Here is a 51,400-nt window from a genome sequence, read left to right as displayed (position 1 = left end):
GTTGATGAATCGGTGCTGATCTACAACGCGGAGCGGCCACATCTGGCCTTGAAATACAAAACGCCCGATGCAGTGCATCGGGCGTTTTGAGACTGAAACAGGTGTAAACCTATTTCAGGACTAGACACGGGTTTTCGCATCAACCTTTCATGACTTGCGCCAGCAGTTCGTAGGAATGCACGCGATCGGAATGTTCGTACAAGTCACAGGTAAAAATCAGCTCGTCCGCCTGAGTCTGCTCAATGAGCACGTCCAGTTTGGCGCGGATTTTCTGCGGGCTGCCCACCATGGCCAACCCCAGGAAATCACGCACAGCTTCTCGCTCATGGGGTAGCCACAGGCCATCCATGGATTCCACCGGCGGACGCTGCACCAGGCTCTGACCACGCATGAGCGCGAGAATCCTTTGGTACACCGACGTCGCCAGGTAATCGGCTTGCTCATCGGTGTCGGCAGCCACCAGCGGCACACCGAGCATCACGTAGGGTTTGTCCAACACGGCCGATGGCTTGAAATGGTTGCGATAGACGCGAATTGCCTCGTGCATGTAGCGCGGCGCGAAATGTGAGGCGAATGCGTAGGGCAAACCGCGCTCACCTGCCAGCTGTGCACTGAACAGGCTCGAACCCAACAGCCAGACCGGTACATTCGTACCGGTGCCCGGCATTGCGATGATGCGTTGGTCCGGGGTTCGCGGGCCGAGGTAGCGGACCAGTTCGGCGACATCTTCCGGGAAGTCGTCGGCGCTGCCGGAGCGTTCACGGCGCAGCGCGCGCGCGGTCATCTGATCGGAGCCTGGCGCACGACCCAGGCCCAGATCGATCCGGCCAGGATAGAGGCTTTCCAGGGTGCCGAACTGCTCCGCGATCACCAGCGGCGCGTGGTTGGGCAACATCACGCCACCCGAACCGACACGAATGGTCGATGTGCCGCCCGCAAGATAGCCGAGCAGCACCGATGTAGCGGAACTGGCGATGCCATCCATGTTGTGGTGCTCGGCGACCCAGAAGCGGTTGTAGCCGAACTTCTCGACGTGTTGCGCCAGGTCCAGCGAGTTGCGCAGCGACTGGGCGGGGCTGCCGTTCTCGCGCACAGGCACCAGATCGAGGGCCGAGAACTTGATATCGGACAGTCGTTTCATAAACCTGCTTCTCCAAATGAGGGCGCAGGTTTTTATGCGAGCAAAAACCTGCCGAATCCAAAGGCGTGTTTCATGCAATGTGGGCATATACCCGAGATTCAATAGCCGGGTAAAAAATCCTGCAAAAAAAGCGTCCCGATCGGACAGGATGAACTTTGCGCCTCGGTCTATCCTCACAACCCTGCTAATCGAAAACCACAAAGGCGTGACATTTCGCGCCGCTCTTGAGGAGACAGGCATGGCTATCACCAAGAAAGCATCGGCTCATTGGGAAGGGGACCTGAAAACCGGCATCGGCTCGATTTCCACGGAAACCGGCGTACTCAGAGAGGCACCTTATGGCTTCAAAGCGCGCTTCGAGGGCGGCAAAGGTACCAACCCGGAAGAGCTGATCGGCGCAGCCCACGCGGGTTGTTTCTCCATGGCGTTTTCAATGATTCTGGGGGAGGCGGGGCTGAAAGCCGACAGCATCGATACCAACGCTGAAGTGACTCTGGACCAGGTGGATGGCGGCTTTGCGATCACGGCCGTGAAACTGATCCTCAAGGCGAAAATCCCCGACGCAACTCAAGCCCAGTTCGAAGAGCTGAGCAACAAGGCTAAAGAAGGCTGTCCGGTGTCCAAAGTGCTGAATGCGAAAATCAGCCTGGATGCGACGCTGGTTGGCTAATACGCTTGCGCTTCGCAGCCTTCGGGCTGCGAACTTTTTGCCCTGAAACAAAACCTGAACGGCAAAACTGTGGTCGAATAAATGACAGCAGCCAAAACGCATTACCGTGCGTGCTGCCTCAAAGGAGCTTCAACCATGAAACGTTTTGCCTTGGCGGTTATCTGTTGCGCGCTGGCCACATCGGCGATCGCCGCACCGAAACCCTGTGAAGAACTCAAGGCCGAGATCGAAGCCAAGATCCAGGCCAGCGGAGTAACCTCCTACACGCTTGAAATCGTCACCAACGACGAAGTGCACGACAAGAATATGGTCGTGGGTTCGTGTGAAAACGGCACCAAGAAGATCATCTACCAGAAGAACGACCGCTGACACTCACATCAGGCAGTAGGCTTCCCGGTCTTCAGCGACGATCTCCCGCTTGGCGTTGTACAGCCGGGCGCCAGGGGTGAAGGCGATTGAGCGGCCTTCGAGCACGTAACGCTGACCGGCTTCGAAATGATCGTATCTGATCGTCAGGTAGCAAAGCCGTTCCGAGGGCCCGCTCATCATATTCATGCCCCCGCCGCCGGGTACTTCGAAGTCGAACCGGACGACCAGCTCATGGCTGCCGGGCAACACTTCGAAATAACGCCCGTCGCGCAATCGCTGCTTGTCGAGGCGCTCGGCCATCAACAACTTGTCGTTAGGGAAGGGCGTAGAGAACTCCACCCAGGCCATTTGAGGATTGGGTGTCGGCATCGGGGTTTGGCAGCCCGCGACCACACTGGCGGCGAACAACAGCATCAACCTGCGCATGTTGGATGTCTCAAGGGGTAGGCATCCAGCATAACGCTGATCAGGTGCGTTGGCAGCCCGCCGGCGTGCCCTGACCAATCACTTTGCGCTGTTGATCGTAGAGCTTTGCCCAAGGCCGGAAACCGATATTGCCCGCCTGCAGTTCATAGCGCTCGCCGGCATTGAATTCCTTGAATTTCACGTTGATCTGACAATCGCGCCACAGCGGCTCAGCGTCGGGCCCGATGTTGGTGGGTTGCACGGTGAACTGGTAGCGAACGGTCAACTCATGGCTGCCGGGTTGAACCTCAAAGTAGCGCTTGTCCTCAGTGGCCTTGTCGTCGACCTCCAGTGCCTGCAAAGCCGTATCTTCTTGTTGTGAATCCAGATCGATCCAGGCTTGCGAGGGATCGTGGTGCGGTAGTCCAAATCCAGCACAGCCAGCCAGCAACAGCAGGCTTCCCGTCAGCATCAACATGCGCATAGCGGAGCTCCAGTCAGGCGGGATAGTCTTGCGGGCAGACTCTCCAGGGTAAATTCATTTTGATCAGGCCACTTCCAAGCCTTGGGTTACTTGATCGCGTTTTTCGCGTTTTGTTTCCGGGTGTGATGTTTTTGTTGCTCAACGGTTGCAGCAGCGTCAGCTATTACAGGCAGTTGGCCAGTGGCCAGCTGCAACTGTTGCGAGCGCGGGAGCCTGTTTGCGAAGTGATCGCCGATCCGACTCGCGATCAAAAACTGCGCGCTCACCTGGCCCAGTCACAAAAGGCCCGGACGTTCGCCAGCCAGCAGCTGCGTCTACCGGACAACCAGAGCTATCGCCTGTACGCCGATATTGGCCGGCCATATGTGGTCTGGAATGTTTTCGTCACGCCGGAATTCTCCCTGACCCCGCAAAACCACTGCTTTCCCATCGCGGGTTGCGTGGCCTATCGCGGTTATTACAGTCAGAGCGCGGCTCGCGGTGAAGCAGCCCTGCAACGTCTGCAAGGGATGGATGTGTCGATTGGCGGTGTCGAGGCCTATTCGACACTCGGCTGGTTCAACGATCCGATCTTGAATTCGATGATGGGTTGGGGCGATGAACGACTGGCTACGCTGATTTTTCACGAGTTGGCGCATCAGCGTATGTATGTGAAGGACGACACCGAGTTCAACGAGTCATTTGCCACGTTTGTCGAGCAAGAGGGCACTCGCCAGTGGCGCGCCTTTCGCAACCTTCCTCCCGATAACAATGCGCAGGCACGCCAGCGTGACCAGTTCATTGAGCTAGTGCTGGACACCCGCAGCCGATTGGAGAAGCTCTATGCGCAGCCATTGCCGGCCGAACAAATGCGTCAGCGCAAAGCGGCGGAGTTTGAGCGGTTACGTGGCGAATACCGGCAAATGCGCGACCGTCAGTGGGCAGGCGACAAACGCTATGACGCCTGGATCAATGCTCCGATGAACAATGCCCGATTACTGCCGTTTGGCCTGTATGACCAATGGGTACCTGCGTTTGTCGCATTGTTCAACCAGGCGGGCGGTGACTGGCTGAAGTTCTACGCCGCCGTGGAAACGCTTGGCGCCTTGCCGCTAGAGGAGCGCAAGACAGCACTCAAAGCGCTGTCCGGATCAGCAAGCGCCCATCAACCGAAGAACCAGTAGCAAACACCGATCGCACCGAGCACCCCGGCCAGCTCCGCCAGCAGCGCACAACCGACCGCATGCCGAGCGCGCTGGATGCCCACGGCGCCGAAGTACACCGCCAGCACATAGAACGTCGTTTCGGTGCTGCCCTGGACGGTTGCCGCCACCAGCGCCGGGAAGCTGTCTACGCCCGAGGTCTTCATGGTTTCAATCAACATCGCCCGGGCAGCGCTGCCGGAGAAGGGTTTGACCATGGCGGTTGGCAGCGCATCGACGAACCGCGTATCCCAACCGGCCCATTCCACCAGATGACGAATCCCGTCCAGGCCAAAATCCAGCGCCCCGGACGCCCGCAGCACGCCCACCGCACACAGCATCGCCACCAGATACGGCAGCAGGTTCTTCGCGACATCGAAGCCTTCTTTGGCACCCTCGACGAAGGCCTCGTAGACCTTCACTTTGCGCAGCGCGCCGATCACAAGGAACAGCATGATCAGACCGAACAGCGTCAGGTTGCCGAGGATCGATGACAAACCGGCCAGTGCGGCGGCCGACATCGTGCCCAACAGCGCCATGAAGCCACCGAGGATGAGGGCACCGGGAATCATGTAGGCCAGCACCACCGGGTCCCAGATGCGCAGGCGTTGCATGAAGGCCACGGATAAAAAGCCGACGATGGTCGAGCAACTGGTGGCCAGCAGAATGGGCAGGAACACCAGCGTCGGGTCAGGCGCGCCTTGTTGGGCGCGGTACATGAAGATCGTCACCGGCAACAGCGTCAGGGACGACGCGTTGAGCACCAGGAACAGGATCTGCGCGTTACTGGCGATGGTGGCGCTGGGATTGAGCTCCTGCAGGGCCTTCATGGCTTTGAGGCCAATCGGCGTGGCTGCGTTGTCCAGGCCCAGGCCGTTGGCGGCGAAGTTCAGGGTGATCAGGCCGATGGCCGGGTGACCGGGCGGGACTTCCGGCATGAGGCGCAAAAACAGCGGGCCGAGCGCCTTGGCCAGCCATTCGACGATCCCGGCTTTCTCGGCGATCCGCAGAAAGCCGAGCCAGAGGGTGAGGGTGCCGAACAGCAGGACCATCACTTCGACCGACAGCTTGGCCATGGCGAAAATGCTCTCCACCATCGCCGCAAAAATCCCGGCATTACCGCCGACCAGCCACTGCACCAGCGCCGATATTGCGGCCACAACGAAGAAGCCAAGCCACAGGCCATTAAGCATCAGTCAAATCCCCCAAAAGATGCGCGAATGATAGCGGGGTGGCCAGAAACGACAAACCCCGGATTTCTCCGGGGTTTGTCTATGCGCTACACATCTGTAGGAGCCGGCTTGCTGGCGATTGCTGCACCGCGGTGTATCTGTCACATCGCGTTATCGTTCATCGCCAGCAAGCCGGTTTCTACAGAGGGTGTCAGTTGCTGGAAACTTCACCAGCCGGCAGCTTTTCCTTGCTGCGCCAGTGTGGCAGGGAGTTCCAGTAGCGCTGGCCCTTGGCATCGTCGTACATGCCTTCCCAACGCGAGATAACCAGTACGGCCAGGGCGTTGCCGATCACGTTCAGTGCGGTACGCGCCATGTCCATGATGCGGTCGACACCGGCGATGAACGCCAGACCTTCCAGCGGAATACCAACGCTGCCCAGAGTTGCCAGCAGTACCACGAAGGACACGCCCGGTACGCCGGCGATGCCTTTGGAGGTGACCATCAGGGTCAGGACCAGCAGCAGTTGCTGGCCGACCGACAGGTCAATGCCGTACAGCTGAGCAATGAAGATCGCCGCGATGCTTTGATACAGGGTCGAACCGTCGAGGTTGAACGAGTAGCCGGTCGGTACCACGAAGCTGCAAATGGCTTTCGGTGCGCCGTAGGCTTCCATCTTCTCGATCACGCGCGGCAGCACGGTCTCGGAGGAAGCGGTGGAGTAGGCCAGCACCAGCTCATCCTTGAAGATGCGCATCAGCTTGATCACCGAGAAGCCGAACAGGCGTGCGATCAGGCCCAGCACCACGAAGGCGAAGAAGGCGATGGCGACGTAAACCAGGATCACCAGTTTCGCCAGCGGCAGCAGGGAAGCGAAACCGAAGTTGGCCACGGTTACCGCGATCAGTGCGAAGACGCCGATCGGGGCGTAGTTCATGATCATGTGGGTGACCTTGAACATGCTTTCCGACACGCCCTGGAACATCGTGACCAGCGGATCACGCAACTCTGGCTTGAGGCTCGACAGACCGAGACCGAACAGCACGGAGAAGAAGATGATCGGCAGCATTTCGCCGCGGGTCATGGCCGCGAAGATGTTCGACGGGATCAGGTTGAGGATGGTCTCAATGAACGCGTGTTCATGCTGGACCTCCGCCGCCGTCGCCTGGTACTTGGAGATATCCACCGTTCCCAGCGTGCTCATGTCGATGCCGGCACCCGGATGGAACAGGTTGGCCATCAGCAGGCCTACGACGATGGCAATGGTGGTGACGACTTCAAAGTAGATGATGGTTTTGAGGCCGATGCTACCGAGTTTCTTCGCATCACCCACACCGGCAATGCCGACGATCAGCGAAGAGATCACGATCGGGATCACAATCATCTTGATCAGACGGATAAAGATATCGCCTGCCGGTTGCAGGACGTTGCTGATCCACCAGGCTTTTTCGGCACTGAAATGGTTGAGCAGCGCACCGATTGCAATCCCCAATACCAGACCGATGAGGATCTGCCAGGCGAGGCTAAGCTTTGCCTTCTTCATATCTTTACCCTTACTTCAGTTTGACTCGGACAGACGCATGGACTGGCCCGCTTGTGGCGAAACCGTCTGTGCATCTGCCCCCGTATAAGGAGCCCCGGAGCACTTGTTAATAGCTCTCTGGCAGGCGAAAAAAGGCGCAACTATTCCGATGCAAGGAAGCGACGTCTAATGCCGTAAACGCCTACCCCATGCCGAATCGGCATGAGGTTTTTTTACTGAAAGCGACGTCGCAATCGGTTCGAATACGACATTTCAGCAGGCATAAGCGCCGTGAACCGGTCATCACAGAGCAGGTTGGTTGTTTTTTGAGCAGGGCAGGATCGTGGTTTTTTCAGCAAAATCCCACGTGATGGCGAGAAAAATCACAGCAAAATAACGGTTATTTTTCTCGATATACGGTCACAGAGATTGCTGCGCAAATCATGTTTGTGAGCGCAGATGACCAACGGGGAGAGGAAAAACGAAGGAATGACGGTCTCAAGCGTATGTGTGATCAAGCCCTTCGCAAGTCCGTCGAGCCTGGGTCGGTCGGCGAACTTGCGACGCAGCTTTTCCTGACCCGGCCCTCGCGCAGGCACTCCCTGTACCCGTAGGTCACTCCGCCCCTGACACAGGCAGAACGTCCCGACCCCATGGTCATGCGCCGGCCTTCCTCAGGTGGCGCAGATGGAAAGAAGCGCGGCGGCCTCTTTCCTGTACAAATTCTGATCTTTCAACAAACCCTGCATACGCAGATCAGGCATGTCGGCAAGCCCTGGCACTACCGCCCAACAGCAGGGCGGCTGCCAGTGTTTTCGACAAACCGCTCATGTCAGCCGCGACCGCGACGGCTAAAGAAGAAGGAAGCAATGAACATCACCAGGAACACGACAAACAGAATCTTGGCGATACCCGTGGCGGTGCCCGCGATACCACCGAAGCCCAGTACGGCAGCGACAATGGCAATGATCAGGAATGTGATTGCCCAGCTCAACATGGTGATTCTCCTTACGCGTCTATTAAAGGTGCTGCGTTTCCCGGCGCATCAAAGGCGACAGGTGTATTGCCTAGAACACCCAACGCTCCTGGGGACGCATCTCGTCCACAGGCTGGGCCTGGTCGACGTCCATCATTCGCATCGGGGTGCTGTCGGCCTGGCTGCTGACAGCGCTGAATTGGGTTTGGGTCGGGTACTGAAACGTTGGGCGCGCCGCGTCTGGCTGCTGACTCTGCTCCCAGCGCACAAACTGCTGGCCGCCGATCAATGTGATCATCAGCGCCAGAACAGCGAACAAGCCTTGCTGGAAATACAGCGGCGATAGGCGCAAGTGGGCGGCACGTTGACGGTTCATCCTGAAGCTCCTCCCAATCAAGTCGGGATTGACGGGCGTTTGTTCTTGAATGCCCTGGTTAATCAGACCATTGCACCCTGCATGCCAGATTTTTTTGAGAACAAAAAACCTTTTAAATCAATACGTTATCAACTTAACGAAAATCACTTCAGGCGCATCCTGCACGATGCCGACCCTAGAACCGTGCGAATTGCACGATCCCAATCAAGGAAGTCGTAATTTTTTTGGAATTGCGAGGAGGGCGCAGATGTCAGAAATGGACGCAGGACGTTGTCTGAAACCGGGATTCTATTAAAAGACCCAAAGAATCAGGCTGCTAACTGATCATTGAGATGAGCGCTACCCTCTCTGTGCAGGAATAGCTCAGAATCAACCATGCAACTTGCCCGATTTTTCCGGGACTAAATTCAGACCATTCACTAAGGAGCGTAGGAAAATGGAATCAGCCACTGAGCATCAAGGCCGTATTCTGCTGGTGGACGATGAATCCGCCATCCTGCGTACTTTCCGATATTGCCTCGAAGACGAAGGCTACAGCGTGGCCACTGCCACCAGCGCCGCGCAGGCAGAGGCGTTGCTGCAACGTCAGGTTTTCGATCTGTGCTTCCTCGATTTGCGCCTTGGCGAAGACAACGGGCTCGATGTGCTGGCGCAAATGCGCGTACAAGCGCCCTGGATGCGGGTCGTGATTGTCACGGCGCACTCGGCCGTCGACACGGCAGTGGACGCCATCCAGGCCGGTGCCGCCGACTATCTGGTCAAACCATGCAGCCCTGATCAATTGCGACTGGCCACCGCCAAGCAATTGGAGGTGCGGCAACTGTCGGCGCGCCTGGAAGCCCTGGAAGGTGAGGTACGCAAACCCAAGGATGGTCTGGACTCCCACAGTCCGGCCATGAAGGTGGTTCTCGAAACCGCTCGACAGGTCGCCACCACCGACGCCAACATCCTGATTCTTGGCGAATCCGGCACCGGCAAGGGTGAGTTGTCTCAGGCCATCCACGGCTGGAGCAAGCGGGCGAAGAAATCCTGCGTCACGATCAATTGCCCGTCGCTGACGGCCGAACTCATGGAAAGCGAGCTCTTCGGCCATAGCCGTGGCGCATTCACCGGGGCGAGCGAAAGCACCCTGGGTCGCGTCAACCAGGCTGACGGTGGCACGTTGTTTCTTGACGAAATCGGTGATTTTCCACTGACGTTGCAGCCAAAGTTGCTGCGTTTCATCCAGGACAAGGAGTATGAACGCGTCGGCGACCCCGTGACCCGTCGCGCCGATGTGCGCATCCTCGCGGCCACCAACCTCAACCTTGAGGACATGGTGCGTGACGGCCGCTTCCGCGAAGACCTGCTCTATCGACTGAACGTCATTACTTTGCACCTGCCGCCGCTGCGCGAACGCCGCGAAGATATTCTCACCCTCGCCGATCGGTTCCTGGCGCGGTTCGTCAAAGAGTACGCACGACCGGCACGGGCCTTCAGCGATGAGGCGCGGGAAGCGCTGCTGAGCTACCGCTGGCCGGGCAACATCCGCGAGCTGCGCAATGTCGTCGAACGTGCGAGCATCATCTGCCCGCAGGAGCGCGTCGAGATCAACCACCTGGGCATGGCCGAAACCCCGGTCAACAATGCGCCACGTATCGGCGCGGCGCTGAGCCTGGACGAACTGGAAAAAGCCCACATCGGCGCAGTCCTGGCCACCGCCGACACGCTCGACCAAGCCGCCAAAACCCTGGGCATCGATGCTTCGACGCTGTACCGCAAACGCAAGCAGTACAGCTTGTGAGCCACTGCCAATGAAACTGGCGATGAAGTTGAGGACACGGCTCTTCCTGAGCATTTCCGCACTCATCACCGCAGCCTTGTTCGGGCTGCTACTCGGGCTGGTCGGCGTGATGCAGATGGCGGCTAGCCAGGAATCGCTGATCCGCAACAATTTCGCCACTCTGGATCTGGGTCTCAAGCTACGTCAGACCCTGGGCGACCAACTGGTCATCCTGCTCAGCGACAAACCCGATCCAAATGCCTTCGAAGCCTCCAAGCAGCAATACTTCAGTTTGCTTGAAGAAGGTATCGCCCAAGAGCCACAAGACGAGAAAGGCAACGAGTACGGATTCAGAAAAGCCAAGGCGGATTACCAGAGCTTCATCCAGGCGTATGAGCTGTCCCCGAACACCACAAATGTCCTCGGCAGCCACAATGACCTCGCCGACAAGTTCAACGCACTGCGTAATGGCTTGATCATCGAACACAAACGCGCGCTGGACGCCATCAACCTGATCCAGCAACAGGCCCGTGAACGTGCGCTTCTGGTAGCCGGGTTACTCGGGCTGGTGGGACTGGCAGTGCTGATCATCGGCTTCGTCACCGCCCATGCCCTTGCTCGGCGTTTCGGAGCGCCGATTGAAGCCCTGGTCCAGGCAGCGGATAACATCGGCCAAGGTAATTTCGATGTCACCCTGCCGATCTCGTCGGCTGCGGAGTTGAACCAACTGACCCGGCGTTTCGGGATCATGGCCGAAGCATTGCGTGACCATCAGGCCACCAACGTCGACGAGCTTCTGGCCGGCCAGCAGCGTTTGCAGGCGGTCCTCGACAGTATCGACGACGGCCTACTGATGATCGACCGCCAGGGCCATCTGGAGCACCTCAACCCCGTGGCCCAACGCCAACTCGGCTGGGACTCCGACCGCTTGGGGCAGGGCTTGGGCGCGGCATTGGAGCGCCCTGAACTCGATCCGCAGCTGCAACTGGTCCTGCGCGGCGGCACGCTGGAGCGAGCGCCGGACGATTTGAGCATCGAGGTCGACGGTGAAGCGCGCGTGTTGACCTACAGCCTGACCCCCGTCAGCCATACCCAAGGCCATATTCTCGGTGCCGTGATGGTGCTGCATGACGTAACGGAACAGCGGGCCTTCGAACGGGTGCGCAGCGAATTCGTGTTACGAGCCTCTCATGAGTTGCGAACACCGGTCACCGGCATGCACATGGCGTTCGGTCTGTTTCGCGAACGTGCGCACTTTGCCCCTGACTCCCGGGAGGCCGACCTGCTGGACACGGTCAACGAAGAGATGCAGCGCCTGATGCAACTGATCAACGACCTGCTGAACTTCTCCCGCTACCAGAACGGCTTGCAAAAGCTGACCCTGACACCCTGTTCCATCGAGGATTTGCTGGAGCAGGCTCAAACACGCTTTGCCGAATCAGCCAGCGAAAAGGAAATCGACCTGCTGGTAGAAGTGCAGGGACCGTTGCCTTGGCTGCAAGCCGACCAGCTGCAATTGGACCGGGTACTCGATAACCTGATCGACAACGCGCTGCGCCACACCGGCTCAGGCGGGCGCATACGTCTGCAGGCCCGACGGCATGGCGATCGGGTGATCATCAGCGTTGAAGACAATGGCGAAGGCATTGCCTACGGCCAGCAAGGACGGATCTTTGAACCGTTCGTGCAGGTCGGGCGCAAGAAGGGCGGTGCCGGGCTCGGTCTGGCCCTGTGCAAGGAGATCGTGCAATTGCATGGCGGTCGGATGGGCGTCTATTCACGGCCAGGACAGGGCACGCAGTTCTACATGGCGCTGACCGTTTAGAGCGGCGTCAGGCTTCATCATCCAATCGTCGCACCGTGCGGCGGCGCCCTCGGGTGATCAGTTCAATGAACTGCACCGCGCTCAGGGCCTGGGCGAACAGCCAGCCCTGACCGAACTTCACGCCCTCGCTGCTGAGTAACGCAGCCTGGGCTTCATGTTCGATGCCCTCGGCAATCACCTTGAGGTGCAGTGACTGGGCCATGTGGATGATGTGCGGAGCCACACCACTGCTGGCGGCGTCATGGCCCAGGGCGTCGATAAACGCCTTGTCGATTTTCAGGCAGTCCACCGGCAAGGTTTGCAGGTAGGCGAGGCTGCAATAGCCGGTACCGAAATCATCGATCAACACCTGATGCCCGACATCCCGCAAGGCTTGCAGGTTTTCCCGGGCCACCACCACATCGATCAGGCCGCGCTCGGTGACCTCGAAGGCAATCTGCCGGGCCGCGACCCGATGCAGTGTCAGCAACCGCTCCATGACCTGGCCGATCCGCGGAACCATCACGTCACACGCCGCGAGATTCACCGAAATGTAGAGCTGCGGATTGGCGCGCAGCAATTGCCCGAGCTGTTCAAGCAGGCGTTGCAGCACGAAGTCTGTCATCTGGCGAATTTGCCCGGTGTTCTCCGCCATTGGAATGAACAGATCGGGACTGGTCAGTGTGCCGTCCGGCCTGCGCCACCGCAGCAGGGCTTCAGCGCCCACACAGTTACGGCTATCGAGGTCGAAGATCGGTTGATACAACACCTGCAACTCGCCGCGTCGAATCGCGCCGGTCAGCTCGGCGTCCAGCGACTGTCGCTGACGTACCAGCAGAAACACCAGGAATCCCACGCACACACCCAACGCCAAACTGGCCGGCAGCAGCCACCACCAGACCGTCGGCACATGCATGCCGCTACGTGGGCTGATCAACACCAATTGGTATTCCGGGTTGTCGGTAGGCATGCGGTAAATCAGGCGTGTCCCGGTAATTTGCAGCGCGTCTCGATTTTTCGGTGGCCAGCCTTTTTTCGGTGGCCAGGGCTGTGAGACCCCCAACACCGGAATGGCCCGCGTGCCATCGTCCAGAACAACCAGCAGGCTGCTACCCGGCGACAGATCGACCATGTCGGTCAAATGCCCACGAGACGTCGCCACGCGAAAATTGCCGCGCCCGAGCATCAGCGCGGCACGGTTTTCATCGGGTTCGGTCGTGGTATTGAGCCAATAACTGTAGGTAGGGCCTTCGATGTCTGGTGGTCGAATCAGCGACAACCCTTCCTGACGCGGTCGATTGGAGCAGACACGCGAAGCATCCATGTAGGCTGCTTCGTAAACGAAACGGTAATTGAAACTGACCGCCTGCAAGGTCGCGATCATCTCATCGTCGCAGCCTCTTAACGGCTGGGTCTCAAGGTCATCGAGACTTTCTCGCAACTGCCCGAAAAGTTGTTCCAGACGGGCGAGGAAACGTTCGCCCTGAGCGTTCATTTCCTCGCTCTCGTTTTGCTCAACCTGATGCAGTGCGACGAACAGACTGCCTGTCATCAACATGCCTGTGCTCAAGACAGCCGCCATCAACCCCAGAAACCAGGGGTGATAGAACCAACTTCGAAAGGTATCTCGAGCAGCAGCCATTGTGGAATTCCGGCGAATTACCAATGAGTTATAGCTGCTGATTGAGAAAGCGCCCGCACCGTCGGGCGGTCGTCATTATTTTGTCTGATTTAAGACCATCAACATCGCCGCCGTTTGCGCATCCGGCGTGCCGTCGAAACGGGCTGGCCGGAAACGCATCTGAAACGCTGCGATCACATGCCGTGTTGCAACATCCAGCTCACCGGTTTGTGGCGTGGAATAGCCTAATCGTGCCAATTGCGACTGAAACCAGCTGATGCTCGGCAATTGTGCGGCGAACTGCATTTGCTGGCGCGCCACGGCCTGTTCGTTCGGCCAGATGCCGATACCCTCGGCGGCGAGGCGCTTCCAGGGGAACAGCGGGCCCGGGTCCAGTTTGCGCAGCGGTGCGATGTCACTGTGACCGATGATGTAGCGAGGATTGATGGTGTAGCGCTTGCTGATGTCCTTGAGCAGCACGATCAAGGACTGAATCTGATCCTCGGTGTACGGATACCAGAGCCGGCCGGTCGGGGTGTCCTTGAAGCCCGGATTGACGATTTCGATGCCGATGGAGCTGGAGTTCAGCCAGGTCCTGCCGTCCCACTCGCTTTCACCGGCGTGCCAGGCACGCTGGCTTTCGTCCATCAGCTTGAAAATGGTGGCGCCCTTGTCATCACCGATCAGGTAATGACTGCTGACCTCGCCATGGGTCAGCAATTGCAGCGAACGCTCCATTGAGGCATTGGTGTAGTGCACCACCACGAACTGGATGCGGCTGTCGAAATTGGCAGACTTGTGACGGGTGTCGAATCGAGGGCCGCTGGCACAGCCGGCCAGCAGGATCAGAGACACGAAGAGGGCAAAATATTTCATGGCGAGAGGCTGTACGCAGGAGTCGATAATGCAACAGTGTAACGTACCGCCCTGAACACGGACGGCATTCACGCTGAATTAAACATAATGGAACAATAGGCGATCAGCCCGTTTCGACCCGATTACGACCTGCATTTTTCGCTCGATATAACGCCTGATCGGCCCTTTTAAGCGCCTGATCGCTTTGCTCGCCCGGGCGCAACGCTGTCATCCCCATGGAAATGGTGATGGTCACCGGCTCACCCTTGAAGTGAAACGGGCAGGCCTCGATGGCAGCACGGAGGTTCTCCAGCAGCTTCAGACCGGCCGCAGGCACCGTGGACGGCATCAGCAGGACAAACTCTTCACCACCGAACCGGGCAATGAAATCCGTTCCACGCAGCCGCTTGCGCAATACACCAGCAATGATTTTCAACACTTTGTCGCCAGCCAGGTGCCCGTAGTTATCGTTGATGCGCTTGAAATGATCGAGGTCGAACATGGCCAGCAACAACGTATTGCCATGTTGCTGCCACTGTTTGACTTCATCCTCCAGCCGCTCGCTCCACGCGGCCCGATTGGGCAGCCCGGTCAACGGATCGATCAAGGCTTTCTGGCGCTGCTCTTCTAGGTGCTCGCGGTAACCTTGGGCCTCCTGCTCCATATGGGCGACCCGTTCCGCCAGACTGTGCAGGCGTGCGGCGACCTCTTGCTCGCGTTCGTCGCGTTTTTTCTGGTGCTCGTCCATGGTGCCGAGCAGGCCTTCGAGGTGGTTTTCCAGGACGACTTTGAGATCGTCCAGATCCGCTGCTTCTTGCATGCGGCTCTGCAATCCGTCGACCTGTTCGCGGATCTGCGTGTCCATCTCGCGCGCAGCCGAACGGTTGTCGGCGTGACCGGCGCTGGCTGCCTGAAGGTTGCTCTGGAACGACTCAAGACGCTCGTTGAGTCGCTGCAGGTAGACTTCGAATTCGTGCTGGCCACTGTCGGTGATCGCCAGCATCAACGTCGCGAAATCGTCGAGAATCGGCAGTAACTCGTACCAGTTCAAACCGTTTTTCAGACGATCACGCATGGACTCGGCTTGCGGTCGATGGCGCTCGGGCAACGTCAGGTCATCCAGCAGGCCCAGCAGTGTGTCTTCAATATGGCTGGCCACCGAGCTGTAAGACGGCTCGGGGGAGTCTGGCAGGGCGTAAAGGATGTCGTGCTCGGATAACTCCGGATCGACCGGGGTGATTTCCACCGTGGTGGCCGGTGGAAGGTGCGCGTTTTCTGCCGATGCCTGGGTGATCAGTTCATCGGGGTTGATGGCCGACTCGGTAATTGGCCGCAGCGCCTCGGGGGGCTGTTGTTCCTGGGTTGCGCTTATTGGAGCCGGTTCCGGAGGGTCCACAACAAGCGGCTGGACGATTGAATCGTCGGCCGGCACAAGTAATTCGGTAAGTGGGGGTTCGGGCGCCAGTGACTGTGGCTTCGACACCTCGACGAAAGGTTCCCGGGCCGTAGGTGGCTCGACGCTGACAGGCGCCGCAGGGGCATCGGCATCCGGGGTGTTCGCTGCCTCCGTATCACGATGTCCAAACAACCGCTGCAACAAACCCGGTCGATCCTGCTCGGCCGGGTTCTCAAGCTGGCTCAGCGCTTTACCTTGCAGACCACTCAGCTCACTGAGCAACAATGGAATCTCACGCGCCTGACCCACTCGGGCATCCAGTTGTTTGGCAAAACTCTTGAGCGGCCGACTCACTTCCCGTGGCAACGGCAGTGTTTGCAACTGAGTGACCAGCGCGGTCAGGGCGGCGCTGGTCTGGTTGATCCGGGTTTCGCGGCGTTGCTCAGAGTCGAGCACGGCTTTTTCCAGACGCGGAATCAACGCCGCCAGGCCGGCGTCCATGTCATCGGTACGCACGACTTCGCGCATTTCCTTCATGCACTGGTCCACGGCGCGGTCGGTGCCTTCCGCCGCCAAGGTGCTGCGCACCAGCCCGCGCCGCAACAGGTCGAGTCGTGCATCCCAACGGCGTTCGAGTTTTTCCTGTTGTTCGATGCTTTTGAGGTACTTCTCTTTCCAGCGCTGTGTTTCGTCGCTCATTCAGGGGTTCCGCGAAGGGCAGGACTCAACGCGGGCAATGCATCGGCCGTGAGCGAACCCGGCAGACGAATCTCTACCGCGACCGGCAGGTGATCGGAAATGGGTTGGGCCAGCACCTCGACCTTTTCAAGGGTCAGGGTCGGACTCAAAAGAATATGGTCCAGGCAGCGCTGTGGGCGCCAGCTGGGGAACGTCGCTTCCAGCTGCGGGGCCAGCAGGCCGAGGTCACGCAATGGAGAGTTTTGCAGCAGGTCACTGGCATGGGTGTTCATGTCGCCCATCAGCACCTGGTGCTTATAGCCACCAATGAGCTCGCGGATATAAGCCAATTGCAGGCTTCGAGTACGCGCACCGAGCGCGAGATGCATCATGACCACCACCAGTGCCTCCGGACCTTCGCCGAAGCGCACCAGAATCGCTCCACGGCCTTTTGGCCCAGGCAATGGATGGTCCTCGATCGCCCATGGGCGCAGACGGCTGAGCACGCCATTGCTGTGCTGGCCGAGACGTCCGAGATTGCGATTGAGCTGTTGATACCAGTAGGGGAAGGCGCCGAGCTGGGCCAGGTGTTCGACCTGATTGACGTAACCTGAACGCAGGCTGCCGCCATCGGCTTCCTGCAAGGCGACCAGATCGAAGTCGCCCAGCAGATTGCCGATCTTCTGCAGATTACCGGCGCGCCCGGTGTGGGGCAGCAGATGTTGCCAGCCCCGCGTCAGGTAGTGCCGATAGCGCTCGGTACTGATGCCGACCTGAATATTGAAACTGAGCAGGCGCAAACGACTGTCTGCGGGCAGGCCCGTCGACTCCAGATGGTGCTCGTTGACCCGCGGATCATGCAGGCCAACGATGCGTTCAGTTCCCCAGCGGCGCATGGAAAACGATGCCCTTAGTTGGCGGCAGCCTTATTAGCCGCTCGCTCTTTGTCGATCAGTTTATCGGCCAGTTGCAAGGCTTGTTCGGCACCGCCAGCAGAGCCCACGTCGAAGCGATACTTGCCGTTGACGATCAAGGTAGGAACGCCGGTGATTTCATATTTTTTGGCCAGTTCAGTGGCTTTGGTGATTTGGCCTTTGATGGCGAAAGAATCGAAAGTCGCCAGGAATTTGTCCTTGTCGACGCCCTGGGTGGCCAGGAAATCGGCCATGTCATTCTTGTCGGTCAGCTTTTTGTGCTCTTTCTGAATCGCTTCGAACACCGCGGTATGGACCTTGTGCTCGACACCCATCGCTTCGAGGGTCAGGAACAGCTGGCCGTGTGCGTTCCAAGGGCCACCGAACATGGCAGGGATACGGACGAAATTCACGTCGGAAGGCAGCTTCTCGACCCATGGATTGATCACCGGCTCGAAAGCGTAGCAATGCGGGCAGCCGTACCAGAACAGCTCAACCACTTCGATCTTGCCAGGCACGGCAACCGGAACCGGATTGGTCAGTTCGACATAAGGGGCGGCTGGGGCTTCGGCGGCCTGGGCAGTCATGCCGAACAGGCTGGCAGCGGCAAAAACGGCGCTGATGATCAGATTACGCATGCTTTACTCCTGGACAATTTTATCGCCTCGCGCGACCTGTTCTCAGACAGATCGCGGCGGGCTCGAGTTCTGTAGTGTAGCGGCAGCGGCCACAAAAAAGGGCGGCCAAAGCCACCCTTTTTATACTTGCTGTGACGGATTAATCGAGCGTTAACGTTGCAAGATATATGCAATCGCGTCACGCCCGATTCGTCGGTCTTAGTGCAGGCCCTGAATGTAGCTGGACACTGCGGCGATGTCTTCGTCGCTCAGGCGCTTGGCGATGGTCTGCATGGTTTTCGCATCGCCATCGTTGGTGCGACCGCCTTCTTCCTTGCGGAAATCAGTCAGTTGCTTGGCGACGTATTGAGCGTGCTGGCCACCCAGGTGCGGGAAACCGGCGGCAGCGTTGCCGGTGCCGTTTGGCGAGTGACAGCCGGTGCAGGATGGCAGGCCCTTGGCCATGTCGCCGCCACGGAACAGTGCTTCACCCCGTGCCACGATTTTCGGATCGGCGGCGCCGACGCTGCCTTTCTGGCTGGCGAAGTAAGCGGCGATGTCCGCCAGGTCCTGATCGCTCAGGTTGGTCAGCAGGCCGGTCATTTCCAGAACCGTGCGCTTGCCCGACTTGATGTCGTGCAGCTGCTTGGTCAGGTAGCGTTCGCCCTGACCCGCCAGTTTTGGAAAGTTTGGCGCCATGCTGTTGCCATCCGGTCCGTGGCAAGCGCCACATACGGCGGCTTTTGCCTGGCCTGCGGCGGCGTCACCGGGTTTTACTGGCTCACCTGCAGCATTGGCAATGCCGGAGATCCCCATGGTCAACAGCAGACTCACGATCAATTTGTTCATCAGCTAATCCAACTACGGCTAAGGGTTGAAGAGTTATGGACCGGGCTTACTCGCTCATCCAATGGATGATGGCTTGGTAATCCTCGGCACTGCAGTCCATGCACAAACCACGCGGCGGCATCGCCTTGAAACCCTGGGTCACGTGTTGCACCAGCGTCTCCATACCTTTCGCCAACCTCGGCGTCCAGGCTTCCTGATCGCCCTTGCGGGGCGCCGTTGGAAGCTGGCCGGAATGACAGGCACCACAAACACGGTTGTACACAGCTTCCGGATCCTGTGTAGCCTGAGCGCTGTAAAGCGGCATCAAGACACCGGCAGCTAGCAGCCATTTCGTCATAAAACGACCTTTTCAGGGTTGAGAGCGTGCTGCGTTCTAGTGCGCAATCAAGGTCTGTCGCTCTCGTGAACTTCATCCTACGCTGGGACAAAGCGCACACAAAATCTGCGGCATTATATACTGGCGTCACTGAAACGGAAGCGACACTGCTTGCCGCACCTATTCCTGGCGCCGCCCACATCGGAAATCCCATGCAACTCAAGAATCCCATCCTCGGTCTGTGCCAACAGTCCACCTTCATGCTCAGCGCCGCCAAAGTCGACCAATGTCCGGATGACGAAGGCTTTGAAGTCGCCTTCGCCGGGCGTTCCAACGCTGGCAAATCGAGTGCACTGAACACCCTGACCCACGCCAGCCTGGCGCGGACCTCGAAAACCCCGGGTCGCACGCAACTGTTGAATTTCTTCAAGCTAGACGATGAACGCCGTCTGGTCGACCTGCCGGGCTACGGTTATGCAAAAGTACCGATTCCGCTCAAGCAACACTGGCAGCGTCACCTGGAAGCCTATCTCGGCGGCCGCGAGAGTTTGAAGGGTCTGATTCTGATGATGGACATCCGCCATCCGATGACCGATTTCGACCTGCTGATGCTCGACTGGGCCGTGGCCGCGGGCATGCCGATGCACATTCTGCTGACCAAAGCGGACAAGCTGACCTACGGCGCCGCCAAGAACACGCTGCTCAAGGTTCAAGCGGAAATCCGCAAGGGCTGGGGCGATCTCGTGACCATTCAGCTGTTTTCGGCCCCCAAGCGCATGGGCCTGGAAGACGCCTACACTGTATTGGCAGGGTGGATGGAATTGGCGGACAAGGGCTCCGAAGCAGAAGCCGAATAAGCGAGAAAAACTGCCTGTGACGCACTCAGGCAGTTTTCTTCAGGCAAAAAAAACCCCGGACTTCTTATGGGGAGGGGGAAGTTCCGGGGTTCAAATTCTAGACCGCTAGGGCGGGGTCCAGATATCTGCCAACACTTAACACAACATAGGAGCTCGAAGGGCTTCACCAGCCATTCAGTAACTCTGAGTGCCTGAATCGAAGATTAGTTCAGATTTTTTTCGATTAGCTTTGGAATAACCCCAAGAACGCTTCGAACTAAGCAGCCCTCGCCCCCTCTGCCGCGGTATTTCGCCGCGCACAAACGATGATTTCTCTGTTGGAGCGAGCTTGCTCGCGATGGAGTGTCATCCAAGTCAATGTGGCTGATACACCTTCGCGAGCGGGCTCGCTCCTACAGAGGGCCGTGGCCTTTTCAGACGGGTTAGTGAGCCTCATCCCAGTTGTTTCCGACGCCGACTTCCACCAGCAGCGGAACATCGAGCTTCGCCGCTTCGCTCATGTGCACGCGAATTTCTTCGCGGACCTGATCGACCAGATCCTCACGCACCTCAAGCACCAGTTCATCGTGCACCTGCAGGATGACTTTGGCGTCCAGGCCCGAGGCTGTCAGCCAGTCATCCACCGCGACCATGGCTTTCTTGATGATGTCTGCAGCGGTGCCCTGCATCGGCGCGTTGATCGCCGTGCGCTCAGCGGCAGCGCGTTCTTGCGGCTTGTTGGAGTTGATGTCCGGCAGGTACAGGCGCCGTCCAAAGAACGTCTCCACGAAACCTTGCTCGGCCGCTTGGGCACGAGTGCGATCCATGTACTGGCGAACGCCGGGATAACGGGCGAAGTACGTATCGATGTAAGCCTTGGCGGTCTTGGTGTCGACGCCAATGTCCTTGCCGAGCTTCTGCGCACCCATGCCGTAGATCAGGCCGAAGTTGATCGCCTTGGCGCTGCGGCGCTGGTCAGAGGTCACGTTCGCCAGGTCGTCCACCTTGAAGACCTCGGCGGCGGTCGCGGTATGCACGTCCAGATTGTGGCGGAAGGCGTTCATCAACCCTTCATCCCTGGACAGGTGCGCCATGATCCGCAGTTCGATCTGCGAATAGTCCGCTGCTAGCAATTTGTAACCGGTCGGTGCCACGAAAGCCTGACGAATGCGACGCCCTTCAGCCGTGCGCACCGGAATGTTCTGCAGGTTCGGATCGCTGGAGGACAGCCGGCCGGTGGACGCCACCGCCTGATGATACGACGTGTGAATCCGCCCGGTGCGCGGGTTGATCTGTTCCGGCAAACGGTCGGTGTAGGTGCTTTTCAGCTTGCTCATGGAACGGTATTCCATCAGCACCTTAGGCAACCGGTAGTCGTCCTCGGCCAGTTTCGCCAGCACCTCTTCGGCGGTGGACGGCTGGCCCTTGGCGGTTTTCTTCAGCACCGGCAGACCGAGTTTTTCGTAGAGGATCACGCCCAGTTGCTTGGGCGATCCGAGGTTGAACTCTTCCCCGGCAATCTCGAAGGCTTCACGCTCCAGCGCGACCATCTTGTCACCCAACTCGATGCTTTGAATGCCGAGCAACGCGGCATCAACGAAAGCGCCTTGGCGCTCGATGCGCGCCAGCACCGGCACCAAGGGGATTTCGATGTCGGTCAGCACGCTGGCCAGGCTCGGGATGGCGCTGAGCTTTTCATGCAGGACTTGATGCAGACGCAAGGTGATGTCGGCGTCTTCGGCCGCATACGGACCGGCCTGTTCAAGAGCGATCTGGTCAAACGTCAGCTGCTTCACGCCTTTGCCGGCGATGTCCTGGAAACTCACCGTGGTGTGATCCAGGTATTTCAGCGCCAGGCTGTCCATGTCGTGGCGAGTCGCCGTCGAATTGAGGACGTAAGACTCGAGCATGGTGTCGAACGCAACGCCGCGCACGGTGATGCCGTTGGCTTGATCGCCGCCGATGGCGCAGTTGGCCAGGATGTTGATGTCGAACTTGGCGTGCTGACCCACTTTGAGCTTGTTCGGATCTTCCAGGATCGGCTTCAGCGCGCGCAGGACGGTGTCGCGATCCAGCTGCTGCGGTACGCCGATGTAGGAATGGGTCAACGGGATGTAGGCCGCTTCGTTGGCCTGCACCGCGAACGACAACCCCACCAGTTGCGCCTGCTGCGCATCGATTCCGGTGGTTTCGGTATCGAAGGCGAACAGCTTGGCGTTGTTCAGTTTTTCCAGCCAGACATCGAAACGCGCTTGATCGAGGATGGTTTCGTAAGCGGCTTCAGCAGCGACGATCGGTGCTTCGGCCTCGGGTTCGCTGAACAGGTCGACGGCCGGTGCAGGCTCGGCGGCAGCGCTCAGCTCCAGGCGTTTGGCGTCGCGATCAAGGTCGTTCAGCCAGCTTTTGAATTCCAGCAGGGTGTACAACTCGTAGAGTTTCGCCGGATCTTCCGGACCCATTTGCAGATCGTCGAGGCCAATGTCCAAAGGCACGTCGACCTTGATGGTCGCCAGTTGATAGGAGAGGAATGCCATCTCCTTGTGCTCTTCGAGTTTGGCCGGCAGGGTCTTGGCGCCACGGATCGGCAGGGTCGGGACGATGTCGAGCTGCGCATAGAGATCGGTCAGGCCACCATTCACGCCAACCAACAGGCCGGAAGCGGTCTTCGGACCGATGCCCGGAACGCCCGGGATGTTGTCGGACGAATCGCCCATGAGTGCCAGATAATCGATGATCTGCTCGGGAGCGACGCCGAATTTCTCCTTCACGCCGTCCACGTCCATGCTGCTACCAGTCATGGTGTTGACCAAGGTAATGTGACCATCGACCAGTTGCGCCATGTCCTTGTCGCCGGTCGAGATGATCACCGGGCGATCGGCGGCCGCGCTGCTGCGGGCCAGGGTGCCGATCACATCATCGGCCTCGACGCCTTCGACGCACAGTAACGGGAACCCGAGGGCGATCACGCTCTGGTGCAGCGGTTCGATCTGCACGCGCATGTCGTCGGGCATGCTCGGACGGTTGGCCTTGTATTCGGCGTACATTTCATCGCGAAAAGTCCCACCCTTGGCGTCAAACACCACGGCGAACGGACTGTCCGGATATTGCTTGCGCAGGCTCTTGAGCATGTTCAAGACGCCCTTGACCGCGCCGGTCGGCAGGCCTTTGGAAGTGGTCAGCGGTGGCAGTGCGTGAAAGGCGCGGTACAGGTAAGAAGAACCGTCCACCAGGACGAGGGGGGCTTGGCTCATGAGCAGGATCAACCTTTTCGGCGGGTCCGGCGCTAGAATAGCGGGACCGTTGACGACAAAGGGACAAGGTTATCATGCGCACACTAAATCGCCTGTTGCTGGCTGGCTTGTTTGCAATTACACCATTGGCCGCCATGGCGGCGGACGATGCGCCATCGCCGGAACCGGAAGTTACCATCCGCACGGAAGGGGACAAGGTCATTCAGGAGTACCGCCAAAACGGTTTCCTGTATGCGATCAAGGTCACGCCGAAGGGTGCGCCACCGTATTTCCTGGTGCGCTCTGACGGGACGGATGCAAACTTCATCCGCTCGGATCAGCCAGATATGCTGATTCCCGCGTGGAAAATCTTTGAGTGGAAGTAGTTTCTTAATTTCAATCGGCGCTGGCCCAACAGCGGCGCCCGTACTGGCAGTTTAAACATGTCTGTGTTCACCCCCCTGGCTCGGCCCGAGCTGGAAGCTTTTCTCGCCCCTTATGGCCTCGGCCGCCTGCTTGATTTCCAGGGGATTGCCGCCGGTAGCGAAAACACCAATTTCTTTATCAGTCTGGAGCAGGGTGAATTCGTCCTGACCCTGATCGAGCGCGGCCCGGTTCAGGAGATGCCGTTCTTCATTGAACTGCTCGACGTACTGCATGACGCCGACCTGCCGGTGCCTTACGCGATCCGCACCACCGACGGCGTGGCCTTGCGTGAACTGGCCGGCAAGCCTGCGCTGTTGCAACCGCGCCTGGCCGGCAAGCACATCAAGCAAGCCAACGCGCAACATTGCACGCAGGTGGGCGAGCTGCTGGGGCATCTGCACCTGGCGACCCAGAACAACATGATCAAGCGCAAAACCGATCGTGGCCTGGACTGGATGCTGGAGGAAGGCACGCAGTTTCTATCGCACGTTAATGCCGAGCAAAAAAATCTGCTGCAACGGGCGCTGGACGAAATCGCACAACAGAAAGAGAAAATTCTGGCGCTGCCACGCGCCAACATCCACGCCGACCTGTTCCGCGACAACACGATGTTCGAAGGCACGCACCTGACCGGGCTGATCGACTTCTATAACGCCTGCTCGGGGCCGATGCTCTACGACGTGGCGATTGCCTTGAACGACTGGTGTTCGGACGACGACGGTTTGATCGACGGACCGCGAGCGCGGGCCTTGTTGGGCGCTTATGCCGCGTTGCGTCCGTTCACGGCGGCCGAAGCCGAACTGTGGCCGACGATGTTGCGGGTGGCGTGTGTACGGTTCTGGCTGTCACGCTTGATTGCGGCGGAGTCGTTCGCCGGTCAGGACGTGTTGATTCACGATCCGATGGAGTTCCAGTTGCGATTGGCGCAGCGGCAGACGGTCAATACGCCGTTGCCTTTCGCCCTTTAAGGCAAAAGATCGCAGCCTTCGGCAGCTCACAGAGATATGCGTAACTCTGTAGGCGTCGGCTTGCTGGCGATGGTCGTTAACGATAACGCGTAGGGCATGGTTAAACGCGGTGCCCTTGAGTCCATCGCCAGCAAGCCAGCTCCTACATGGGGCTGCAATCTTTTTATGGGGTTACAACGACTCCAGGCACCCCGCCAAATCATTCCCCAGCTTCTCCAGCAGATGCTCATACCCCTGAGCAGTCGCAGGCGTGTACCCGCCCAGCGCATCCAGTTCCGCCAGTTTCACCGGCAGCCCCGCCACCAGTGTTTCAGCCAAACGCGGACGCAGCGGCGGTTCGCTGAACACGCAAGTCTTGCCGACTTCCTGCAAGCGCGTGCGCATCGCCGCCACGTGCTGGGCACCGGGTTGTACTTCCGCAGCGACACTGAACACGCCCGCGTGCTTGAGGCCATAGGCGTCTTCGAAGTAGTCGAAGGCTTCGTGGAACACGAAGTAGGGTTTGCCTTCAATGCCGGCCAGACGTTTCTTCAGCCGAAGGTCGAGCGCATCGAGACGCTCATCGAACGCCTTGAGGTTGCTTTGATAGCGCGTGGCATTGGCAGGGTCGGCAGCGCTGAGGTCGGCAGCCATTTTACTGGCGATAACCCGGGCGTTGACCGGAGACAGCCACAAGTGCGCGTCCAGGCTGCCGGGGCGATGATCGTGGTCATGTTCGTCGGCTTCTTCGGGATGGGAGTGGTTATCTTCGGCGAAATGTCGGAGTTTCAGCCCAGGCAGGTCCTGCACGGCAATGCTCGGCAGCGTACGACCCTTCAGCACGCGGGGCAGGAAACCTTCCATGTCCGGGCCAATCCAGTACAGCAGATCCACCGACTGCACCTTGCGTACGTCGGACGGGCGCAAGGCATAGTTATGCGGCGATGCACCGGGTGGCAGCAAAACCTCTGGAATCGCCACACCGTCCTGCACTGCCGCGGCAATCAACTGCAACGGCTTGATGCTGGTAAGAACCTTGACCTCGGCTTGCGCCGTACCGATCAGCAGAAAACTTGCGATAAATGCGACAAAGATAGAAAAAAGTCGGGACACGATGACCACTCGAAGAGGCGAGAACGGGTAACATAATAACGTCTCTCACAAAACTCGTCGCCGCTCATGCCTAAAACACCGATTGCCAGCCGCCCCCACGACCACTCTCATTGCGTTCACAGCGCTTTGTCCGAGGCCGATGTCCTGTGCGCACGTCAGGGTCTGCGCCTGACCGCATTGCGCCGGCGGGTGCTGGAACTGGTGTGGCAAAGCCACAAGCCGCTGGGTGCGTACGACATTCTCGCGGTGCTCAGCGAGCAGGACGGCCGCCGCGCCGCGCCGCCAACCGTGTACCGCGCGCTGGATTTCCTGCTGGAGAACGGCCTGGTACACCGCATCGCCTCGCTCAACGCCTTCATCGGCTGCAATCATCCGGGGCACGCTCACCAGGGCCAATTCCTGATTTGCCGTGTATGCCATGCCGCCATTGAACTCGAACAGAAGTCCATCAGCGACGCGATCATCACCAGCGCCAAAGATGTCGGGTTTGTCGTCGAAGGCCAGACCGTCGAAGTCGTCGGTCTCTGCTCGGGTTGCCAGGGGGCTTGATGAGCAACGCGCTGATTCGCCTGGAGCAGGTTGCCGTCACATTCGCCGGACAGCCCGTGCTGGATAACATCGAACTGAGCGTCGAGCCGGGGCAGATCGTCACCCTGATCGGCCCCAACGGCGCCGGCAAGACCACGCTGGTGCGCGCCGTGCTCGGCTTGTTGAAACCCGACAGCGGCAGCGTCTGGCGCAAGCCGAAAATGCGCGTGGGCTACATGCCGCAAAAGCTTCACGTCGATCCGACGCTGCCGCTCTCGGTGCTGCGCTTCTTGCGTCTGGTGCCGGGTGTGGACCGTGCGATGGCATTGGCCGCGCTCAAGGAAGTCGGCGCCGAGCAGGTCATCGACAGCCCGGTGCAAAGCGTTTCCGGCGGTGAAATGCAGCGCGTGTTGCTGGCCCGTGCCTTGTTGCGCGAGCCGGAATTACTGGTGCTCGATGAACCGGTACAAGGCGTCGACGTGGCTGGCCAGGCCGAACTCTATAGCTTGATCACCCGCCTGCGTGACCGTCACGGTTGCGGCGTGCTGATGGTTTCTCACGATCTGCACCTAGTGATGAGCACCACCGACCAGGTGGTCTGCCTGAATCGCCACGTCTGCTGCTCCGGCCATCCAGAGCAAGTCAGCGGCGATCCGGCTTTCGTCGAGCTGTTCGGAAAGAACGCACAAAGCCTGGCGATCTATCACCACCATCACGACCACGCCCACGATTTGCACGGCTCGGTGGTCAAGGCACCCGCGTCGGGCCAACCCCATGTTCACGGAGATAGCTGCAAGCATGGCTGATTTTCTGCTCTACGCCCTGCTTGCAGGTTTGGCTTTGGCCGTCGTCGCGGGACCGTTGGGGTCGTTCGTGGTCTGGCGGCGCATGGCCTATTTTGGCGACACGCTTTCTCACGCGGCGTTGCTGGGTGTGGCGCTGGGCTTTCTGCTGGATGTCAGCCCGACCGTCGCGGTCACCGTCGGCTGCTTGCTGTTGGCGATCCTGCTGGTGACATTACAACAGCGCCAACCGCTGGCGTCCGACACCCTTTTGGGAATTCTCGCACCGAGCACACTCTCTCTGGGCCTGGTGGTACTAAGCTTCATGCACGAAGTGCGGATCGACCTGATGGCCTATCTGTTCGGCGACCTGCTGGCGATCAGTCCGACCGACCTGGCCTGGATCCTCGGCGGCAGTGCAGCGGTGCTGGCGTTGCTGGTGACGCTATGGCGCCCGTTGCTGGCGATCACCGTGCATGAAGAGTTGGCCAGGGTCGAAGGCTTGCCCGTGGCGGGGCTGCGCATGGCGCTGATGCTGCTGATCGCCGTGGTGATTGCCGTGGCGATGAAAATCGTCGGCGTATTGCTCATTACTTCGTTGCTGATCATTCCGGCGGCTGCGGCACAACGTCACGCCCGATCACCGGAACAGATGGCACTGGGCGCGAGCCTGCTGGGCATACTCGCCGTGTGTGGCGGGCTGGCACTGTCCTGGTTCAAGGACACCCCGGCCGGACCGTCAATTGTCGTGGCGGCCGCCGCGCTATTTCTGCTGAGTTTTGTTCTGCCCCGTCGAGGGGTGTAGACTTGCTCGTTTTTTGCGCAAATAGAGAGTCGCAGGAATGAAGTCGTTCGCCTCCCGTTATCTGCTCCTTGTCGCATTTTCTGTGCTACTGGGCGCCTGTCAAAGCACGCCACCGGCAGCCACCCAGGCCTCCGATGCGCGGGCCACGGCCATCGCGCAACTGGAACAAAGCCTGGCCAGCAGCGAGCTGGCCACCGCCGAAGATCAATTGGCAGCCTTGCAAGCTGAATCGCCCAACGATCAATCCCTTGAGCAGTACCAGCGGCAACTGGCCGAAGCCTATCTGCTGCGCAGCCAGATCGTGCTGCAAAAGGGCGATGTCAATGCAGCCGCCACCGCCCTGGCCCGTGCCCGCGCCTTGATGCCGAAGGCGCCAGCGCTAACCGGTGGCGTAAACGGTCCTATTGCTGAAGCCCGCAAAGCTGAACTGGAAAAAGCCGAAGCTGCCCTTAAAGCCGCTGAGGCAATGCCAAAAGCCAAAGTCATTGACCCAACCGCTGAAAGCACCACGGTTGCACTGAACATCAACGACATTGCCAAACTGCGTCGCCAAATGGATGCGATCGCCGCCGATGTGGTGAATTATCAGTGCGATGTCAGCATTCAGGCGCCGCGTACTGACGACTATCCATGGCTGGCGACCTTGCTGACCAAGCGCGTGACGAAGCTCGATCCGGAATTTGATCTGAAGCTTGAGCGGCAGATTTTGCGTAGCGTGCCGGCGCAGATGGTTTTGAGTCCGCGTAAGCCTTAACAGCATCGTCGGAACGCCGCCCGGAGCAAGCTCGCTCCTACCCCCCTGTAGGAGCGAGCTTGCTCGCGATGGCGGCCTCTCTAGCTCCGTAGAGCTTCAGGCCGGAATCGCCTTGGCCTTCTCCTCCCGCTCCCACACCCGATGCTGCCCGATCGCAGCCAGAAACGGTTTGATCAGCTTCGCATCCACGCCCACGATCAACCCCGCATCAACCTCTAGCTTCAACACATCCAGCAACTGCTTCGCTTCGCCCTGCAGCGCGATGGCTTTCAGGTGTTTGTAGGCTTCGAGCACGTAGTGCAGCGCCACGCCATCCGTACTCAACGCCTTGATCGACGCCGCGCCGCCGGGCACGAACACCGCATCGAAGGCTATCGAGGGCGAACCTTCCATCGAGGCGTCGACCGCGAGGGTTTTGCCATCAGCAGTTTTCACTGGCGCCGAACTCGGACCTAACAGTTTCCCGTGCGCCCCCTCGGCTTTCAGCGCTTTCTTCATCGCATCAATGGCCGCGCCATCGACACCGTTGGCCGCCAATATCGCCACCTTGCGGGTTTTGATGTTCTCCGGCAGCAGGTTCGCCTGACTCAGCGCCGGAGAGTGATCCAGCGAGATTTTCGGGACCTCGACAGTGCCCGCGGTCGGCGCTGGCAACCCCAGGTTCTGCGCCACGCGCTTGGCCAGCTCCAGATCAATGTTGGCGAGAATCTCATTCACTTCGCGGGCGCGGATCGTTTCCCGTTCGACCTTGCCCAGCTCGAAGCTGTAGGCAGAGATGATGTGCTCCTGTTCATGTTTGCTCATGCTGTGGAAAAACAGCCGTGCCTGGGAGAAATGGTCGCTGAACGACTCGCTGCGCTGGCGGATCTTGTTGGCGTCGATGCGTTCCGGATAGCTCTCGAAGCCGCCATCCTGAGCGGCGGGTGGCGTTTCCTTCGGCCAGCCACCATCGATGGAATTCGGCTCATAAGAGGCGCGCCCCTTGTCGATGGTGGTGCGGTGTTGCGCATCCCGCTGACCGTTGTGGAACGGCGCGACCGGACGATTGATCGGGACCTCATGAAAATTCGGCCCGCCGAGTCGGCTGATTTGCGTATCGGTGTAGGAAAACAACCGGCCTTGCAGCAATGGGTCGTTGGAGAAATCGATCCCCGGCACGATATGCCCAGGGCAGAAGGCGACCTGTTCGGTTTCGGCAAAGAAGTTGTCCGGGTTGCGGTTGAGCACCATTTTGCCCAGCGGTGTGATGGGCACAAGTTCTTCGGGAATGAGTTTGGTCGGGTCGAGGAGGTCGAAATCGAAGGCGTGTTCGTTTTCTTCCTCCACCACCTGAACACCGAGTTCCCACTCCGGATAGTCACCGATCTCGATCGACTCCCAGAGATCACGGCGATGGTAGTCGGCGTCTTTTCCCGCAAGCTTCTGCGCCTCGTCCCACACCAGTGAGCAAGTGCCCGCCGTAGGGCGCCAGTGGAATTTGACGAAGCGCGACTTGCCCTCGGCATTGATCATGCGAAACGTGTGCACGCCGAAGCCCTGCATGCTGCGCAGGCTCTTGGGGATGGCCCGGTCGGACATCGCCCACATCACCATGTGCGCCGACTCCGGTACCAGCGAAACAAAGTCCCAGAACGTATCGTGGGCCGAGCCACCGGTAGGGATTTCGTTGTGCGGCTCGGGTTTTACCGCGTGCACGAAGTCGGGAAACTTGACGGCATCCTGGATAAAGAACACCGGCATGTTGTTTCCGACCAGGTCGAAATTGCCTTCGTCGGTGAAGAACTTCACCGCGAACCCTCTGACGTCCCGCACGGTATCGCCCGACCCACGTGGACCTTGCACCGTGGAAAAACGCACGAACACCGGGGTTTTCTGCGACGGGTCCTGTAGGAACCCGGCTTTGGTCAGCACCGAATGGTTTTCGTAACACTGGAAAAAACCATGGGCTCCGGTTCCGCGGGCGTGAACGATGCGCTCGGGAATGCGCTCATGGTCAAAATGCGTGATCTTTTCACGCATGATGAAATCTTCCAGCAGCGACGGCCCGCGCGCTCCGGCCTTCAGGCTGTTCTGGTTGTCCGCCACTTTCACGCCCTGATTGGTACGCAGGGCCTGGGCAGTGGCGTCGGAGCGGAAGGTTTCCAGGCTGTCGAGCTTGGTGTTGGTGTTGTTGCGGTCCGGGGTATCGGTCCCGGCCAGTGCGCTCTGGGTGGCGGCAGGCTTCTTGGTACTCATCAGGCGTGAACTCCTCGGGCGGTTTGCAGTGGCCTAAGTAGTGACTGGCGGGCATCTTTAGCCGTTCCTTTTTTCTGACCTTTGATCGCGTTATTGCTAAATGGCAGGACAAATACGAAATAAATGCTAAGAACCTCTATACGGACAGGCTAAAATGCGCGCCCGGCTAACCGCTGATCCTTTTCTAACGCGCCCCACAAGGTTCGCTACGTGATCGAGTTTCAAAACGTCCACAAAACCTACCGCGTCGCCGGTAAGGAAATCCCCGCACTGCATCCGACCAGTCTGACGATTGAGAACGGGCAGGTTTACGGCTTGATCGGTCATTCCGGCGCAGGAAAAAGTACCCTGCTGCGTCTGATCAATCGCCTGGAAAATGCCAGCGGCGGCAAGATCATCGTCGACGGTGAAGAAGTCACCGCGCTCGACGCCAACGGCCTGCGCCGCTTCCGTCAGCAGGTCGGGATGATTTTCCAGCACTTCAACCTGCTGGCCTCCAAGACCGTCGCCGACAACGTGGCGCTGCCGCTGACCCTGGCCGGCGAACTGTCGCGCAGCGAGATCGATGCGCGCGTGGCCGAATTGCTGGCGCGAGTCGGTTTGTCCGACCACGCCAAGAAGTACCCGGCGCAATTATCCGGCGGACAGAAGCAGCGCGTGGGCATTGCCCGCGCCCTGGCGACCAAGCCGAAAATCCTGCTGTGCGATGAAGCCACCAGCGCCCTCGACCCGCAGACCACTGCGTCGGTCCTGCAATTGCTGGCCGAGATCAACCGCGAGTTGAAGCTGACCATCGTCCTGATCACCCACGAGATGGACGTGATCCGCCGCGTTTGCGATCAAGTGGCGGTGATGGATGCCGGCGTGATCGTCGAGCAAGGTTCGGTGGCCGAGGTGTTCCTGCATCCCAAGCACCCGACCACCAAGCGCTTCGTGCAGGAAGACGAGCAGATCGACGAAAGCGAACAGCGTGACGACTTCGCGCACGTCCCGGGCCGCATCGTGCGTCTGACGTTCCAGGGCGAAGCGACCTACGCGCCGTTGCTCGGCACCGTCGCCCGCGAAACGGGTGTGGACTACAGCATCCTCGCCGGTCGTATCGACCGCATCAAAGACATCCCTTACGGGCAACTGACCCTGGCCGTGACCGGCGGTGACATGGAAGCAGCCTTCGCCCGCTTCACCGCGGCTGACGTCCACATGGAGGTGCTGCGCTAATGGAAGCCCTGACAAGTTTCTTCGCCAATATCGACTGGTTCGAAATCTGGCTGGCCACCGGCGACACGATGCTGATGCTCGGCGGTTCGCTGTTGTTCACCGTATTGCTCGGTTTGCCGCTGGGCGTTCTGCTGTTCCTGTGCAGCCCGCGCCAGTTGCTGGAAGCCAGAGGCATCTACGCGATGTTGTCGCTGGCGGTGAACATCCTGCGTTCGCTGCCGTTCATCATCCTGTTGATCGTGATGATTCCGTTCACTGTGTTGATCACTGGCACCTCCCTCGGTGTTGCCGGCGCGATCCCGCCGCTGGTGGTCGGGGCCACGCCGTTCTTTGCACGGCTGGTGGAAACCGCCCTGCGTGAAGTGGATCGCGGCATCATCGAAGCGACCCAGGCCATGGGCGCGACCACGCGGCAGATCATCGTCAATGCCTTGCTGCCGGAAGCCCGCCCGGGCATTTTCGCAGCGATTACGGTGACAGCGATTACGCTGGTGTCCTACACGGCAATGGCCGGTGTTGTAGGCGCTGGCGGTCTTGGTGACCTGGCGATCCGTTTCGGTTACCAGCGTTTCCAGACCGATGTCATGGTGGTGACTGTGGTGTTGCTGCTGGTCCTGGTTCAGGTACTGCAAACCGTAGGCGACAAACTGGTCGTCCACTTTTCCCGTAAGTAAGAAATGAGCCGGCCATTCGCTGGCAGGTGCCAAACGGGCACCTCATATGGAGTTAGCTGAATGAAAAAACTACTCGTGGCCTTCGCGGCCGTTGCCGCGTTCTCTGCTCACGCTGAAACCCTGACCGTCGCGGCCACCCCGGTACCGCACGCCGAGATCCTCGAATTCGTGAAGCCGACCCTGGCCAAAGAAGGCGTGGACCTGAAGGTCAAAGTCTTCACCGACTACATCCAGCCGAACGTACAGGTTGCGGAAAAGCGTCTGGACGCCAACTTCTTCCAGCACCAGCCGTACCTGGATGAGTTCAACAAAGCCAAGGGCACCAGCCTGGTTTCCGTGGCCGGCGTACACCTTGAACCCCTGGGCGCTTACTCCAGCAAATACAAAACTCTGGAAGAGCTGCCAAGCACCGCCACCGTAGTCATCCCGAACGACGCCACCAACGGCGGCCGTGCGCTGTTGCTGCTGCAAAAGGCCGGTGTGATCCAGTTGAAGGATGCGAACAACATCCTGTCGACCGTCAAGGACATCACCGCGAACCCGAAAAACCTGAAGTTCCGCGAACTGGAAGCCGCCACCATCCCGCGCGTGCTGACCCAGGTCGACCTGGCGCTGATCAACACCAACTACGCGCTGGAAGCCAAGCTTGATCCGGCCAAGGACGCGCTGTTCATCGAAGGCAGCGACTCGCCGTACGTGAACATCCTCGTGGCCCGTCCGGACAACAAAGACAGCGACGCGATGAAGAAACTGGTCGCTGCCCTGCACAGCCCGGAAGTGAAAGCCTTCATTCTCGAGAAGTACAAAGGCGCGGTCGTGCCGGCGTTCTGATCTGTTGCTGAAATGAAAAAAGGAGCTCCTCGGAGCTCCTTTTTTTACGCCTGGAATTCGGAGTCTGTAGGAGCCGGCTTGCTGGCGATTGCGATTCACCGACGCCATCGCCAGCAAGCCGGCTCCTACAAGGGTCGTGTGCTAGTTACGTTTGAGCATCACCGGCAACTGCGCCACCAATTTCACGTTGTTCAACGGCGCCCGAATGAACCCGCGCTGGGTGCCGTCCGGTCCGATCACGGCGAGGTTGCCGCTGTGGTCCACGGTGTAGTTCGGCTTGCTGGTGTCCGCCGGGATGAACGGGATGCTCAGCGCGTTGGCGACTTTTTGCAGTTCTTCGATAGAGGTCGGGGTCAGGCCGATGAATTGCGGATCGAAGTAGCCCAGGTACTGCTTGAGCTGCTTGGGCGTATCGCGATTGGGGTCGACGCTGACCAGCACGATTTGCAGTTTATCCACCGCCTCGGGCGGCAACTCGCTCTTGATCTGCCGCAGCTGCGCCAGCGTGGTCGGGCAGATGTCCGGGCAGAAGGTGTAGCCGAAGAACACCAGGCTCCACTTACCTTTCAACTCATTGATGGTGACCGGTTTACCGTCCTGGTCGGTCATCGTCACGTCCGGCAGGTTGCGGCTCTGGGGCAACAGGATGATGCCGGCGTCGATCAACGCTGTCGGGTCGCCCTGGCCCTTGCCGGACAGCACTTTGTTGATGGTCAGGCCCAGGACCAGTGCGATCAGGGCCACAAGGATGAAGACGGTTTTCTGGGTTCGAGTCATAGGTTCAACAGTAAGTAGTGGTCTACGAGCAGGGCGATAAACAGCAGGAACAAGTAGTAAATAGAGTACTTGAACGTGTTGATCGCCGCGTGCGGCCGAGTGCCACGGTACAGCACCACGGCCCATTGCAGAAATCGCGCACCCAGCCCAAGCGCGCACACCAGATAGAGCGTGCCGCTCATGTGAATCACGTAGGGCATCAGGCTGACGGCGAGCAACACGAAGGTATAAAGCAGGATGTGAACCTTGGTGTAGTGCTCGCCATGGGTGACCGGCAGCATCGGGATGTCGGCCTTGGCGTATTCCTCTTTGCGATGAATCGCCAGTGCCCAGAAGTGCGGCGGGGTCCAGGCGAAGATGATCAGCACCAACAGCAGCGGTTCGGCGCTGACGTGACCGGTGGCAGCGGTCCAGCCGAGCAACGGTGGCGCGGCGCCGGCGAGGCCGCCGATGACGATGTTCTGCGGGGTCGCACGTTTCAGGAACCCGGTGTAGATCACCGCGTAGCCGAGCAATGAGGCAAGGGTCAGCCACGCGGTCAGCGGGTTGGTGAAGGCCAGCAGCATGGCTTGCCCGAGGGCGGCCAGGACCAGCGCGAAGGTCAGCGCCGCCGTCGGCGAGACCCGGCCTTCGGCCAATGGTCGCTTGTGGGTGCGTGCCATGATCGCGTCGATGCGCCGGTCCACCACATGGTTGACCGCCGCCGCACCACCGGCACACAGGGCGATCCCCAGATTGCCGAACACCAGCACCGTCCACGGCACCCCGGCGCGGGTCGCGAGGAACATCCCGACCAGCGAGGTGATGAGCATCAGCACGACTACTTTGGGCTTGGTCAGCTCCAGGTAGTCGCGCCAGATCGCCTGACTGGGACGTTCGCCGATCAGAATCGCCATGGCATTTCTCCTTTTATTGTTATGGGCCCGGCTGAGTGTTTACGCGGGCTGAAGTGCCAGCGCGCTTGCTTGACCCGGACCAGGCTGGTCCGGGCGTGGTAATTGACCAGCACCAGGGTCAGCAACAACGCCGCCCCGCCCGCGTTGTGCGCAACGGCCACCGGTAATGGCAGATGGAACAGCACATTGCTGATGCCCAGGGTGATTTGAGCGGCGAGGGCGATCAACACCAGGCCTGCCAGGCGCGTCATGCCGACCGCTTTGAGTTGCCAGGCCAGGCCGACCAATACCAAAGTCACCAGCAGGGCGCCGATACGGTGCGTCAAATGAATCGCCGTGCGCGCGTCGCTGTCCAGTTGCCCGCCGAGGTAATTCGGGCCGATGTGTTGGGTCAGGTGAAAGCCGTTGGCGAAGTCCGCTGCGGGCATCCATTGGCCGTGACAGGTCGGGAAGTCGATGCAGGCCACCGCGGCATAGTTGGAACTGACCCAGCCACCGAGGGTGATTTGCCCGATCACCAGCAACAGCCCCGCCGTCGCCCAGTGCTGCAAACGTCGCGGCACGGTCAGCGCCGGCAGCACGCCGGACAGCCGTAGCGTCAGCAAAAACAACAGGCTCAAGGTCGCAAATCCGCCGAGCAAATGCCCGGTAACCACTTGCGGCCAGAGCTTGAGCGTCACCGTCCACATGCCGAACGCGGCTTGGCCGATCACGACCGCCAGCAGGAACAACGGCAACTTCACCGGTTGCCCCGGATGGCGACGATGCACCCAGGCGCGACCGGCCAGCACCGCGATCAACAGCCCCAGGGTGCCGGCGAAGTAGCGGTGGACCATCTCGTTCCAACCCTTGTGGGCCTCGACTGGTGCGTCCGGAAAATGCAGTTCGGCATGGGCCAGCTGGGCTTCGCTTTTCGGCACGCTGATAAAGCCGTAGCAGCCCGGCCAGTCCGGGCAGCCGAGGCCGGCGTGGGTCAGGCGAGTGTAGGCACCGAGCAACACCACAATCAGTGCCAGCAAGGTGGCAAACAGCGCGAGGCGAAATCCAGGTTTGGCCATGACGATGCCCTTATCCGATGTTCGACAGTTTCAGCAGGTGACGCAGGTCGTTAAGCAGGTCCTTGCCCTTCACCGACGGGTCGTAGCGCAGCACCAGATTGCCGTGGGGATCGATGATCCACAGTTGCGGCACGCTCTGGTCGCCGGTGGTGCGGCTGAAGGTGGTCAGGTCCAGTGGATAACGTTGCAGTTGAGGATATTCCCGTTGCAGCTTGGCGTCGTAGTCGGCGCTCAGCGGTTGCGCGACGGCCAGGGCATGGCTGGCGCGGGACGCGTCGCGACTGAGGCCGATCTGGACTTGCCGCGCCAGATACACCAGCTGCTGGCAGTCCACCGCGCATTCCTTGGGCGCCGTCACCAACATCTGCCAACGATCGTCCTGGGCCTGCACGCCAATGTCGGCACGGGTCTTACCGTTGCCGATCAGTTCGCCGTGGTAACTGCGGCCCTCGGGCACCCAGAAATTAAGCTTGTACATGCCGGTGGCGAGGATCATCGGACCGATCACCCCGAGCAGGATCAATAGCAACTGCAAGCGGCCCTTGCGCCGGTTCACCGACGGTTTTGCCTCAGACATGCTGGGTGGATTCATGGCCGCTCCCATGGTGTTTCTCCTTTGCGTTGTGCCAGCCGAGATAGAGATAAAGACCGAACAGGGCGATCGCCATAGCGAACCACTGCACGGCATAAGCGATGTTTTTTTCCGGCCCCATGGCCACCACCGGCCAATCGGCCTGATAGGTTGCGGCGCCGGTTTCGGCACGTAATTCGTAGGCAAACCCTTCACGGCTGAGCGCGCTCCAGAGCCTGGCCGGTTCAACCGCCGTCACCAGTTGCGGCCAGGTGTTGCTATCCGGATCGGCATGCAGCTGGAAGGTGGCACCGGGGGAAACGTAGACCCAGGCGTCGAGATTCAAGGCTTCTGTGGGTGTAGTGAATTGCGGCGGGGTGCGCCGGTCCGGCCAGGGCAGCCAGCCACGATTGATCAGCAGCCAGAGCCCGGTCGCGTGGTCCCGGAACGGTTGCAGCAACTCGACCCCGACCTTGCCGTCGCGCTGGCGGTTATCCAGCAGCAGGCTGTGCGCAGCGTCGAATTCGCCTTGCAGACGAACCCGGCGAAAGGCCGGGTCCTGAGTGTGTTGCAACTCGGTGCTGGCCATCGGTTCGGCAGCCCGGCGCTCGGCGTAGTTTTGCAGCAGTGCGCTTTTCTCCGCGCCCCGGCTCAACTGCCAGAACCCCAGGGACACCAACAGCGGCAGCAACAGCGCCACGACCACTGTCGGCACGACGCCCGGCCGGAAACGCTTCATGGCGTCGCCCGCAAATCGGTCCGTGCGATAGCTATACTCAAGTGCATCGCTTGTCCCCCCGGAGTCTCACCATGCTCAAAGCAGCCATCGTCCTGATGCTGATTGCCACGGTTGTCAGCCTGTTCAGCGGCCTGTTTTTTCTGGTCAAGGACGACAGCAGCTCAAACCGCCTCGTCATTGCCTTGAGTGTTCGTGTGACTTTGGCCGCCCTGACCCTGGGTTTGATTACCTGGGGCTTTTTCAGCGGCCAACTGGTCTCCCATGTGCCTTGGTAAAAGGTTTAGAGCACGTAAACGAACACGAACAACCCGATCCACACCACGTCCACAAAGTGCCAATACCAACTCGCTGCCTCGAAAGCGAACTGGTGCTCGTTATCGAAATGCCCGCGCAAGATCCGCATCAGCATCACGAACAGGATGATGGTGCCAATGGTCACGTGCGCACCGTGGAAACCGGTGAGCATGAAGAAGGTCGCGCCGTAGATGCCGGAGCCCAGAGTCAGGCCGAGCTCGTGGTAGGCGTGGATGTATTCTTCAGCCTGAAAGCCGAGGAACGCGCAGCCAAGCAGCACCGTGATCGCCAGCCAGATTTTCAGCGCGCCGCGATGGCCTTTTTTCAAGGCATGGTGGGCGATGGTCACCGTCACGCTGGAACTCACCAGTAGCACCGTGTTGAGCAACGGCAGACCCCAAGGGCTGATGACGTCCTTGGGCGGTGGAAACAGTTTCGAGTCGGGGTTGTTCAGCAGCGGCCAGGTGAACTGGAAGTTCGGCCACAGCATGTGCGCCATGCCTTTGGCGCCTTCACCACCGAGCGCCGGCCCGGAAATGTGGCGCACATAAAACAGCGCGCCGAAGAAGGCGATGAAGAACATCACCTCCGAGAAGATGAACCAGCTCATGCCCCAGCGGAACGAGCGATCCATCTGTGCGCTGTACAAGCCGCTGCGACTTTCCTTGATCACCGTGCCGAACCAGCCGAACAGCATGTAAGCCACCAACAGCCCGCCGATGAAAAAGATCAGCGGCCCGTGGGACTCCGGTCGTGCAGCCTTCAGATCGTTGAACCAGGTCGCCAGACCGAACACCGTGACGAACATCCCGACCGTGGCGATGATCGGCCATTTGCTCTGGGCCGGGACGTAATAATGTTCATGAGTTGCCATTTATTGTTCTCCTTATCGGGCACGCTCAACCGCCAGTGATTACGGCTACCGGTGGATGTCGGGCGGTGATATCGAACAGCGTGTAAGACAGCGTCAGGTGCTTCACATCTTTGGGCATGTCACGGTCAACGATGAATCGCACCGGCATCTCGATCCGTTGACCGGGCTGCAGCACTTGCTGGGTAAAGCAGAAACATTCGGTCTTGTGGAAATACGCCGCCGCGGCGCTTGGCGCGATGCTCGGCACGGCCTGGGCGCTCATCGGTTTATCGGTGGGGTTGTGGGCGATGAAGATCATCTCGTTCACCGCCCCCGGGTTCGCGGTCAACTCGTCATGCTTGGGGTAAAAGTCCCATGGCATGTCGGCGGTGTTGGTCGACAGAAACTGCACGCGCACCTGCCGCGAGGTGTCGACCGTTTGCTCACCTTCGTACTGCCCGGCGGTCTTGCCGTTGATGCCGAAGGCCCTGCACATCACGTCGTAGATCGGCACCAGGGCAAACCCGAACACAAACATCGCCACCACCACGGTCAGCAGGCGCGTGACCAGTTTCTTCATCGAAATTGAGTCAGCCATGACTTCTAACCCCTACTCCAAATCCTGTAGGAGCTGGCTTGCCAGCGATAGCGGTGTGTCTGACACACCGTTTTAGCTTCATCGCCAGCAAGCCGGCGCCTACAAGGGCGTTGTTCATTTCACTTCCGGCGGCGTAGTGAAGGTGTGATACGGCGCCGGTGACGGAATGCTCCACTCCAGGCCTTCCGCCCCATCCCACGGTTTGGCCGGTGCCGGCGGGCCGCCGCGAATGGTCTTGATCACGATGAACAGGAAGAAGATCTGCGTGGCGCCGAACATGAATGCGCCGATCGACGACACCATGTTGAAGTCGGCGAATTGCAGGTTGTAGTCCGGAATCCGCCGAGGCATGCCCGCCAACCCCACAAAGTGCATCGGGAAGAAAGCCATGTTCATACCGATGAACGACAGCCAGAAATGCAGCTTGCCGAGGGTTTCGTCGTACATGTGGCCGGTCCATTTCGGCATCCAGTAGTAGGCCGAAGCGAAGATCCCGAAGATCGCCCCCGGCACCAATACATAGTGGAAGTGCGCGACGACAAAGTAAGTGTCCTGATACTGGAAGTCCGCCGGGGCGATGGCCAGCATCAACCCGGAGAACCCGCCGATGGAGAACAGAATCACGAACGCCACCGCAAACAGCATCGGCGTCTCGAACGTCAGCGAGCCTTGCCACATGGTGCTGGCCCAGTTGAACACCTTCACGCCCGTTGGCACCGCGATCAGCAGCGTGGCGTACATAAAGAACAACTCGCCCACCAGCGGAATGCCGACCACGAACATGTGGTGCGCCCAGACGATGAACGACAGGAAGGCGATACTCGCCGTGGCGTAGACCATCGAGGTGTAACCGAACAGCGGCTTGCGCGAGAAAGTCGGGATGATTGCGCTGACGGCACCGAAGGCCGGCAGGATCATGATGTACACCTCGGGGTGACCGAAGAACCAGAACACATGCTGGAACAACACCGGATCACCGCCACCGGCGGCACTGAAGAAGCTGGTGCCGAAGTGGATGTCCATCAGCATCATCGTCACGCACCCGGCCAGTACCGGCATCACCGCGATCAGCAGGAACGCGGTGATCAGCCAGGTCCAGACGAACAGCGGCATTTTCATCAGCGTCATGCCGGGGGCGCGCAGGTTGAGGATGGTGGCGATCACGTTGATCGCGCCCATGATCGAACTGATCCCCATCAAGTGGATGGCAAAGATGAAGAACGTCACGCTTTCCGGTGCATACGTCGTCGACAACGGCGCGTAGAACGTCCAGCCGAAGTTCGGCCCGCCACCGGGGGTGAACAGGGTCGAGATCAGCAGAATGAACGCCGCCGGCAACAGCCAGAAACTGAAGTTGTTCATGCGCGGCAAGGCCATGTCTGGCGCGCCGATCATCAGCGGAACCATCCAGTTGGCGAGGCCGACGAATGCCGGCATCACCGCACCGAAGACCATCACCAGACCGTGCATGGTGGTCATCTGGTTGAAGAATTCTGGCTGGACGATTTGCAGCCCCGGCTGGAACAGCTCGGCGCGAATCACCATCGCGAACGAACCGCCCAGCAGGAACATGGCGAACGCAAACCACAGGTACAGCGTGCCGATGTCCTTGTGGTTGGTGGTCAGCACCCAACGCATCAGGCCTTTGGCGGGGCCGTGGGCGTGGTCGGTGGCGGTATGAACATGTTCATCGATTACAGCAGTCATGTCCTGTCTCCTGCAAACAGATGGGCTGGGCAGGCCGGGGTACATAGCCCCGACCGGTTCCTTACGTGCGCAATAGACCGGGTCATTTGCTTTCCGCCTGTTTCAGCTCCAGCACTTCTTTTGGCGTGACCATGTCGCCCTTGTTGTTGCCCCAGGCGTTGCGTTCATAGGTCACGACCGCTGCGATATCGACTTCCGAGAGTTGTTTGCCGAACGCCGCCATCGCTGTGCCAGGCTTGCCATGGAAGACAATGCCCAGGTGAGCATCTTTCGGCCCGGTGGCGATTTTCGAGCCCTTGAGTGCCGGGAACATTGGCGGCAGGCCCTGACCTTCGGCCTGGTGACAGGCCACGCAGGTGGTGTGGTAGACCTTGTCGCCGCGCTCCTTGAGCTCGTCGAGTGTCCATTCCTTGCTGGTCAGCTCTTTGAGTTGCGCGGCCTCAGCCTTGCGCTCGGCCAACCATTTTTCGTAATCGGCCTTTTCCTTGACCTCGACCACGGTCGGCATGAAGCCGTGATCCTTGCCGCACAGTTCAGCGCACTGGCCGCGGTAGATGCCGGGCTTTTCGACACGGGTCCAGGCTTCGTTGACGAACCCCGGAATCGCATCGCGCTTGACCGCGAAGGCCGGCACCCACCAGGAGTGGATCACGTCGGCGGACGTCACCAGGAAGCGCACCTTGGCACCGACCGGCAACACCAACGGCTTGTCGACCTCGAGCAAGTAATGCTCGCCCTTGGCTTCCTTGTTGTGGATCTGATCGGCGGGTGTGGCCAGGTTGCTGAAGAACTCGACGTCCTGGCCCAGGTATTTGTAGTGCCACTTCCACTGATAACCGGTGACCTGGATATCGATCTCCGGCTCACTGGCGTCGTACATCTTGATCAGGGTCGCGGTAGCGGGAATCGCCATCACCACCAGGATAAGAAAGGGCACGATGGTCCAGAGGATTTCGACGGTGGTGCTTTCATGAAATTTGGCGGCCACCTGCCCGGTCGAGCGGCGGTGGAGGATCATCGACCAGAACATGGCCCCAAAGACGATGATGCCGATCACTACACAGATCCAGAAAATGGTCATGTGCAGGTCAAACACAGCGTGACTGATTTCAGTCGCTCCAGGCGCCATATTCACAGTCCAGGCCGCTTGCGCCTGACTGAAAATCGACCACAACAGGAGGCCCATCCAGACATGTGGATGTCGCATCATTGCGGGTTCCCCTTATCGTTCTTGTTATCCCGCCGGCTTTCACCTGCGGCAAGGGAGCGGCTGCATCAGACTACGAACTTGAGCACCGGGCCTTGCTGCATATGCAGTCGGGCGTCATCAGCTAACTCCATTCCAACCCGAGTATAGACAGCACCTCCGACCTCGCAATGTGAAGGCGTAAATGATCTGAAACAGCATTCACTTGCTTTGTAGGGTGCGAATGGAGAAGGATGCAGACGAGTGGTGGCGAACCGATATAACGGGGGCGTCTCAAGGATGAAATAATTATGACAAATGCGTCTTAGCATTTTTCGTAAGCCAGCTAAGTTATGTCTTCCATATTTCATTGCCTTGTTCCCTGGAGTTTTCATGAACACCGCCGCATTGCGCGAGCAGATCCAAACAGCCCAACAACACGAAGCCGAGACCCGCCTGCTGACACGTCAGCTGGAAAATAAACTGCCTCATCTACACCCGGCGATCCAACTGCCGGAAACCGATACCAACGGCGTTCTGACGCGTTTTGTCGCCGCCTACATTGAAGAAGTACCTGATCTGCTGGATGCAGCCAATGAAGTCGCCAGGGAAGCGGGCATTGAGTCACAGATCAAACCGGTGCTGAAAATCGCCGAACAGTATTTCATTCAGCCACCCGCCATCATGGCCGGGCACATCGGGCTGGACGGTTTGCTGGACGAAGCCTATCTGGCGCACCGTTTTGTCGAAGAGGTCAACGACCTGTACATCAAGCATTTCGGCCAGCCACTGATCCCTTTGGACATGACTGTCGCCAATCTGATTGCTCACCAATTGATCGGTGAGTCGTTCGCCAACCAACTGGACGAAGTGGTGCATCTCGCCATCGACGAGATGCTCAACGACGAAAGCTTCGCACTGGAGTCGGTAGAAGCCTACCGCGAGAAGCTCGGCAGCCCGGACACCGGCGCCGCATGGAAACGCTGGCCGTGCATGTCCCGCCGTCTGGGCGTAGGCCTGGAACTGGATCAGCCGGCGGCTTGATCCACCGGTAAACACATCCCCTGTAGGAGCGAGCTTGCTCGCGATGAGGCCATGTCATTCAACATCAATGTTGACTGATCCGCCTCTATCGCGAGCAAACTCGCTCCTGCATTGGTTTTTAGCCAGCCGCACCGATACCGGTGTTGGTACGAACCCTGCCTTCAAGCCTGCGCTTCAACCCTCGCGACTCAATCAACAGTTTCGACCCCTTGGCCGAATTCGCCCGCCCCCATTCCTCCAACAGTTCCAGACACGAATGATCGATGTAGCTCAGGTTATTGAGCGGCACATGCACCGTCGTACCCGCAGGAATGCTGCCCAGCACCTGGGTCAGCGCCGGCACTTTGAGGAAGGTCGCCGCGCCCACCAGACGCAATTCCATTTCCCCCTCCTGTGGCAGGTCGATCAGGCTGATTTTCAAGCGTGAGGCTTTCAACGCCAGCTTCACCAACGTCAAGCCAAAGCCGATCAACACACCCGTCAGCAGATCCGTGAACACGATGGCGAGGGCGGTGGCCGCATAGGTGAACATCGGCGCTCGACCATAACGGCCCAAACCGCGAAAGACCTTGAGGTCCACCAGTTTGAAACCGGTGTACACCAACACGCCCGCCAGGCTCGCCACCGGAATGCTCTGCAGCACGCTGGACAGCAACAGCACGAACGCCAGCAACCACAACCCGTGGAATATGGTCGAGAAGCGGGTCGTGGCGCCGGCCTGCACGTTGGCCGAACTGCGCACAATAACGCCCGTCATCGGCAATGCACCGAGCAAGCCGCACAACATGTTGCCGATACCTTGCGCCGACAGTTCCCGGTCGAAGTCCGAGCGCTGCCCGCTGTGCATGCGATCAACCGCCGCGGCCGAAAGCAGCGTCTCGGCGCTGGCGATGAAGGCCACGGCAAACGCGGCAATCAGCAAGGTCGGATCAGCCAGGTTGAGCAAATCCGCCGGTTTCAGCCAGTCGATGGCCTCCGTCAGGTTGGCCGGCACTTCAACCCGTTTGACCTGCAATGCCAACACCAGGCTGGCAAGTGTTGCCAGACCGACGCCCAGCAGCGCGCCGGGGATGAAGCGCAGGGATTGTGGGCGGAATTTTTCCCACAGCCACATGACGACAATCGTCGACAACCCGAGCAAACCGGCTTGCCATCCCAGCGTCGGCAACGCCTGAGCCAGCGCTGCCGGGAAACCGGCCAGGTTATCCAGACCCGAGGGTTTAGGCACGGCATCCAGCATCACATGCACCTGGGACAGAACAATCAGCACGCCGATCCCGGCCAACATGCCGTACACCACCGCAGGTGCTGTCACGCGAAACCAGCAACCCAGTTTCAAACGACCGGCCACCAGTTGCAGAAAACCCGCGAGCAACAGAATCGGCCCGAGCATGGCGATGCCGTGCTGGCGCACCAGTTCGAACACCAGAACCGCCAGGCCCGCCGCCGGGCCGCTGACTTGCAGCGGCGAACCGGCCAGCCAACCGACCACCAGGCCACCGATGATGCCCGTTATCAGACCTTTGGCCGGTGGCAGTCCCGAGGCAATCGCGATGCCCATGCACAAGGGCAGGGCGACCAGAAACACAACCACCGAAGCCAGCAGCTCCCGTGGCAGAACAGTTTTGAGTTGAGCTGCACGCATGGTGAGTCTCCCGAAGTTTTCTTCAGGCATGGCAAAGCCAGGCTGCCTGATCGGCAGCCTCGGCTAAACCACACAAGGATTTAGGAGTATTTAGAAGCGCGCTTTGGGCGTCGCCACGGGAATCGGCAGGCTGCCATTGAGCGGCAGGAAACAACCTTTATCAGCGTCGTAGGCTTTGATTTCGCTGGTTTCGATGTTGTAGACCCAGCCGTGGATAAACAACTGACCGTTGGCCATGCGCGAGGCCACCGACGGGTGGGTGCGCAAATGCTGCAACTGGGCGATGACATTCTCTTCGGTGAGGATGTGCATGCTTTCGCTTTCGTTGGCGCAATTGCAGTTGTCCTGGACCATGGTCTTCGCCACTTCGGCATGCCGCAGCCAGGCTTTGACCGTGGGCATTTTTTCCAGGCTCTGGGGGTTCAGCACCGCACGCATCGCACCGCAATCAGAATGCCCGCAGATGATGATGTGATGCACACCAAGGGCCAGCACCGCGTACTCGATGGCGGTGGAAACACCACCGTTCATTTGCCCGTAGGGCGGCACAACGTTGCCGACGTTGCGGGTCACGAACAAATCGCCGGGAGCGCTTTGGGTGATCAGTTCCGGAACGATGCGCGAGTCGGCGCAAGCGATGAACATCGCGCGCGGCCGTTGGGCCGTGGCGAGTTTTTTGAAGAGTTCTTCCTGCTGCGGAAAGATCTCATGATGAAAATGCAAAAAGCCTTCAACGATATGCTGCAGCGCTGCATCGGCGGTTTCCGCCTCGGGTTCGGCGGAAGCCGACGCAGCCAACGGCTGTTTATCCTTGTCACTCATGATTCATCCTCTTTGGCGGAGTCAGGGAATCTTCCCGTGTTGTCCGGTATGAAGCCAGTGCCTGTGTAAAAAACATCCAGGCCGAGCATCTCGACCCATCAGTCACTCGATGAACAAGGTAGCGGCCGAATCTTAATTCAAACTGAAGAAACCGCTCTGGAATGCGTGTTCCAGATCACAAAAAACGTGACCAGCCTAATGGCAAAGTGAAATCCACCGTACTCAACCATAGGCCAATTGTCCTCAAATCAACGACATCTGGCGACCCGGCGGACAAAAGGCATCACAGTCCAGATTAAAGCCTTCCCGGTGATTGAGTCCCAGACGCCTGATCGCTTTGCTAAAACGTTGCGCCAACAGGTCGGCAAAAGGACCTTCACCACGCATTCGCGCACCAAAGCGACTGTCGTAGAGTTCGCCGCCCCGGCTCTGGCGAATCAGGCTCAACACGTGCGCGGTCCGTTGCGGGTAGTGGGCAACCAGCCACTCTTCAAACAACGGCGCCACTTCCAGCGGCAGGCGCAACATCATATACGCAGCGCTTTGCGCCCCGGCCGCCTGAGCCTCGGTGAGCAGGCTTTCGAGTTCGCTGTCGTTGATCATCGGAATCATCGGGGAACACAACACGCCGACCGGAATGCCCGCGTCGCGCATCACCCGGATCGCGCGAAGCCTGGCCTTGGGCGCCGCCGCGCGGGGTTCAAGGATGCGCTTGAGTTCGTCGTCCAGGCTGGTCAGGCTGATCATCACCGCCACCAGCCTGTGCCGGGCCAGCTCGGTCAGCAGGTCGAGGTCGCGCAGAATCAGCGAGCCCTTGGTGACGATGGTCACCGGATGCCGGTAGCGCAGCAGCACTTCGAGGGTTTGTCGGGTGATCTTGTATTCGCGCTCGATCGGCTGGTATGGATCGGTGTTGGAACCCAGATTGATCGGCGCGCATTGATAGCCGCGTTTGGACAGCTGTTGCTCCAGCACATCGACGGCATTGGTCTTGGCGATCAGTTTTGTTTCGAAATCCAGCCCCGGCGACATGTCCCAGTAAGCGTGGCTCGGCCTCGCGTAACAATAAATGCAGCCGTGTTCGCAACCGCGATAGGGGTTGATTGAACGATCAAAGGGCAAGTCCGGCGAAGTGTTGCGGGTGATGATGGATTTCGCCGTCTCAATGCTCACCTCGGTACCCTGCGTGGTGGGCACCTCTTGATACCAGCCGTCGTCCTCAGCCACTGATCGGCTGGGGGCGAAGCGATTATGGGGATTGGTCGCGGTGCCGCGGCCACGTGGGGGCAAGGGCGTGTGCATGGGGAAACCCTGGTAACTGTATGCGCATACAGTATCCAGACAAGAACGCGCTCACCAGTGCCGTTCGGCATTTTCCTGGAGGCTGGTTAGTGCGAAGCAACTAAGAGATACAGATAACGGCTGGCTCAAAAGTTTGAAACACCGGTATCGTTGTTTCGCTGCACACAGGGATATTCATATTAATTAAAAGGATTTAGTGATGTCGTTCTTCAACCGTCGCGGTATCTTTCTGCAAAAGCTTGGCCCAACTATTGTCGACCCAAATGAAGTTCTCGTTTCAATGCAGTTCGCATTGAAAGAGGACGGATGGGATGCTGAAAACTCGCTGAAAACCACGGCGCTGCTAGATTCCACCAGCCTGATCGCCTCTTCGTATGATGGCGGAAAATCGTTCAACCTCGGCAACGTCAATAAAGACATTGATGGAGACGGCGATATCGACGCCGATGACAAGGCCAAACTTCTGGCACTGGCTAAAGCCTATGTCGATATTGTCAGGCCTTGATTAAAACTTAAAAAAAGCCCCCATTGCAGGACGCAATGGGGGCTTTTTTGATTACTCGTTTTATTACTCGTCCGACTTCTTCTTGAGCTTCGGATTCGGGAAAAACTGAACCGCCTGAACCTTGGTATCCGGAGCTTTTGGCGCGGTGACGTTCACCCGCGTTCCCAGCTCCTTGGGCACCGAAAGCCCCTGTTCATTCAGCGTGTCAGAGTATCCACAAGCCACGCACTCGCGATGTGGCACGCTGTCCTCATTCCACATCATCAGTTTGTCCGGCTCGCTGCAGGCCGGGCAGACCGCCCCGGCGATAAAGCGTCGTTTGGTAATCACAATCCCCTCACTCATGCTGCCGCGTCCTCACTCAGGCCGCTGTGGCGCAAGAGTGCGTCAATCGAAGGCTCACGGCCACGGAAGTCGACGAACAGCACCATCGGTTCCTGGGAACCACCGCGCGCAAGGATCGCTTCACGGAATGCGCGACCGGTGTCAGCGTTGAGCACGCCTTCTTCTTCGAACTTCGAAAACGCATCCGCCGACAACACTTCAGCCCACTTGTAGCTGTAGTAACCCGCCGCGTAACCGCCAGCGAAGATGTGCGCAAAGCTGTTGGGGAAACGGTTGTAAGCCGGTGGCCGCATGACCGAAACCTCGTCACGCACGCCTTCGAGCAATTGCAGCACGCTGCGGCCATCGCCGTGGGTGGCATGCAATTCGAAGTCGAACAGCGAGAATTCCAGTTGGCGGACCATCATCAGGCCGGACTGGAAGTTTTTCGCTGCGAGCATCTTCTGCAGCAAGTCTTGCGGCAGTGGTTCGCCGCTTTCGTAATGACCGGAAATCAGCGCCAGGCCTTCCGGCTCCCAGCACCAGTTTTCCATGAACTGGCTCGGCAGCTCGACCGCGTCCCAAGCAACGCCGTTAATGCCGGACACGCCGGCGTGCTCGACGCGGGTCAGCAGGTGGTGCAAGCCGTGACCGAACTCGTGGAACAGCGTGGTCACTTCATCGTGGGTCAGCAGCGCAGGCTTACCGCTGTCGGCCGGGGTGAAGTTGCACACCAGGTTGGCCACCGGGCTTTGCAATACGCCCTCGGCGGTACGGCGACGGTCGCGGGCGCCGTCCATCCAGGCTCCGCCACGCTTGTTGGCGCGGGCGTAGAGATCGAAGAAGAAGCGGCCGACGTGCTGGCCGTTTTCCTTGATTTCAAACAGGCGAACATCCGGGTGCCAGGTGTCGAAGCCTTTCTGTTCGGCAATCTCGATGCCGTACAGGCGCTGAACAATGGCGAACAGGCCGCCCAGCACTTTATCGATCGGGAAGTAGGCGCGCAGGGCTTCCTGGGCCACGCTGTAGCGTTGTTCACGGAGTTTTTCACCGTAGAAACCGCTGTCCCAGCTTTGCAGATCCGGGCAACCCTGTTCGGCGGCGTACGCCTTCAGCTGCTCCAGATCCTGAGCGGCGAACGGCTTGCTGCGCTTGGCCAGGTCGCGCAGGAAACTCAGCACCTGATCGCTGGACTCGGCCATTTTGGTCGCCAGGCTCAGTTCCGAAAAACTGGCGAAGCCCAAGAGCTTGGCCAGCTCCTGACGCAGGTCGAGGATTTCTTCCATGACCGGGCCGTTGTCGTTCTGGCCGGCGTTCGGGCCTTGGTCCGACGCACGGGTGCAGTAGGCGGCGTAGACTTCTTCGCGCAACGCACGGTCGTGGGCGTAGGTCATCACCGCGTAGTAGCTCGGGAATTCCAGGGTGATCAGCCAGCCGTCCAGGCCTTTGGCTTGCGCGGCGGCCGCCATTTGCGCCTTGGCCGAATCGGTCAGGCCGGCGAGGGCGGCTTCATCGGTGAGGTGCTTGGTCCACGCCTGGGTGGCGTCGAGCAACTGGTTGGAAAAGCGGCTGCCCAACTCGGACAACTTGCTTTGCACTTCGGCGTAGCGCTTCTGCTCGGCTTCCGGCAGGTCGATACCCGACAGACGGAAGTCACGCAAGGAGTGTTCCAGAATAGTCTTCTGCGCCACGTCGAAACCGGCAGCTTCCGGGCTGTTGGCCAAGGCTTCGAAGGCCTGGAACAGTTCGCGGTTCTGGCCCATCTCGGTGGAATAGGCGCTCAAGGCCGGCAGGCACGACTCGTAGGCTTCGCGCAGTTCGGCGCTGTTGCACACGGCGTTGAGGTGGCTGACCGGGCTCCAGGCAGCGCCGAGGCGATCATTGAGCTCGTCCATCGCCAGCACCAGGCCGGCCCAGGTCGGCTGTTTGCCCTGGGTCTTGAGGATCTCGAGGATGGCGGCGCGGTTGTCAGCCAGGATCTGTTCAATGGCCGGCTGCACGTGTTCGGCACGGATCGCAGAGAACGGCGGCAAGTCGTAGGACTGCAAAAGAGGGTTGTTCACGCTCACAGTGGGCACCTTGGCTGGAGAAACATGCGGCCATCTTAATTACAATCGACGCTCACCGCAGCTATCAGCAACAGAGAGAAACCCTATCGTGAACCTTCGCAAGTATCAGAACCACACGCCGTTGCTGGGCAACGGGGCATTTGTCGACCGTTCGGCGGTGGTGATCGGCGACGTCGAGATCGGCGAAGACAGCTCGGTGTGGCCGTTGACGGTGATCCGCGGCGATATGCACCGCATCCGCATCGGCGCACGCACCAGCGTGCAGGACGGCTGCGTGCTGCATATCACCCACGCCGGGCCGTTCAACCCGGACGGTTACCCGCTGCTGATAGGTGATGATGTGACCATCGCCCACAAAGTCATGCTCCACGGTTGCTCGGTGGGCAGCCGGGTGCTGATCGGCATGGGCAGCATTGTCATGGACGGCGCCGTGGTCGAAGACGACGTGATCATCGGCGCCGGCAGCCTGGTACCGCCGGGTAAACGCCTGGAAAGCGGTTTTCTGTACGTGGGCAGCCCGGTGAAACAGATCCGGCCGCTGACGGACAAGGAACAGGCCTTTTTCACCTACAGCGCAGCGAACTACGTGAAGCTCAAGGATCTGCATCTGGCCGAAGGCTACGACCAGCTCTGAACCGGCGCACCAACATCCAGGAATTTTCATGCATTACCAAACCGTTTTGTTCGACCTCGATGGCACCCTGACCGACCCGCGCGAAGGCATCACCCGTTCGATCCAGTTCGCCCTGAGCAAACTGGGGATCGATGAGCCGGACCTGAGCAAACTCGAACACTTCATCGGCCCGCCGCTGTTGCAGGCGTTCATGCAGTTCTACGACTTCGACGAGCCGAAAGCGTGGGAGGCGGTGAATTTCTACCGCGAGCGCTTCAAGGTGACCGGCCTGTACGAAAACCGCGTGTTCGACGGCGTCACCCCGCTGCTCGAAACCCTGGGCGGGCAAGGGCGACAGCTATACATCGCGACCTCGAAGCCTTGGATTTTCGCGCGGGAAATCGCCCGGCATTTCGACTTCGCCAAACACTTCAAGGTGATTTACGGCAGCGAACTGGACGGCACCCGGACCAACAAGGTCGAGTTGATCGCCCATCTGATCGCTGAAGAAGGCCTGGACCCGGCCAACACCTTGATGATCGGCGACCGTAAACACGACCTGATCGGCGCACGCAGCAATGGCCTGGACGCGGCAGCGGTGGGTTATGGATTCGGCAGCCATGAAGAATTGAGCGCCGAAGCGCCGGCGTATCACTTTGAAACGCTGGAAGCGATGCATCAGGCGTTTTTGCGTCGCTGAAGGCGCCTGTAGGAGCAATCTTGCTCGCGATGACGCTCGCACATTCAAAATCAATGTGACTGACAGACCGCTATCGCGAGCTCGCTCCTATGTATGGACTCGCCCCCACTGTCTACCTGCTTTTTAAACACTGCTACCCGGTTGCATCTATGTATAAGGCCTATTCGAGGAAGCCATCTTTGGCTTCTGGCCAACATTGGTTGAGCTCAC

At 59.4% G+C, this 51,400-nt stretch carries 51 protein-coding genes; 20 read left to right on the top strand and 31 right to left on the bottom strand.

Features of this window, described 5'->3' with window-relative positions:
- Positions 1 to 139: 139 nt before the first annotated feature.
- Positions 140 to 1,141 carry an LLM class flavin-dependent oxidoreductase gene (locus tag CKW15_RS24440; RefSeq protein WP_095152833.1) on the bottom strand — a complete coding sequence of 334 codons (1,002 nt, stop codon included), beginning with the start codon at positions 1,139 to 1,141 and terminating at the stop codon, positions 140 to 142.
- A gap of 238 nt (positions 1,142 to 1,379) precedes the next feature.
- On the opposite strand from CKW15_RS24440, the gene CKW15_RS24435 reads away from it, so the two are divergent.
- Complete coding sequence (locus CKW15_RS24435; RefSeq protein ID WP_095059701.1) at positions 1,380 to 1,811, top strand: OsmC family protein; 432 nt, start codon at positions 1,380 to 1,382, stop codon at positions 1,809 to 1,811.
- Positions 1,812 to 1,946: 135 nt separating this feature from the next.
- Positions 1,947 to 2,180 carry a DUF1161 domain-containing protein gene (locus tag CKW15_RS24430; protein ID WP_095152832.1) on the top strand — a complete coding sequence of 78 codons (234 nt, stop codon included), beginning with the start codon at positions 1,947 to 1,949 and terminating at the stop codon, positions 2,178 to 2,180.
- A 3-nt stretch (positions 2,181 to 2,183) separates the two neighbouring features.
- On the opposite strand, the gene CKW15_RS24425 is transcribed toward CKW15_RS24430, so the two are convergent.
- Positions 2,184 to 2,606, bottom strand: a complete 423-nt coding sequence (locus CKW15_RS24425; RefSeq protein ID WP_095152831.1) for a hypothetical protein — start codon at positions 2,604 to 2,606, stop codon at positions 2,184 to 2,186.
- A 40-nt stretch (positions 2,607 to 2,646) separates the two neighbouring features.
- Complete coding sequence (locus tag CKW15_RS24420; RefSeq protein WP_095059704.1) at positions 2,647 to 3,069, bottom strand: hypothetical protein; 423 nt, start codon at positions 3,067 to 3,069, stop codon at positions 2,647 to 2,649.
- Between the two features lie 59 nt (positions 3,070 to 3,128).
- Between CKW15_RS24420 and CKW15_RS24415 the strand changes: the two genes are divergently transcribed.
- On the top strand, positions 3,129 to 4,232 hold the full coding sequence (locus CKW15_RS24415; RefSeq protein WP_095152830.1) for an aminopeptidase: 1,104 nt from the start codon (positions 3,129 to 3,131) through the stop codon (positions 4,230 to 4,232).
- Here the strand turns inward: CKW15_RS24415 and CKW15_RS24410 are convergent.
- The 4 genes from CKW15_RS24410 to CKW15_RS24395 all read right to left on the bottom strand — a co-directional run bounded on the left by CKW15_RS24410 (position 4,214) and on the right by CKW15_RS24395 (position 8,296).
- Complete coding sequence (locus CKW15_RS24410) at positions 4,214 to 5,443, bottom strand: nucleoside recognition domain-containing protein (RefSeq protein WP_095059706.1); 1,230 nt, start codon at positions 5,441 to 5,443, stop codon at positions 4,214 to 4,216. The two genes, CKW15_RS24415 and CKW15_RS24410, sit on opposite strands and share 19 nt — an antisense overlap.
- Before the next feature lie 190 nt (positions 5,444 to 5,633).
- On the bottom strand, positions 5,634 to 6,965 hold the full coding sequence (gene gltP, locus CKW15_RS24405; RefSeq protein WP_095059707.1) for a glutamate/aspartate:proton symporter GltP: 1,332 nt from the start codon (positions 6,963 to 6,965) through the stop codon (positions 5,634 to 5,636).
- Between the two features lie 811 nt (positions 6,966 to 7,776).
- Positions 7,777 to 7,941 (bottom strand): DUF1328 domain-containing protein, encoded by a 165-nt coding sequence (locus CKW15_RS24400; RefSeq protein ID WP_020798027.1) that lies wholly within the window; start codon positions 7,939 to 7,941, stop codon positions 7,777 to 7,779.
- A gap of 70 nt (positions 7,942 to 8,011) precedes the next feature.
- Entirely contained in the window at positions 8,012 to 8,296 is a 285-nt protein-coding gene (locus tag CKW15_RS24395) for a hypothetical protein (protein ID WP_095152829.1), read from the bottom strand.
- A 436-nt stretch (positions 8,297 to 8,732) separates the two neighbouring features.
- On the opposite strand from CKW15_RS24395, the gene algB reads away from it, so the two are divergent.
- Together algB and CKW15_RS24385 are read left to right on the top strand one after the other, a co-directional pair.
- Positions 8,733 to 10,079 carry a sigma-54-dependent response regulator transcription factor AlgB gene (gene algB, locus CKW15_RS24390; protein WP_095152828.1) on the top strand — a complete coding sequence of 449 codons (1,347 nt, stop codon included), beginning with the start codon at positions 8,733 to 8,735 and terminating at the stop codon, positions 10,077 to 10,079.
- A 10-nt stretch (positions 10,080 to 10,089) separates the two neighbouring features.
- Positions 10,090 to 11,883: a KinB sensor domain-containing domain gene (locus CKW15_RS24385; RefSeq protein WP_095152827.1), complete on the top strand. Its 1,794-nt coding sequence runs from the start codon at positions 10,090 to 10,092 to the stop codon at positions 11,881 to 11,883.
- A 7-nt stretch (positions 11,884 to 11,890) separates the two neighbouring features.
- Here CKW15_RS24385 and CKW15_RS24380 read toward each other — a convergent pair whose 3' ends face one another.
- The 7 genes from CKW15_RS24380 to CKW15_RS24345 all read right to left on the bottom strand — a co-directional run bounded on the left by CKW15_RS24380 (position 11,891) and on the right by CKW15_RS24345 (position 19,129).
- Positions 11,891 to 13,504 carry an EAL domain-containing protein gene (locus CKW15_RS24380; RefSeq protein ID WP_095152826.1) on the bottom strand — a complete coding sequence of 538 codons (1,614 nt, stop codon included), beginning with the start codon at positions 13,502 to 13,504 and terminating at the stop codon, positions 11,891 to 11,893.
- Between the two features lie 75 nt (positions 13,505 to 13,579).
- Positions 13,580 to 14,359 carry an N-acetylmuramoyl-L-alanine amidase gene (locus CKW15_RS24375; RefSeq protein WP_095059712.1) on the bottom strand — a complete coding sequence of 260 codons (780 nt, stop codon included), beginning with the start codon at positions 14,357 to 14,359 and terminating at the stop codon, positions 13,580 to 13,582.
- 103 nt (positions 14,360 to 14,462) lie between these two features.
- Entirely contained in the window at positions 14,463 to 16,433 is a 1,971-nt protein-coding gene (locus CKW15_RS24370; RefSeq protein WP_095152825.1) for a GGDEF domain-containing protein, read from the bottom strand.
- On the bottom strand, positions 16,430 to 17,308 hold the full coding sequence (locus tag CKW15_RS24365) for an endonuclease/exonuclease/phosphatase family protein (RefSeq protein ID WP_095059714.1): 879 nt from the start codon (positions 17,306 to 17,308) through the stop codon (positions 16,430 to 16,432). The genes CKW15_RS24370 and CKW15_RS24365 overlap by 4 nt, the downstream gene beginning before the upstream one ends.
- A gap of 14 nt (positions 17,309 to 17,322) precedes the next feature.
- Positions 17,323 to 17,964: a thiol:disulfide interchange protein DsbA/DsbL gene (locus CKW15_RS24360; RefSeq protein WP_095059715.1), complete on the bottom strand. Its 642-nt coding sequence runs from the start codon at positions 17,962 to 17,964 to the stop codon at positions 17,323 to 17,325.
- A 198-nt stretch (positions 17,965 to 18,162) separates the two neighbouring features.
- Entirely contained in the window at positions 18,163 to 18,792 is a 630-nt protein-coding gene (locus CKW15_RS24350) for a cytochrome c (RefSeq protein ID WP_095059716.1), read from the bottom strand.
- A 46-nt stretch (positions 18,793 to 18,838) separates the two neighbouring features.
- Complete coding sequence (locus CKW15_RS24345) at positions 18,839 to 19,129, bottom strand: cytochrome c5 family protein (RefSeq protein ID WP_095059717.1); 291 nt, start codon at positions 19,127 to 19,129, stop codon at positions 18,839 to 18,841.
- A gap of 191 nt (positions 19,130 to 19,320) precedes the next feature.
- Between CKW15_RS24345 and yihA the strand changes: the two genes are divergently transcribed.
- Complete coding sequence (gene yihA, locus CKW15_RS24340) at positions 19,321 to 19,965, top strand: ribosome biogenesis GTP-binding protein YihA/YsxC (RefSeq protein WP_095059718.1); 645 nt, start codon at positions 19,321 to 19,323, stop codon at positions 19,963 to 19,965.
- A 422-nt stretch (positions 19,966 to 20,387) separates the two neighbouring features.
- On the opposite strand, the gene polA is transcribed toward yihA, so the two are convergent.
- Entirely contained in the window at positions 20,388 to 23,195 is a 2,808-nt protein-coding gene (gene polA, locus CKW15_RS24335) for a DNA polymerase I (RefSeq protein WP_095152824.1), read from the bottom strand.
- 74 nt (positions 23,196 to 23,269) lie between these two features.
- Between polA and CKW15_RS24330 the strand changes: the two genes are divergently transcribed.
- Positions 23,270 to 23,560 (top strand): DUF2782 domain-containing protein, encoded by a 291-nt coding sequence (locus tag CKW15_RS24330; RefSeq protein ID WP_095059720.1) that lies wholly within the window; start codon positions 23,270 to 23,272, stop codon positions 23,558 to 23,560.
- Positions 23,561 to 23,617: 57 nt separating this feature from the next.
- Positions 23,618 to 24,568 carry a homoserine kinase gene (locus CKW15_RS24325; protein WP_095059721.1) on the top strand — a complete coding sequence of 317 codons (951 nt, stop codon included), beginning with the start codon at positions 23,618 to 23,620 and terminating at the stop codon, positions 24,566 to 24,568.
- Between the two features lie 171 nt (positions 24,569 to 24,739).
- Here the strand turns inward: CKW15_RS24325 and CKW15_RS24320 are convergent, their stop codons facing one another.
- Positions 24,740 to 25,660 carry a zinc ABC transporter substrate-binding protein ZnuA gene (locus CKW15_RS24320; protein ID WP_095152835.1) on the bottom strand — a complete coding sequence of 307 codons (921 nt, stop codon included), beginning with the start codon at positions 25,658 to 25,660 and terminating at the stop codon, positions 24,740 to 24,742.
- Positions 25,661 to 25,726: 66 nt separating this feature from the next.
- Between CKW15_RS24320 and zur the strand changes: the two genes are divergently transcribed.
- From zur to CKW15_RS24300, 4 genes are read left to right on the top strand one after another with little or no spacing between them, the layout of a single operon-like run.
- Entirely contained in the window at positions 25,727 to 26,209 is a 483-nt protein-coding gene (zur, locus tag CKW15_RS24315; RefSeq protein WP_095059722.1) for a zinc uptake transcriptional repressor Zur, read from the top strand.
- Positions 26,209 to 26,994: a zinc ABC transporter ATP-binding protein ZnuC gene (znuC, locus tag CKW15_RS24310; protein WP_095152823.1), complete on the top strand. Its 786-nt coding sequence runs from the start codon at positions 26,209 to 26,211 to the stop codon at positions 26,992 to 26,994. Before zur ends, znuC begins: the two co-directional genes overlap by 1 nt.
- A complete protein-coding gene (znuB, locus tag CKW15_RS24305) occupies positions 26,987 to 27,775 on the top strand; it encodes a zinc ABC transporter permease subunit ZnuB (RefSeq protein WP_095059723.1) in 789 nt (262 codons plus the stop codon). The genes znuC and znuB overlap by 8 nt, the downstream gene beginning before the upstream one ends.
- A gap of 37 nt (positions 27,776 to 27,812) precedes the next feature.
- Positions 27,813 to 28,529 (top strand): PA5502 family lipoprotein, encoded by a 717-nt coding sequence (locus tag CKW15_RS24300; RefSeq protein WP_095059724.1) that lies wholly within the window; start codon positions 27,813 to 27,815, stop codon positions 28,527 to 28,529.
- Positions 28,530 to 28,625: 96 nt separating this feature from the next.
- Here the strand turns inward: CKW15_RS24300 and katE are convergent, their stop codons facing one another.
- Positions 28,626 to 30,764: a catalase HPII gene (gene katE, locus CKW15_RS24295; protein ID WP_095152822.1), complete on the bottom strand. Its 2,139-nt coding sequence runs from the start codon at positions 30,762 to 30,764 to the stop codon at positions 28,626 to 28,628.
- Between the two features lie 210 nt (positions 30,765 to 30,974).
- Here katE and CKW15_RS24290 point away from each other — a divergent pair, with 210 nt between their 5' ends.
- The 3 genes from CKW15_RS24290 to CKW15_RS24280 are packed head-to-tail and all read left to right on the top strand — an operon-like array spanning position 30,975 to position 33,487.
- A complete protein-coding gene (locus tag CKW15_RS24290) occupies positions 30,975 to 31,982 on the top strand; it encodes a methionine ABC transporter ATP-binding protein (protein ID WP_095152821.1) in 1,008 nt (335 codons plus the stop codon).
- Positions 31,982 to 32,656 carry a methionine ABC transporter permease gene (locus CKW15_RS24285; RefSeq protein ID WP_095059727.1) on the top strand — a complete coding sequence of 225 codons (675 nt, stop codon included), beginning with the start codon at positions 31,982 to 31,984 and terminating at the stop codon, positions 32,654 to 32,656. Before CKW15_RS24290 ends, CKW15_RS24285 begins: the two co-directional genes overlap by 1 nt.
- A 60-nt stretch (positions 32,657 to 32,716) precedes the next feature.
- Complete coding sequence (locus CKW15_RS24280) at positions 32,717 to 33,487, top strand: MetQ/NlpA family ABC transporter substrate-binding protein (protein ID WP_095059728.1); 771 nt, start codon at positions 32,717 to 32,719, stop codon at positions 33,485 to 33,487.
- Positions 33,488 to 33,628: 141 nt separating this feature from the next.
- On the opposite strand, the gene CKW15_RS24275 is transcribed toward CKW15_RS24280, so the two are convergent.
- Genes CKW15_RS24275 through CKW15_RS24255 form a run of 5 tightly spaced genes read right to left on the bottom strand, consistent with a single transcriptional unit; the run spans position 33,629 to position 37,528 of the window.
- Positions 33,629 to 34,264: an SCO family protein gene (locus CKW15_RS24275; protein WP_095059729.1), complete on the bottom strand. Its 636-nt coding sequence runs from the start codon at positions 34,262 to 34,264 to the stop codon at positions 33,629 to 33,631.
- Positions 34,261 to 35,160 carry a heme o synthase gene (cyoE, locus tag CKW15_RS24270; protein ID WP_095059730.1) on the bottom strand — a complete coding sequence of 300 codons (900 nt, stop codon included), beginning with the start codon at positions 35,158 to 35,160 and terminating at the stop codon, positions 34,261 to 34,263. Before cyoE ends, CKW15_RS24275 begins: the two co-directional genes overlap by 4 nt.
- Positions 35,148 to 36,218 (bottom strand): heme A synthase, encoded by a 1,071-nt coding sequence (locus CKW15_RS24265; protein WP_095152820.1) that lies wholly within the window; start codon positions 36,216 to 36,218, stop codon positions 35,148 to 35,150. The genes cyoE and CKW15_RS24265 overlap by 13 nt, the downstream gene beginning before the upstream one ends.
- 10 nt (positions 36,219 to 36,228) lie before the next feature.
- On the bottom strand, positions 36,229 to 36,822 hold the full coding sequence (locus CKW15_RS24260; protein WP_095152834.1) for a hypothetical protein: 594 nt from the start codon (positions 36,820 to 36,822) through the stop codon (positions 36,229 to 36,231).
- The gene (locus CKW15_RS24255) at positions 36,788 to 37,528 is read right to left on the bottom strand and encodes an SURF1 family protein (protein ID WP_095152819.1); all 741 of its coding nucleotides are present in this window, start codon (positions 37,526 to 37,528) and stop codon (positions 36,788 to 36,790) included. Before CKW15_RS24255 ends, CKW15_RS24260 begins: the two co-directional genes overlap by 35 nt.
- A gap of 71 nt (positions 37,529 to 37,599) precedes the next feature.
- On the opposite strand from CKW15_RS24255, the gene CKW15_RS24250 reads away from it, so the two are divergent.
- Positions 37,600 to 37,803, top strand: coding sequence for a twin transmembrane helix small protein (locus tag CKW15_RS24250; RefSeq protein WP_053152840.1), 204 nt, complete (start codon positions 37,600 to 37,602; stop codon positions 37,801 to 37,803).
- Positions 37,804 to 37,808: 5 nt separating this feature from the next.
- Here CKW15_RS24250 and CKW15_RS24245 read toward each other — a convergent pair whose 3' ends face one another.
- The 4 genes from CKW15_RS24245 to coxB form a co-directional block, all read right to left on the bottom strand.
- Positions 37,809 to 38,696: a cytochrome c oxidase subunit 3 gene (locus CKW15_RS24245; protein ID WP_095152818.1), complete on the bottom strand. Its 888-nt coding sequence runs from the start codon at positions 38,694 to 38,696 to the stop codon at positions 37,809 to 37,811.
- A gap of 25 nt (positions 38,697 to 38,721) precedes the next feature.
- A complete protein-coding gene (locus tag CKW15_RS24240) occupies positions 38,722 to 39,273 on the bottom strand; it encodes a cytochrome c oxidase assembly protein (protein ID WP_095059735.1) in 552 nt (183 codons plus the stop codon).
- Positions 39,274 to 39,387: 114 nt separating this feature from the next.
- Positions 39,388 to 40,980 carry a cytochrome c oxidase subunit I gene (gene ctaD, locus CKW15_RS24235; RefSeq protein ID WP_095152817.1) on the bottom strand — a complete coding sequence of 531 codons (1,593 nt, stop codon included), beginning with the start codon at positions 40,978 to 40,980 and terminating at the stop codon, positions 39,388 to 39,390.
- Between the two features lie 82 nt (positions 40,981 to 41,062).
- Positions 41,063 to 42,190 (bottom strand): cytochrome c oxidase subunit II, encoded by a 1,128-nt coding sequence (coxB, locus tag CKW15_RS24230; RefSeq protein ID WP_095152816.1) that lies wholly within the window; start codon positions 42,188 to 42,190, stop codon positions 41,063 to 41,065.
- Positions 42,191 to 42,559: 369 nt separating this feature from the next.
- Here coxB and CKW15_RS24225 point away from each other — a divergent pair, with 369 nt between their 5' ends.
- Positions 42,560 to 43,210, top strand: coding sequence for a hypothetical protein (locus CKW15_RS24225; RefSeq protein ID WP_095152815.1), 651 nt, complete (start codon positions 42,560 to 42,562; stop codon positions 43,208 to 43,210).
- Positions 43,211 to 43,328: 118 nt separating this feature from the next.
- Here the strand turns inward: CKW15_RS24225 and CKW15_RS24220 are convergent, their stop codons facing one another.
- The 3 genes from CKW15_RS24220 to CKW15_RS24210 all read right to left on the bottom strand — a co-directional run bounded on the left by CKW15_RS24220 (position 43,329) and on the right by CKW15_RS24210 (position 46,979).
- Entirely contained in the window at positions 43,329 to 44,855 is a 1,527-nt protein-coding gene (locus CKW15_RS24220; RefSeq protein ID WP_095152814.1) for a SulP family inorganic anion transporter, read from the bottom strand.
- Between the two features lie 90 nt (positions 44,856 to 44,945).
- Entirely contained in the window at positions 44,946 to 45,677 is a 732-nt protein-coding gene (locus tag CKW15_RS24215; protein ID WP_095059740.1) for a carbonic anhydrase, read from the bottom strand.
- Positions 45,678 to 45,920: 243 nt separating this feature from the next.
- Positions 45,921 to 46,979: a PA0069 family radical SAM protein gene (locus CKW15_RS24210; protein ID WP_095152813.1), complete on the bottom strand. Its 1,059-nt coding sequence runs from the start codon at positions 46,977 to 46,979 to the stop codon at positions 45,921 to 45,923.
- Between the two features lie 199 nt (positions 46,980 to 47,178).
- Between CKW15_RS24210 and CKW15_RS24205 the strand changes: the two genes are divergently transcribed.
- Positions 47,179 to 47,484 (top strand): hypothetical protein, encoded by a 306-nt coding sequence (locus CKW15_RS24205; protein WP_095059742.1) that lies wholly within the window; start codon positions 47,179 to 47,181, stop codon positions 47,482 to 47,484.
- A 63-nt stretch (positions 47,485 to 47,547) separates the two neighbouring features.
- Here the strand turns inward: CKW15_RS24205 and CKW15_RS24200 are convergent, their stop codons facing one another.
- Entirely contained in the window at positions 47,548 to 47,829 is a 282-nt protein-coding gene (locus tag CKW15_RS24200; protein ID WP_095059743.1) for a YheV family putative zinc ribbon protein, read from the bottom strand.
- On the bottom strand, positions 47,826 to 49,877 hold the full coding sequence (gene prlC / locus CKW15_RS24195; RefSeq protein ID WP_095152812.1) for an oligopeptidase A: 2,052 nt from the start codon (positions 49,875 to 49,877) through the stop codon (positions 47,826 to 47,828). Before prlC ends, CKW15_RS24200 begins: the two co-directional genes overlap by 4 nt.
- An 88-nt stretch (positions 49,878 to 49,965) precedes the next feature.
- Here prlC and CKW15_RS24190 point away from each other — a divergent pair, with 88 nt between their 5' ends.
- Positions 49,966 to 50,511 (top strand): gamma carbonic anhydrase family protein, encoded by a 546-nt coding sequence (locus tag CKW15_RS24190; RefSeq protein WP_095059745.1) that lies wholly within the window; start codon positions 49,966 to 49,968, stop codon positions 50,509 to 50,511.
- 28 nt (positions 50,512 to 50,539) lie between these two features.
- Complete coding sequence (locus CKW15_RS24185; protein WP_095152811.1) at positions 50,540 to 51,190, top strand: HAD family hydrolase; 651 nt, start codon at positions 50,540 to 50,542, stop codon at positions 51,188 to 51,190.
- Positions 51,191 to 51,400 lie beyond the last annotated feature (210 nt).

The organism is Pseudomonas sp. Irchel s3b5 (assembly GCF_900187435.1).
In the GTDB taxonomy this organism is placed as follows: Bacteria; Pseudomonadota; Gammaproteobacteria; order Pseudomonadales; family Pseudomonadaceae; genus Aquipseudomonas.
Note: the sequence above shows the minus strand (reverse complement) of the source record. Positions and strands in the feature narration are given on the sequence as shown.

Bases quoted from the DNA above. Each gene is read 5' to 3' on its own strand.
- CKW15_RS24440 (WP_095152833.1), bottom strand. From the start codon at position 1,141: ATGAAACGACTGTCCGATATCAAGTTCTCGGCCCTCGATCTGGTGCCT.
- CKW15_RS24435 (WP_095059701.1), top strand. From the start codon at position 1,380: ATGGCTATCACCAAGAAAGCATCGGCTCATTGGGAAGGGGACCTGAAA.
- CKW15_RS24430 (WP_095152832.1), top strand. From the start codon at position 1,947: ATGAAACGTTTTGCCTTGGCGGTTATCTGTTGCGCGCTGGCCACATCG.
- CKW15_RS24425 (WP_095152831.1), bottom strand. From the start codon at position 2,606: ATGCGCAGGTTGATGCTGTTGTTCGCCGCCAGTGTGGTCGCGGGCTGC.
- CKW15_RS24420 (WP_095059704.1), bottom strand. From the start codon at position 3,069: ATGCGCATGTTGATGCTGACGGGAAGCCTGCTGTTGCTGGCTGGCTGT.
- CKW15_RS24410 (WP_095059706.1), bottom strand. From the start codon at position 5,443: ATGCTTAATGGCCTGTGGCTTGGCTTCTTCGTTGTGGCCGCAATATCG.
- gltP (WP_095059707.1), bottom strand. From the start codon at position 6,965: ATGAAGAAGGCAAAGCTTAGCCTCGCCTGGCAGATCCTCATCGGTCTG.
- CKW15_RS24400 (WP_020798027.1), bottom strand. From the start codon at position 7,941: ATGTTGAGCTGGGCAATCACATTCCTGATCATTGCCATTGTCGCTGCC.
- CKW15_RS24395 (WP_095152829.1), bottom strand. From the start codon at position 8,296: ATGAACCGTCAACGTGCCGCCCACTTGCGCCTATCGCCGCTGTATTTC.
- algB (WP_095152828.1), top strand. From the start codon at position 8,733: ATGGAATCAGCCACTGAGCATCAAGGCCGTATTCTGCTGGTGGACGAT.
- CKW15_RS24385 (WP_095152827.1), top strand. From the start codon at position 10,090: ATGAAACTGGCGATGAAGTTGAGGACACGGCTCTTCCTGAGCATTTCC.
- CKW15_RS24380 (WP_095152826.1), bottom strand. From the start codon at position 13,504: ATGGCTGCTGCTCGAGATACCTTTCGAAGTTGGTTCTATCACCCCTGG.
- CKW15_RS24375 (WP_095059712.1), bottom strand. From the start codon at position 14,359: ATGAAATATTTTGCCCTCTTCGTGTCTCTGATCCTGCTGGCCGGCTGT.
- CKW15_RS24370 (WP_095152825.1), bottom strand. From the start codon at position 16,433: ATGAGCGACGAAACACAGCGCTGGAAAGAGAAGTACCTCAAAAGCATC.
- CKW15_RS24365 (WP_095059714.1), bottom strand. From the start codon at position 17,308: ATGCGCCGCTGGGGAACTGAACGCATCGTTGGCCTGCATGATCCGCGG.
- CKW15_RS24360 (WP_095059715.1), bottom strand. From the start codon at position 17,964: ATGCGTAATCTGATCATCAGCGCCGTTTTTGCCGCTGCCAGCCTGTTC.
- CKW15_RS24350 (WP_095059716.1), bottom strand. From the start codon at position 18,792: ATGAACAAATTGATCGTGAGTCTGCTGTTGACCATGGGGATCTCCGGC.
- CKW15_RS24345 (WP_095059717.1), bottom strand. From the start codon at position 19,129: ATGACGAAATGGCTGCTAGCTGCCGGTGTCTTGATGCCGCTTTACAGC.
- yihA (WP_095059718.1), top strand. From the start codon at position 19,321: ATGCAACTCAAGAATCCCATCCTCGGTCTGTGCCAACAGTCCACCTTC.
- polA (WP_095152824.1), bottom strand. From the start codon at position 23,195: ATGAGCCAAGCCCCCCTCGTCCTGGTGGACGGTTCTTCTTACCTGTAC.
- CKW15_RS24330 (WP_095059720.1), top strand. From the start codon at position 23,270: ATGCGCACACTAAATCGCCTGTTGCTGGCTGGCTTGTTTGCAATTACA.
- CKW15_RS24325 (WP_095059721.1), top strand. From the start codon at position 23,618: ATGTCTGTGTTCACCCCCCTGGCTCGGCCCGAGCTGGAAGCTTTTCTC.
- zur (WP_095059722.1), top strand. From the start codon at position 25,727: ATGCCTAAAACACCGATTGCCAGCCGCCCCCACGACCACTCTCATTGC.
- znuC (WP_095152823.1), top strand. From the start codon at position 26,209: ATGAGCAACGCGCTGATTCGCCTGGAGCAGGTTGCCGTCACATTCGCC.
- znuB (WP_095059723.1), top strand. From the start codon at position 26,987: ATGGCTGATTTTCTGCTCTACGCCCTGCTTGCAGGTTTGGCTTTGGCC.
- CKW15_RS24300 (WP_095059724.1), top strand. From the start codon at position 27,813: ATGAAGTCGTTCGCCTCCCGTTATCTGCTCCTTGTCGCATTTTCTGTG.
- katE (WP_095152822.1), bottom strand. From the start codon at position 30,764: ATGAGTACCAAGAAGCCTGCCGCCACCCAGAGCGCACTGGCCGGGACC.
- CKW15_RS24285 (WP_095059727.1), top strand. From the start codon at position 31,982: ATGGAAGCCCTGACAAGTTTCTTCGCCAATATCGACTGGTTCGAAATC.
- CKW15_RS24280 (WP_095059728.1), top strand. From the start codon at position 32,717: ATGAAAAAACTACTCGTGGCCTTCGCGGCCGTTGCCGCGTTCTCTGCT.
- CKW15_RS24275 (WP_095059729.1), bottom strand. From the start codon at position 34,264: ATGACTCGAACCCAGAAAACCGTCTTCATCCTTGTGGCCCTGATCGCA.
- cyoE (WP_095059730.1), bottom strand. From the start codon at position 35,160: ATGGCGATTCTGATCGGCGAACGTCCCAGTCAGGCGATCTGGCGCGAC.
- CKW15_RS24265 (WP_095152820.1), bottom strand. From the start codon at position 36,218: ATGGCCAAACCTGGATTTCGCCTCGCGCTGTTTGCCACCTTGCTGGCA.
- CKW15_RS24260 (WP_095152834.1), bottom strand. From the start codon at position 36,822: ATGGGAGCGGCCATGAATCCACCCAGCATGTCTGAGGCAAAACCGTCG.
- CKW15_RS24255 (WP_095152819.1), bottom strand. From the start codon at position 37,528: ATGAAGCGTTTCCGGCCGGGCGTCGTGCCGACAGTGGTCGTGGCGCTG.
- CKW15_RS24250 (WP_053152840.1), top strand. From the start codon at position 37,600: ATGCTCAAAGCAGCCATCGTCCTGATGCTGATTGCCACGGTTGTCAGC.
- CKW15_RS24245 (WP_095152818.1), bottom strand. From the start codon at position 38,696: ATGGCAACTCATGAACATTATTACGTCCCGGCCCAGAGCAAATGGCCG.
- CKW15_RS24240 (WP_095059735.1), bottom strand. From the start codon at position 39,273: ATGGCTGACTCAATTTCGATGAAGAAACTGGTCACGCGCCTGCTGACC.
- ctaD (WP_095152817.1), bottom strand. From the start codon at position 40,980: ATGACTGCTGTAATCGATGAACATGTTCATACCGCCACCGACCACGCC.
- coxB (WP_095152816.1), bottom strand. From the start codon at position 42,190: ATGATGCGACATCCACATGTCTGGATGGGCCTCCTGTTGTGGTCGATT.
- CKW15_RS24225 (WP_095152815.1), top strand. From the start codon at position 42,560: ATGAACACCGCCGCATTGCGCGAGCAGATCCAAACAGCCCAACAACAC.
- CKW15_RS24220 (WP_095152814.1), bottom strand. From the start codon at position 44,855: ATGCGTGCAGCTCAACTCAAAACTGTTCTGCCACGGGAGCTGCTGGCT.
- CKW15_RS24215 (WP_095059740.1), bottom strand. From the start codon at position 45,677: ATGAGTGACAAGGATAAACAGCCGTTGGCTGCGTCGGCTTCCGCCGAA.
- CKW15_RS24210 (WP_095152813.1), bottom strand. From the start codon at position 46,979: ATGCACACGCCCTTGCCCCCACGTGGCCGCGGCACCGCGACCAATCCC.
- CKW15_RS24205 (WP_095059742.1), top strand. From the start codon at position 47,179: ATGTCGTTCTTCAACCGTCGCGGTATCTTTCTGCAAAAGCTTGGCCCA.
- CKW15_RS24200 (WP_095059743.1), bottom strand. From the start codon at position 47,829: ATGAGTGAGGGGATTGTGATTACCAAACGACGCTTTATCGCCGGGGCG.
- CKW15_RS24185 (WP_095152811.1), top strand. From the start codon at position 50,540: ATGCATTACCAAACCGTTTTGTTCGACCTCGATGGCACCCTGACCGAC.